This window comes from Mycobacterium sp. PO1 (assembly GCF_017312405.1).
Lineage (GTDB): Bacteria > Actinomycetota > Actinomycetes > Mycobacteriales > Mycobacteriaceae > Mycobacterium.
The window spans coordinates 1-55,469 of record NZ_BLTG01000111.1 but is presented as its reverse complement, the minus strand read 5'-3'; the positions used below and the strand labels follow the sequence as shown (position 1 = coordinate 55,469).

Annotated in this window: 52 protein-coding genes; 23 read left to right on the top strand and 29 right to left on the bottom strand. The window is 68.6% G+C overall.

All coding sequences use genetic code 11. From position 1 onward, the window contains the following. Positions 1-57: 57 nt before the first annotated feature. Together J3476_RS28115 and J3476_RS26195 are read right to left on the bottom strand one after the other, a co-directional pair. Entirely contained in the window at positions 58-5,388 is a 5,331-nt protein-coding gene (locus tag J3476_RS28115; RefSeq protein WP_286183804.1) for a type I polyketide synthase, read from the bottom strand. Positions 5,389-5,543: 155 nt separating this feature from the next. Continuing rightward, the gene (locus J3476_RS26195; RefSeq protein ID WP_207069200.1) at positions 5,544-5,921 is read right to left on the bottom strand and encodes a nuclear transport factor 2 family protein; all 378 of its coding nucleotides are present in this window, start codon (positions 5,919-5,921) and stop codon (positions 5,544-5,546) included. A gap of 48 nt (positions 5,922-5,969) precedes the next feature. On the opposite strand from J3476_RS26195, the gene J3476_RS26190 reads away from it, so the two are divergent. Then, a complete protein-coding gene (locus J3476_RS26190; protein ID WP_207069210.1) occupies positions 5,970-6,830 on the top strand; it encodes an LLM class F420-dependent oxidoreductase in 861 nt (286 codons plus the stop codon). A 33-nt stretch (positions 6,831-6,863) separates the two neighbouring features. On the opposite strand, the gene hemW is transcribed toward J3476_RS26190, so the two are convergent. Beyond that, positions 6,864-8,045 carry a radical SAM family heme chaperone HemW gene (gene hemW, locus J3476_RS26185; RefSeq protein WP_207069199.1) on the bottom strand — a complete coding sequence of 394 codons (1,182 nt, stop codon included), beginning with the start codon at positions 8,043-8,045 and terminating at the stop codon, positions 6,864-6,866. Positions 8,046-8,106: 61 nt separating this feature from the next. Between hemW and J3476_RS28230 the strand changes: the two genes are divergently transcribed. The 9 genes from J3476_RS28230 to J3476_RS26145 all read left to right on the top strand — a co-directional run bounded on the left by J3476_RS28230 (position 8,107) and on the right by J3476_RS26145 (position 17,063). Then, positions 8,107-8,202, top strand: coding sequence for an Ms4527A family Cys-rich leader peptide (locus tag J3476_RS28230; protein WP_373889124.1), 96 nt, complete (start codon positions 8,107-8,109; stop codon positions 8,200-8,202). Positions 8,203-8,326: 124 nt separating this feature from the next. Further along, complete coding sequence (locus J3476_RS26180; protein ID WP_152517784.1) at positions 8,327-10,018, top strand: nitrite/sulfite reductase; 1,692 nt, start codon at positions 8,327-8,329, stop codon at positions 10,016-10,018. Between the two features lie 71 nt (positions 10,019-10,089). Then, positions 10,090-10,815 carry a phosphoadenylyl-sulfate reductase gene (locus J3476_RS26175; protein ID WP_207069198.1) on the top strand — a complete coding sequence of 242 codons (726 nt, stop codon included), beginning with the start codon at positions 10,090-10,092 and terminating at the stop codon, positions 10,813-10,815. Next, positions 10,794-11,525, top strand: coding sequence for a sirohydrochlorin chelatase (locus J3476_RS26170; RefSeq protein WP_207069197.1), 732 nt, complete (start codon positions 10,794-10,796; stop codon positions 11,523-11,525). Before J3476_RS26175 ends, J3476_RS26170 begins: the two co-directional genes overlap by 22 nt. A 97-nt stretch (positions 11,526-11,622) precedes the next feature. Then, the gene (locus tag J3476_RS26165) at positions 11,623-12,984 is read left to right on the top strand and encodes a hemolysin family protein (RefSeq protein ID WP_207069196.1); all 1,362 of its coding nucleotides are present in this window, start codon (positions 11,623-11,625) and stop codon (positions 12,982-12,984) included. Next, complete coding sequence (locus J3476_RS26160; RefSeq protein WP_207069195.1) at positions 12,977-13,978, top strand: hemolysin family protein; 1,002 nt, start codon at positions 12,977-12,979, stop codon at positions 13,976-13,978. Before J3476_RS26165 ends, J3476_RS26160 begins: the two co-directional genes overlap by 8 nt. A 105-nt stretch (positions 13,979-14,083) precedes the next feature. Continuing rightward, the gene (locus J3476_RS26155) at positions 14,084-15,472 is read left to right on the top strand and encodes a rhodanese-like domain-containing protein (RefSeq protein ID WP_207069194.1); all 1,389 of its coding nucleotides are present in this window, start codon (positions 14,084-14,086) and stop codon (positions 15,470-15,472) included. A 28-nt stretch (positions 15,473-15,500) separates the two neighbouring features. After that, positions 15,501-16,700, top strand: a complete 1,200-nt coding sequence (locus J3476_RS26150; RefSeq protein WP_207069193.1) for an FAD/NAD(P)-binding oxidoreductase — start codon at positions 15,501-15,503, stop codon at positions 16,698-16,700. Positions 16,701-16,790: 90 nt separating this feature from the next. Next, a complete protein-coding gene (locus J3476_RS26145) occupies positions 16,791-17,063 on the top strand; it encodes a metal-sensitive transcriptional regulator (protein WP_152517791.1) in 273 nt (90 codons plus the stop codon). Between the two features lie 53 nt (positions 17,064-17,116). Here the strand turns inward: J3476_RS26145 and J3476_RS26140 are convergent, their stop codons facing one another. Both J3476_RS26140 and J3476_RS26135 read right to left on the bottom strand, forming a co-directional pair. Further along, positions 17,117-18,115, bottom strand: coding sequence for an extracellular solute-binding protein (locus J3476_RS26140; RefSeq protein ID WP_207069209.1), 999 nt, complete (start codon positions 18,113-18,115; stop codon positions 17,117-17,119). A gap of 85 nt (positions 18,116-18,200) precedes the next feature. Further along, entirely contained in the window at positions 18,201-18,416 is a 216-nt protein-coding gene (locus J3476_RS26135; protein WP_207069192.1) for a hypothetical protein, read from the bottom strand. Positions 18,417-18,514: 98 nt separating this feature from the next. On the opposite strand from J3476_RS26135, the gene J3476_RS26130 reads away from it, so the two are divergent. Then, a complete protein-coding gene (locus J3476_RS26130; protein WP_207069191.1) occupies positions 18,515-20,518 on the top strand; it encodes a glycoside hydrolase family 15 protein in 2,004 nt (667 codons plus the stop codon). A gap of 102 nt (positions 20,519-20,620) precedes the next feature. Here the strand turns inward: J3476_RS26130 and J3476_RS26125 are convergent, their stop codons facing one another. Further along, positions 20,621-21,799, bottom strand: coding sequence for an amidohydrolase (locus J3476_RS26125; RefSeq protein WP_207069190.1), 1,179 nt, complete (start codon positions 21,797-21,799; stop codon positions 20,621-20,623). 99 nt (positions 21,800-21,898) lie between these two features. On the opposite strand from J3476_RS26125, the gene J3476_RS26120 reads away from it, so the two are divergent. The 5 genes from J3476_RS26120 to J3476_RS26100 are packed head-to-tail and all read left to right on the top strand — an operon-like array spanning position 21,899 to position 29,003. Further along, complete coding sequence (locus J3476_RS26120; protein WP_207069189.1) at positions 21,899-24,562, top strand: ABC transporter substrate-binding protein; 2,664 nt, start codon at positions 21,899-21,901, stop codon at positions 24,560-24,562. Further along, on the top strand, positions 24,559-25,521 hold the full coding sequence (locus tag J3476_RS26115) for an ABC transporter permease (RefSeq protein WP_207069188.1): 963 nt from the start codon (positions 24,559-24,561) through the stop codon (positions 25,519-25,521). The genes J3476_RS26120 and J3476_RS26115 overlap by 4 nt, the downstream gene beginning before the upstream one ends. Then, on the top strand, positions 25,518-26,366 hold the full coding sequence (locus J3476_RS26110) for an ABC transporter permease (RefSeq protein ID WP_207069187.1): 849 nt from the start codon (positions 25,518-25,520) through the stop codon (positions 26,364-26,366). Before J3476_RS26115 ends, J3476_RS26110 begins: the two co-directional genes overlap by 4 nt. After that, entirely contained in the window at positions 26,363-27,928 is a 1,566-nt protein-coding gene (locus tag J3476_RS26105) for an ABC transporter ATP-binding protein (protein ID WP_207069186.1), read from the top strand. The genes J3476_RS26110 and J3476_RS26105 overlap by 4 nt, the downstream gene beginning before the upstream one ends. A gap of 1 nt (position 27,929) precedes the next feature. Beyond that, positions 27,930-29,003 carry a peptidase C39 family protein gene (locus J3476_RS26100; protein ID WP_207069185.1) on the top strand — a complete coding sequence of 358 codons (1,074 nt, stop codon included), beginning with the start codon at positions 27,930-27,932 and terminating at the stop codon, positions 29,001-29,003. Positions 29,004-29,015: 12 nt separating this feature from the next. Here J3476_RS26100 and J3476_RS26095 read toward each other — a convergent pair whose 3' ends face one another. The 4 genes from J3476_RS26095 to lepA all read right to left on the bottom strand — a co-directional run bounded on the left by J3476_RS26095 (position 29,016) and on the right by lepA (position 34,207). After that, entirely contained in the window at positions 29,016-30,632 is a 1,617-nt protein-coding gene (locus J3476_RS26095) for an inorganic phosphate transporter (protein ID WP_286183801.1), read from the bottom strand. 67 nt (positions 30,633-30,699) lie between these two features. After that, positions 30,700-31,395 carry a sensor domain-containing protein gene (locus tag J3476_RS26090; RefSeq protein WP_286183799.1) on the bottom strand — a complete coding sequence of 232 codons (696 nt, stop codon included), beginning with the start codon at positions 31,393-31,395 and terminating at the stop codon, positions 30,700-30,702. Positions 31,396-31,426: 31 nt separating this feature from the next. Beyond that, positions 31,427-32,161, bottom strand: coding sequence for a sensor domain-containing protein (locus J3476_RS26085; RefSeq protein WP_207069184.1), 735 nt, complete (start codon positions 32,159-32,161; stop codon positions 31,427-31,429). Between the two features lie 126 nt (positions 32,162-32,287). Next, complete coding sequence (gene lepA / locus J3476_RS26080) at positions 32,288-34,207, bottom strand: translation elongation factor 4 (protein ID WP_373889123.1); 1,920 nt, start codon at positions 34,205-34,207, stop codon at positions 32,288-32,290. Positions 34,208-34,297: 90 nt separating this feature from the next. Here lepA and J3476_RS26075 point away from each other — a divergent pair, with 90 nt between their 5' ends. Continuing rightward, positions 34,298-34,870 carry a type II toxin-antitoxin system PemK/MazF family toxin gene (locus tag J3476_RS26075; RefSeq protein WP_207069183.1) on the top strand — a complete coding sequence of 191 codons (573 nt, stop codon included), beginning with the start codon at positions 34,298-34,300 and terminating at the stop codon, positions 34,868-34,870. A gap of 9 nt (positions 34,871-34,879) precedes the next feature. Here J3476_RS26075 and J3476_RS26070 read toward each other — a convergent pair whose 3' ends face one another. Beyond that, complete coding sequence (locus J3476_RS26070) at positions 34,880-35,494, bottom strand: GNAT family N-acetyltransferase (protein ID WP_286183798.1); 615 nt, start codon at positions 35,492-35,494, stop codon at positions 34,880-34,882. 4 nt (positions 35,495-35,498) lie between these two features. Continuing rightward, positions 35,499-35,927, bottom strand: a complete 429-nt coding sequence (locus J3476_RS26065; protein WP_207069182.1) for a CBS domain-containing protein — start codon at positions 35,925-35,927, stop codon at positions 35,499-35,501. Positions 35,928-36,036: 109 nt separating this feature from the next. On the opposite strand from J3476_RS26065, the gene J3476_RS26060 reads away from it, so the two are divergent. Further along, entirely contained in the window at positions 36,037-36,894 is an 858-nt protein-coding gene (locus J3476_RS26060) for a ribonuclease Z (RefSeq protein ID WP_207069181.1), read from the top strand. Positions 36,895-36,927: 33 nt separating this feature from the next. On the opposite strand, the gene J3476_RS26055 is transcribed toward J3476_RS26060, so the two are convergent. The 3 genes from J3476_RS26055 to J3476_RS26045 are packed head-to-tail and all read right to left on the bottom strand — an operon-like array spanning position 36,928 to position 40,499. Continuing rightward, a complete protein-coding gene (locus J3476_RS26055; protein WP_207069180.1) occupies positions 36,928-37,767 on the bottom strand; it encodes a transglutaminase family protein in 840 nt (279 codons plus the stop codon). 2 nt (positions 37,768-37,769) lie between these two features. Beyond that, positions 37,770-38,744 (bottom strand): alpha-E domain-containing protein, encoded by a 975-nt coding sequence (locus J3476_RS26050; RefSeq protein ID WP_207069204.1) that lies wholly within the window; start codon positions 38,742-38,744, stop codon positions 37,770-37,772. A gap of 15 nt (positions 38,745-38,759) precedes the next feature. Beyond that, the gene (locus J3476_RS26045; protein ID WP_286183797.1) at positions 38,760-40,499 is read right to left on the bottom strand and encodes a circularly permuted type 2 ATP-grasp protein; all 1,740 of its coding nucleotides are present in this window, start codon (positions 40,497-40,499) and stop codon (positions 38,760-38,762) included. A 146-nt stretch (positions 40,500-40,645) separates the two neighbouring features. Between J3476_RS26045 and rpsT the strand changes: the two genes are divergently transcribed. Next, complete coding sequence (gene rpsT / locus J3476_RS26040; RefSeq protein ID WP_207069178.1) at positions 40,646-40,906, top strand: 30S ribosomal protein S20; 261 nt, start codon at positions 40,646-40,648, stop codon at positions 40,904-40,906. 23 nt (positions 40,907-40,929) lie between these two features. Here rpsT and J3476_RS26035 read toward each other — a convergent pair whose 3' ends face one another. The 5 genes from J3476_RS26035 to J3476_RS26015 all read right to left on the bottom strand — a co-directional run bounded on the left by J3476_RS26035 (position 40,930) and on the right by J3476_RS26015 (position 45,238). Next, on the bottom strand, positions 40,930-41,265 hold the full coding sequence (locus tag J3476_RS26035; RefSeq protein ID WP_207069203.1) for a metalloregulator ArsR/SmtB family transcription factor: 336 nt from the start codon (positions 41,263-41,265) through the stop codon (positions 40,930-40,932). Positions 41,266-41,267: 2 nt separating this feature from the next. Further along, positions 41,268-41,750 (bottom strand): SRPBCC family protein, encoded by a 483-nt coding sequence (locus J3476_RS26030; RefSeq protein ID WP_207069177.1) that lies wholly within the window; start codon positions 41,748-41,750, stop codon positions 41,268-41,270. A 217-nt stretch (positions 41,751-41,967) separates the two neighbouring features. Continuing rightward, positions 41,968-42,909 (bottom strand): DNA polymerase III subunit delta, encoded by a 942-nt coding sequence (gene holA, locus J3476_RS26025; RefSeq protein WP_207069202.1) that lies wholly within the window; start codon positions 42,907-42,909, stop codon positions 41,968-41,970. Positions 42,910-42,935: 26 nt separating this feature from the next. Then, positions 42,936-44,411, bottom strand: a complete 1,476-nt coding sequence (locus tag J3476_RS26020) for a ComEC/Rec2 family competence protein (RefSeq protein ID WP_207069176.1) — start codon at positions 44,409-44,411, stop codon at positions 42,936-42,938. Beyond that, positions 44,408-45,238, bottom strand: coding sequence for a helix-hairpin-helix domain-containing protein (locus J3476_RS26015; protein WP_207069175.1), 831 nt, complete (start codon positions 45,236-45,238; stop codon positions 44,408-44,410). The genes J3476_RS26020 and J3476_RS26015 overlap by 4 nt, the downstream gene beginning before the upstream one ends. Before the next feature lie 111 nt (positions 45,239-45,349). On the opposite strand from J3476_RS26015, the gene J3476_RS26010 reads away from it, so the two are divergent. From J3476_RS26010 to J3476_RS26000, 3 genes are read left to right on the top strand one after another with little or no spacing between them, the layout of a single operon-like run. After that, a complete protein-coding gene (locus J3476_RS26010; protein WP_286183796.1) occupies positions 45,350-46,057 on the top strand; it encodes a hypothetical protein in 708 nt (235 codons plus the stop codon). Further along, positions 46,054-47,199, top strand: a complete 1,146-nt coding sequence (locus J3476_RS26005) for an acyl-CoA dehydrogenase family protein (protein ID WP_207069174.1) — start codon at positions 46,054-46,056, stop codon at positions 47,197-47,199. Before J3476_RS26010 ends, J3476_RS26005 begins: the two co-directional genes overlap by 4 nt. After that, positions 47,196-48,215 carry an acyl-CoA dehydrogenase family protein gene (locus J3476_RS26000; protein ID WP_207069173.1) on the top strand — a complete coding sequence of 340 codons (1,020 nt, stop codon included), beginning with the start codon at positions 47,196-47,198 and terminating at the stop codon, positions 48,213-48,215. The genes J3476_RS26005 and J3476_RS26000 overlap by 4 nt, the downstream gene beginning before the upstream one ends. Before the next feature lie 66 nt (positions 48,216-48,281). On the opposite strand, the gene J3476_RS25995 is transcribed toward J3476_RS26000, so the two are convergent. After that, the gene (locus J3476_RS25995) at positions 48,282-49,088 is read right to left on the bottom strand and encodes an SDR family NAD(P)-dependent oxidoreductase (RefSeq protein WP_207069172.1); all 807 of its coding nucleotides are present in this window, start codon (positions 49,086-49,088) and stop codon (positions 48,282-48,284) included. Between the two features lie 31 nt (positions 49,089-49,119). Here J3476_RS25995 and J3476_RS25990 point away from each other — a divergent pair, with 31 nt between their 5' ends. Then, positions 49,120-50,169 (top strand): dihydrodipicolinate reductase, encoded by a 1,050-nt coding sequence (locus J3476_RS25990; RefSeq protein ID WP_207069171.1) that lies wholly within the window; start codon positions 49,120-49,122, stop codon positions 50,167-50,169. A 9-nt stretch (positions 50,170-50,178) separates the two neighbouring features. On the opposite strand, the gene J3476_RS25985 is transcribed toward J3476_RS25990, so the two are convergent. From J3476_RS25985 to J3476_RS25950, 8 genes are all read right to left on the bottom strand, one after another. Next, positions 50,179-50,478: a hypothetical protein gene (locus tag J3476_RS25985; protein ID WP_207069170.1), complete on the bottom strand. Its 300-nt coding sequence runs from the start codon at positions 50,476-50,478 to the stop codon at positions 50,179-50,181. A gap of 100 nt (positions 50,479-50,578) precedes the next feature. Continuing rightward, positions 50,579-51,421, bottom strand: coding sequence for a DegV family protein (locus J3476_RS25980; RefSeq protein WP_207069169.1), 843 nt, complete (start codon positions 51,419-51,421; stop codon positions 50,579-50,581). Positions 51,422-51,423: 2 nt separating this feature from the next. Beyond that, positions 51,424-52,161 (bottom strand): diglucosylglycerate octanoyltransferase, encoded by a 738-nt coding sequence (gene octT, locus J3476_RS25975; RefSeq protein ID WP_207069168.1) that lies wholly within the window; start codon positions 52,159-52,161, stop codon positions 51,424-51,426. Continuing rightward, entirely contained in the window at positions 52,151-52,828 is a 678-nt protein-coding gene (gene gpgP / locus J3476_RS25970) for a glucosyl-3-phosphoglycerate phosphatase (RefSeq protein ID WP_207069167.1), read from the bottom strand. The genes octT and gpgP overlap by 11 nt, the downstream gene beginning before the upstream one ends. Then, a complete protein-coding gene (gene rsfS, locus J3476_RS25965; protein WP_207069201.1) occupies positions 52,825-53,223 on the bottom strand; it encodes a ribosome silencing factor in 399 nt (132 codons plus the stop codon). The genes gpgP and rsfS overlap by 4 nt, the downstream gene beginning before the upstream one ends. Further along, positions 53,220-53,831: a nicotinate-nucleotide adenylyltransferase gene (nadD, locus tag J3476_RS25960; protein ID WP_255728387.1), complete on the bottom strand. Its 612-nt coding sequence runs from the start codon at positions 53,829-53,831 to the stop codon at positions 53,220-53,222. The genes rsfS and nadD overlap by 4 nt, the downstream gene beginning before the upstream one ends. 73 nt (positions 53,832-53,904) lie before the next feature. Next, positions 53,905-54,627: a GntR family transcriptional regulator gene (locus tag J3476_RS25955; RefSeq protein WP_207069165.1), complete on the bottom strand. Its 723-nt coding sequence runs from the start codon at positions 54,625-54,627 to the stop codon at positions 53,905-53,907. Between the two features lie 64 nt (positions 54,628-54,691). Beyond that, positions 54,692-55,469: VWA domain-containing protein (locus tag J3476_RS25950; protein WP_207069164.1), on the bottom strand; the 778-nt coding region annotated here is incomplete at its 5' end.

Genomic DNA, 55,469 nt, shown 5'->3' with positions numbered 1-55,469 from the left:
AAGGCGCGGGAAACGACGACGGGCGAGCAGACAGCGAAGACGAGGAAGTTCCCTAGCTCAGGAGACCTCTACCTCTCGCCGATCGGCCGGCGAGTCATCCTGCGGCGCAAGCAGCTCGACGATCCGAGCCGTCACCGCCGCAGCGGTCGGGTGCTCCCACAGCAGGGTCGGTGGAAGCGCGAGCCCGGTGCGCTTTTCCAGCGCACGGCGCAGCGAGACGGTCATGATCGAGTCGACGCCGGTCTCGACCAGAGGAACGCGGGGGTCGACGTCATCCTCGGGCAGACCCAGCTCGGTGGCGACCGCCTCGACAACCTGCTGAGCCACCCACTCATCCACGTCCGTGTCGCCGCGATCGATCGGGCCTGCCGGCGTGTCATCACGCCGCCCAACCGGTGCGACGCCGGCCAATATCGGCACCGAGGCCGCCCCCGGGAGTACCGGCAGGACAACGACGTTGGGTTCGTCGCCGCGCATCGCCGTGTCGAGCGCCCGGAACGCGTCGTCGGATCCGATCGTGCCCATGCCCAGACCTTCGAGCTGCGCGGCGACATACTCCGAGGTCGACCCCATCCCCCGACCACGCCACGCGGTCCACGCGACGCTGACGGTGCGATCACCGAGGCCGTGCCGGTGGCGCGCCAGCGCATCGAGAAACGCGTTGGCGCACGCGTACGCACCCTGACCCGGAAAGCCCGCCAAATAGCCGCACGACGAATACAGCACCATCCAGTCCAGCTGCCCCGGTGGGAACAACTCGTGCAGCACCAGTGACCCGTCCACCTTGGGGCGCATCGCCGTCCGGAGCTGCTGGTCAGTGGTATCGGCCAGCAGGACACCGGCTTCCACGCCGGCCGCATGGACCACGCCGCGCACTGCCGGCAACCCCGCGAGCATCTCCCGTAATTCGCCGGCCGCATCGGCGTCCCCGATGTCGATCGCGGCGACGTGCACCGAGACTCCCCGCTCTTCGAGTGCCGTCACCGTGTCGACCACGTCCGAGCCTGCGTGCGCGGCCCATGAAGCGCGTGGCGGCATGCCCGAGCGGGACAGCAACACCAGCCGGCGGGCACCGAGGTCGGCCAGTCGCTGGGCCATCAACAGGCCGAGCGCACCGGTACCTCCGGTGATCAGGTAGGTGCCGCCTGCGGTGCACGTCATGGGAGCGCGTGACCCAGTGCGGGCATGGCGCAGTCGGGCGATCGACGCTATGCCGTCCCGCACGGCGACCACGCCGTGCCCGGGCAGCGCTGCCATCACACTCAGCGGTAGCGGGTCGCGCCCGCAGTCAGCCGCGACGTCGAGCACCCCACCCCACAGCTGTGGATGTTCGGCCGCGGCCACCCGGGCCAGTCCCCACAGTGACGCGTGCGCAAGAGAGCGTCCCTCCAGCACGCCCTTGGTCAGCACCCACAGTCGAGCCGCAGAGCCGTTGGCGTGCAGACCCTTCAGTGTCGCGAGCACCAACTCGGCGGCGGCTTGCGCGGTGCCCTCGGCATCGGGCACCGCCAGCACCGCCGACCCCTCGGTGAGCTCACCGTCGATCTCCCCAGGCTCGGCGCAGACGCGGTGCCGGACCCCGGCCGCGGCGAGATCGCTCCGTATCGCGGCGACGTCGTTCGCCCGACCGCCGACCAGGACCACCTCGGCAGGCCGGTCCTCTCCGCTGAGTTCAACTGTTTCCCAGGTTATTTCATGCAGCACCGGACCCAGGCTGCCGCTGGCGGAGTTCTCGAGTTCCTCGAACGTCATCCCGGTGAGGACGGCATGTACAGCCCCCGCCTCGTCGGCGATCGCGACATCGACCGTCGTGCCGCCGAGGTGCTGCACATGCAGCAGCGCCACTGCGGGCGGAGTGCCCGCGACATGGACCCGCTCGATTCGCGCCGGCATCCGCAAGCGCGCCGGACCGTCGAACACGGTGCACGCCGTCGAGGTGGCCGCATCCACCAGCCCGGCCCAGGTGGCCGGTGCAGAGCCGTCGGGCTCGGCGGTCACTCGTGCCAAGAGCTGCCCGCCACGGCGGTACAGCTCGAGGATCTCCCAGCCGAACCCCATCGCCGCGACACCGACTGAGGCCAGCGTCTCGACCACATGGGCACTCGGAAGTCGTTCTGCATCAACAACAAACGTCTCGATATCGACCACGCTTACCGGCATCCAGGCTGATTCTGCGTCGGCGGGGGCGACGACGGCGCTGCTGTGGGTCAGCCATCCGTCGGCTGAGTCCTCCACCGACTCCCCGACGAGTCGCGAGGACAGACGCAGCGTGCCGTCCTGCAGAACCACCTGGACGTCGCGCGTACGTCCGGGAGGAACGGGTGTACGCAGCTGCACGTCGGTCAGCCCGCAACCTTCACCGGCGCCGCCTCCGGCAGCGGTGCCAGTCTCGCCGCCTCCGGCAGCGGTGCCCATCTCGCCGCCTCCGGCGGCGGTGCCAGTCTCGCCGCCTCCGGCAGCGGTGCCCATCTCGCCGCCTCCGGCAGCGGTGCCCATCTCGCCGCCTCCGGCAGCGGTGAGAAACGTGTTGAGCAGCACCGCAGCAGGCACGATCTCGGTGCCCTGCACAGGGTGATCACCGGGGTAGGGCCGGTTCCCCATGTCCAGCCGCGTCTGCCATACCCGGGTCGGGACCGCGCCCGACACCTCGATGCATCCCCCGAGCAGCGTGTGGGCGGCGACATCGTGCAGTGCGGTGGTGCCCGGCGGCGCCGTCGGGGTACGCCAGTAACGGCGGTGCTGCCACTGCGTCACAGGTAGATCGGCAGCCCACGCCGCCGTCTTGGTGAAGCCGTGCTCGACCGGTGCGCCGTGACAGTACAGCGCGGCGACGGCGGCACCGATCGCTCGACGCTCGGGCTGATCCCGGCGCAGCACCGGTACCACCGCGTGCTCCTGGTAGCCGTGGTGCACCAGCGTCTCGGCGATCGAATGCGACACCACCGGATGCGCGGACACCTCCAGGAACAGCCGGTGGCCGTCCTCTGCCGCGGCCTGTACCGCCTCGGCGAACCGAACCCGGCCCTGCAGATTGGTCGCCCAGTAGTCGGCGCCGCGCGGTGCACTCGACCGGCTATCGGCCAGGGCTGTCGTGTACAGCGGAACCTTCGCGGGACCCGGCGCCGGCAGGTGACCGACCCGCCGCGCCAGCTCGCCGGTCAGCGCGTCCATCGCCGGGCTGTGGAAGGCCACGTCGGTGTTGACGCGGCGCACCATGACGCCAGCGGCCGACCACGCTGCCACCACCTCGTCGACAGCGTGGACGGCGCCCGACACAACCGTGGACTCGGGAGACGCGCTGATGGCCGCAACCACGTCCGACCGTCCTGCCAGCCGGCGCTGAACCTCGTCGAACGACAGCCGCACCAGCGCCATCGCGCCGTTGCCTGCCACCGACCGAAACCCGCGCGCACGGAAGCACGCGACCGCGGCACCGTGGGACAGATCGAACACGCCCGCCTCCACGCAAGCGGCTACCTCGCCGACCGAGTGCCCGATGACCGCCGCCGGTGTCACGCCCCGCTCCCGCAGCACGGCGGCAAGACCCACCTGGACGGCGAAGGTCAGGGCCTGGACCTGGTCGGTGCCACCAAGCCGCTCTCCGGTCAGCTCCTCACGGGCAGAGAAGCCGAGCTCGGCGCGGAAGACGACGTCGACCTCGTCGATCACGGCGGCGAAAGCCGGCTCGGTGGCGAGTAGTTCACGGCCCATGCCGGCCCAGTGCGAACCGTGACCGCTGAACACCCACACCGCACCGTCCTGCGCGCCCTCGACCACCGAGCCGGTCACCACGCGCGGATCCCGCACCTGAGCGGCCAGCGCGTTCAGTGCGGCCACGACGGCGCCTTCCCGTCGGGTTGCGGGAAGCCCGTCGGTGACCACCGCGCCGCGCACCGGCTCGGGTGAACGACGGGTCCACATCGTGGCCGCCACCCGGTCCACGGAGAACGGCGAGGCGCGCAGATGCTCGCCCAACCGAGCTGCCTGGACGGTGAGCCGCGACTCCGAACGCGCCGACAGCGGGATGAATGCCGCTGCGGGGGAAGCTTTCTCGCCGGCGGATGCGGTATCGAACCCGGGCGCCTCCTCGAGCAGAACGTGTGCGATCGTGCCGCCGTAGCCGTAGCTGCACACCGCCGCACGCCGCGGCCCGTCCCCCGGCAGCCACCCTTCGGGCTCGGTGGGCACCCGCAGACCACTGGCTTCCCAATCGACTTTCGGGGTCAGCGTGCCTACCCCGGCGGTGGGCGGGAGCACCCGGTGGTGCAACGCGAGGGCGGCCTTGATCAGCCCCACGACTCCCGCGCCGCCCTCGAGGTGCCCGGTGTTGGGTTTCACCGATCCAACGGGGCAGCGCTCGCCGCCACGGCCGGCGCCGTACACGGAGGCCAGCGCCGCGACCTCGACCGGATCGCCGGTCGGAGTTCCGGTGCCGTGCGCTTCGACGTAGCCGACGCTGCGCGGGGCCACCCCCGAAACCCGGCAGGCCAGCCGGAACAGGTCCGCCTGCGCCTCTCCGTTGGGCGACATGATGCCGACGGTGCGGCCGTCCTGCGCGACTGCGCCGCCGCGAATCACCGCCAGCACGCGGTCACCGTCTCGCCGCGCCTCGGCGAGACGCTTGAGCACCACCACGCCCGCACCCTCGCCGCGCCCGTATCCGTCGGCGGAAGCGTCGAAGGTCTTGCAGCGCCCGTCCGGCGCAGTCGCTCCCGCGACATCGAGGACGCGGGTCAACCCCGGTCCGATCAACGCGCTGACGCCACCGGCCAGCGCGAGCGACGTCTCTCCGTCGCGCAGCAGTTGACACCCCTGGTGCACGGCGACCAGGGACGCTGCACACGCGGCGTCCAGGGCCACACTCGGCCCGCGGAGGTCGAGCAGGTGGGAGACCCGATTGGCCACCCCGCACAGTGATGTGCCGATACCCGTCCACGCCTCGATCCCGGCGAGATCCTCCATCAGCAACTTGCCGTAGTCGTCGGAGTTCACGCCCATCAGCACCGCGGTGTCGCTGCCGGCCAGCGACCGCGGGCCGATGCCGGCGTGCTCCAGCGCCTCCCACGAGACTTCCAACGCAAGGCGCTGCTGCGGATCCATCAGCTCCGCTTCGCGGGGGGACACCCCGAAGAACTCGGCGTCGAAGCAGTCGAGGTCCTCGAGGAAGGTGCCCCAGCGGGTGGTCTCGGCCAGCACCGCGGCGTTGCGCGGATCGCGCCCCACGTAGGGCGCCCACCGCTGCGCCGGGACCTGCCGGACCGCACTGCCACCGGCCAACAGGAACGACCAGAACTCCGCCGGGGTGCGGACCTCGCCGCCCAGGCGGCATCCGATACCGATGATCGCGATGGGCTCGGGCGTCGGTTCCGTGGCGCCGGTCAGCTCCACGATGCCCCAGTTATATGGCTAGCCTTCCCTAACTCACGCATCGACATGCCGGACATCCTGGCACAACCACGGGCGACATGGCGCGCTACCTGCGCGGCCGCACCCCGGCGCCACCCGGGCTGCGCCCGGCCCTATCCGGGGGGCTGCGCCCGGCCCTATCTGGGGGGCTGCGCCCCCGCGTCCTCGGGGTCGATCTCCACGGCGTACGACGTGATCGCCGTGATCTGCTCGCCCGTGAACTCGTAGATGGCGCAGCTCGCCACCGCGGTCATCCCGTCCGGGCGCACATACCGCACCACGGTGTCGACGGCCACCGCGTCGGATCCGACGGCGGTCACGCACCGATCGAACTCACGGCGGATGCCGTCGAGCCCTTCGGCCGTGTCCCGACACGTGCGCGCCACCGCGTCAGCGCCCTCGAGCACCATGTAGCCGACGATCGTCCACTTCACGTCCTTGGCGAGATGCGGCAGCGCCTCGTCGAAGCGGTGCTCGGAGAACGCGCGGGCGACAGTGCCGCGATCGAAACCCATGACCACGACCGTAGCGCCCCAGGGTGCCCGCACGGTATGAGTGGACACATGGAATTGACGGGTGTGGGTGTGTGGAGTTCGCAGTTGCGGTACGGCAATTCGAGCGAGGCGGCCGAAGCGGCAGCCGAACTCGACGAACTGGGCTACGCGGCGCTGTGGATTCCCGACGTGGGCGGGCCGGTGCTCGACTCGGTGGACAACCTGCTGTCGGCAACGCGCAACACGGTGATCGCGACCGGCATCCTCAACCTCTGGATGCATGAGCCCGCCGACGTCGCGGCACGCTACGCGACCCTGACCGACACGCATGGCGAACGCTTCCTGCTCGGCATCGGCGTCAGCCACGCACCGCTGATCGACTCGAAGGAGCCCGGCCGTTACCGCAAGCCGCTGGCCGCCACCGAAGCGTTCCTCGACGGCATCGACGCCTCCGCGCAGCCGGTCCCGGTCGCCAATCGCGTGCTGGCCGCACTCGGCCCCAAGATGCTCGAACTGTCCAAGACGAAGGCGCGCGGCGCGCACCCGTACCTGACCACCCCGGAGCACACCCGCATCGCCCGCGAGGTCCTCGGCAGCGGACCGCTGTTGCTGCCCGAGCAGACGGTGCTGCTCACCGACGATCGCGACCATGCGCGCGAGGTCGGCGGGCAGTGGGTGCGCTCGTACCTGAAGATGCCCAACTACGCCAACAACCTGCGCCGGCTGGGGTTCAGCGACGAGGAGATCGACACGGTCAGCGACCGACTCCTCGACGCGGTCATCGCGTGGGGCGACGAGGACGCCGTCAAGCGGCGCGTCACCGAGCACCTCGATGCCGGTGCCGACCACGTCTGCGTGCAGGTGCTGACCGCTGACCCCACCGAATTCCCCCGCGAACAGTGGCGCCGGCTGGCTGCGGCACTGCTGTAGCGCAACCCGTGCGACAGCGAAGCCGTACGGGCCTCAGCCCAGTAGGTCGCGCACCACGGCATCGGCGAGCAGCCTGCCGCGGTCGGTGAGCACCAGCCGCTCACCGTCTCGGCGCAGCAGACCGTCGGAGATCGCGATCTCGGCGCGCGTCTGCTCGTCGGCCGACAGTGCTGCGGTCGGCAGACCCGAGCGCAGGCGGATCCGCAGCAGCACCTCCTCGACATGCGCGGTCGCGTCATCCAGCGTCTCGAAATCGGCGACCGGAAGTGCTCCGGCGGCCAATTGGGTGGCATAAGCGTTGGGGTGCTTGACATTCCACCAGCGGGTGGCATCGGCGTAACTGTGCGCGCCCGGCCCGGCGCCCCACCATTCCCCGCCGTCCCAGTAGCCGATGTTGTGGCGGCACTCGCCGCCCGGGCGGGCCCAGTTGGACACCTCGTACCAGTGGAAGCCCGCTTCGCGCAGCCGGTCGTCGAGCAGTTCGTAACGACGCGCGAGCACGTCGTCGTCCGGCGCAGGGATCTCACCGCGCCGGACCCGGCGGGCCAGCGCGGTGCCGTCCTCGACCACCAGCGCGTACGCCGACAGATGGTCGATTCCGGCCCCGATCGCGGCCTCCACGGAGCGCGCCAGGTCGTCGTCGCTCTCCCCCGGTGTGCCGTAGATGAGATCGAGGCTGACGTGATCGAACCCTGCCGCCGCGGCTTCGCGGGCCGCATCGAGCGCCCGCCCCGGCGAATGCACACGATCCAGTGCCGCCAGCACGTGCACGGCAGTGGACTGCATCCCCAGCGACACCCGGGTGTAGCCGGCCGCGCGCAACCCGGCGAAGAACTCCGGCGACGTCGACTCGGGGTTGGCTTCTGTGGTGACCTCCGCATCCGGGGCGAGCCCGAAACTCTCCCGCACCGCGTCGAGGACGGCACCCAGCCCGGCAGCCCCGAGCAGCGACGGCGTGCCGCCCCCCACGAATACGGTGTCGGCCGCCGGGGCGGCGCGCAGACGGGCAGCTCCGAGCCGCAGTTCTGTACGCAGGGCGGCCAGCCAACCGTCCGGGTTCGCGCCACCCAGTTCGCCGGGGGTGTAGGTGTTGAAGTCGCAGTAACCGCACCGGGTCGCGCAGAACGGCACGTGGATGTACACGCCGAAGGGCCGGCCCGCCCGCGCCGACAGATCCGGCAACACACCGTCTGGCACCTGCGACTGCACACTCACGTGTCCAGTCTGGCAGCCGCCCCATTAGGGCAGGTGGCGCATTCGTGGCACAATCGGGTACGTGACTGCAAACCACAGCTTCGCCCGCAGGGTCGCGCTCGTGGCACGCCGCCATGTCGACTTCAAGCGCGTTTGCAGCTGTAGCTGTCTGTCTTGATCGCCGGATCACGGACCAACCAGCCACTTTTCTGACCTTTCAGCTGGCCGCCGGATCTGCGCCGCCGGACAGCCCCCGGTGACCACGCGCGATCTGAACGCCGGCTCCGACCAGGAGCCCACCGATGACGACAACCAATCCGGCTGACGCCCCAGCCAAGAAGCCCGCCAAGCGTCCCCGCGGTGAGGGTCAGTGGGCGCTCGGCTACCGCGAGCCGCTCAACGCCAACGAGCAGTCCAAGAAGGACGACAATCCGCTCAACGTGCGCGACCGCATCGAGAACATCTACGCCAAGAACGGCTTCGAGTCCATCGACAAGGGCGACCTGCGAGGACGTTTTCGCTGGTGGGGGCTCTACACCCAACGCAAACAGGGCTACGACGGCACCTGGACCGGCGACGAGAACACCGACATGCTCGAGGACTCGTACTTCATGCTGCGGGTTCGCAGTGACGGCGGTGCGCTGACCGCCGCCTCGCTGCGCACGCTGGGTGAGATCTCGACCGAGTTCGCCCGCGACACCGCCGACATCTCCGACCGCCAGAACATCCAGTACCACTGGATCCGCGTCGAGGACATGCCCGAGATCTGGCGGCGTCTGGACGCGGTAGGCCTGCAGACCACCGAGGCGTGCGGCGACTGCCCCCGTGTCGTGCTGGGCTCGCCGCTGGCCGGTGAGTCGCTCGACGAGGTCATCGACGGCACCCCCGCGGTCGACGAGATCGTCCGGCGCTACATCGGCAAGAAGGAGCTGTCCAACCTCCCGCGCAAGTTCAAGACCGCGATCTCCGGTCTGCAGGACGTCGTGCACGAGGTCAACGACGTGGCGTTCATCGGCGTCAACCACCCCGAGCACGGTCCCGGGTTCGACCTCTGGGTCGGCGGCGGGCTGTCGACGAACCCGATGCTCGGCCAGCGGGTCGGGGCGTGGGTGCCACTCGACGAGGTGCCGGACGTGTGGGAAGCCGTGGTCAGCGCGTTCCGCGACTACGGGTACCGCCGGTTGCGCTCCAAGGCGCGGTTGAAGTTCCTGATCAAGGACTGGGGCGTCGAAAAGTTCCGGAAAGTGCTCGAAGAGGAGTACCTGAAGCGCCCGCTGATCGACGGCCCCGCTCCCGACCCGGTGGCCCGCCCTATCGACCACGTCGGTGTGCAGAAGCTGCGTAACGGCCTCAACGCCGTCGGGGTCGCGCCCATCGCCGGACGCGTCTCGGGCACCATCCTGAGCAAGGTCGCCGACCTGGCCGAGGCGGCGGGGTCCGACCGCATCCGCTTCACCCCCTACCAGAAGTTGATCGTCCTCGACGTGCCCGACGACAAGCTCGACGAGTTGCGCGCCGGGCTGGACGCGTTGGGTCTTCCGTCGACGCCGTCGCACTGGCGGCGCAACCTGATGGCCTGCACCGGCATCGAGTTCTGCAAGTTGTCGTTCGCCGAGACCCGCAAGCGGGCACAGACGCTGGTGCCAGAACTCGAGCAGCGGCTCGAGGACATCAACGCTGAACTCGACGTGCCGGTCACCGTCAACATCAACGGCTGCCCGAACTCGTGCGCCCGCATTCAGGTCGCCGACATCGGGTTCAAGGGCCAGATGGTCGACGACGGCGACGGCCCGATCGAGGGTTTCCAGGTCCATCTGGGCGGCAGCCTGGGCCTGGACAGCGGTTTCGGTCGCAAGCTGCGCCAGCACAAGGTGCTCTCCAGTGAACTCGGTGACTACGTCGAGCGTGTCGTGCGCAACTTCGTGAAACAAAGGGAGCAGGGCGAGCGTTTTGCCACCTGGGCCCTGAGGGCCGACGACGCGGATCTTCGATGAGCGCTTGCGCGAAGAGCAGAGAACCTGGGATGAGCGCTTGCGCGAAGAGCAGACGGTGAGGTGACGGTGACATGACTGTGGTGACACGAGACGACGCAGACCTGCAGGAGCTGGCCGAGCGCGGGGCTGCCGAACTCGGCCCCGACGCGACCGCTGAGGAACTGCTGCGCTGGACCGACGAGAACTTCGGCGGACTCGGCCAGGGATCCGGGTACATCGTCGCGTCGAACATGCAGGACGCGGTGCTGGTCGACCTCGCCGCCAAGGTGCGCCCGGGCGTCGACATCCTGTTCCTCGACACCGGCTATCACTTCGTCGAGACGATCGGCACCCGCGACGCCGTGGAGGCCGTCTACGACGTCAACGTGGTCAACGTCCGCCCCGAGCGGACGGTCGCCGAGCAGGACGCCGAGTTCGGCAAGAACCTGTTCGAGCGCGACGCCAACGCCTGCTGCGGTATGCGCAAGGTGGAGCCGCTGTCCAAGGCGTTGAGCGGCTACTCCGCGTGGGTCACCGGCATCCGCCGGGTGGAGTCCCCGACGCGGGCCAATGCCCCGCTGATCAGCTGGGACAAGGCTTTCGGTTTGGTGAAGATCAACCCGCTGGCGGCGTGGACGGACGAGCAGATGCAGGATTACATCGACGCTTACGGCATTCTGGTGAATCCCCTCGTCGACGAGGGCTACCCCTCCATCGGGTGCGCACCGTGCACGAACAAGCCGGCGCTGGGCGCCGATCCGCGCAGCGGTCGCTGGGCGGGCCAGACCAAGACCGAATGCGGACTGCACGCCTCTTGAGTTCACCGACGCTGATCCTCACCGCGCACGGCAGTGCCGACCCCAGGTCGGCGGCCAACGCGCGGGAAGTCGCCGCGACGATCCGTCGATTGCGCCCAGGCTTGGACGCGCGGGTGGCGTTCTGCGAACAGAACGCGCCGAACCTGCGCGACGTGCTGGCCACGGTCGTCCCCGGTGCGGCGGTGGTGGTGCCGTTGCTGCTCGCCGACGCTTACCACGCCCGGGTCGACATTCCCGAGATGATCGCGGAGTCGGGCACCGACGCCCGCCAGGCCGAGGTTCTCGGTGAGGACGAGCGGTTGATCCACGTGCTGCGGCAGCGCCTGGAGCACGCGGGCGTGTCCCGGTTGGATCCGCGGGTCGGGGTGCTGGTGACTGCGGTGGGCTCCTCGCACGCGCAGGCGAACGCGCGCACTGCCGGCGTGGCCCGCGAACTGACGATGACGACCCGGTGGACGGCGACGACGGCGTTCGCCACAGGTCCACATCCCACGCCCGCCGAGGCCGCCGAGGTCCTGCGTTCCCGCGGGGCGTCGCGGCTCGTGATCGCGCCGTGGTTCCTCGCGCACGGCCGGATCACCGACCGGGTGGCGGAGTTCGCGCGGTCGGAGCGGATTCCGATGTCGTCGCCGCTGGGTGCGCATCGGCAGGTGGCCGAGACGGTGCTCGACCGTTTCGACAGCGTGGCGCCCGCCCGCGCCGCCGCCTGACGAGAACAGGGGCACTCGCAGGGCCCGGTACAGTTGAGGCACAACGTCCCTCGGCGAGCTAGGACTCGATGCCCCCACACTTACCGTCGGCGGTCAGATGCTGACCGCCGTGTTGTCGATTCTGTTGGGACTGTTGGTGGTGTCCGCCATCACCGCGTTGACGGGGTATTTCGTCGCGCAGGAGTTCGCCTACATGGCGGTCGACCGGTCGCGGCTGAAGGCGCGCGCCGAGTCCGGTGATGCCGCGGCCGAGCGGGCGCTCGGCGTCACCCGGCGTACCTCGTTCATGCTGTCCGGCGCACAGCTGGGCATCACCGTCACCGGTCTGCTGGTCGGCTACGCCGCCGAGCCGCTGATCGGGCGCGGCGCCGAGACGTTGATGAGCGGCGCGAGTATTCCGACCGCACTCGCGGTCGCGATCGGCGGTGTCGTCGCCATCGCGGTCTCGACCGTGATCCAGATGCTGTTCGGTGAACTGTTTCCCAAGAATCTCGCCATCGCCCGCCCCGAGCCGCTGGCCCGCTGGCTGGCGTGGTCGACCACGCTGTACCTGAAGCTGTTCGGCTGGTTGATCTGGTTGTTCGACCAGTCCTCGAATGTGCTGCTGCGGCTGCTGCGCATCGAGCCGGTGCACGATGTGGAACATTCGGCGACTCCGCGCGATCTCGAACACATCGTGGCGGTGTCGCGGGACGCTGGGGAGATCCCGCCGGATCTGTCGGCGCTGCTGGACCGGATCCTCGACTTCCCCACCAGCACCGCCGAGCACGCGATGATCCCGCGCTCGCGCGTCGACGCCATCGCCGGGGACACACCGGCCGCGGTGGTCCTCAGCCGCATGGCGACCGGGCACACGCGCTACCCGGTGTCGGGCGCGGACGCCGACGACATCGTGGGCGTCATCCATCTGTACGACCTGCTCGGCACGAGTCTCGGCGCCGACACCGCCGCGCAGCGTTGCCGGCCGGCCGTGGTGGTGCCGGAGACCATGCCGCTGCCGAGCGTGGTGCAGGCGCTGACCGGTGCGGGTGACGAGATGGCTGTCGTCATCGACGAGTACGGCGGGTTCGCCGGCGTCCTGACGATCGAGGACCTGGCCGAGGAACTGGTGGGCGAGATCGACGACGAACACGATTCGCCGATGCAGGTGCAGGTCACCGCCGCCGGGGACGGTTGGCTGGTCCCCGGCGACCTTCCGCTCGACGAGGCCGAACGCGCCCTCGGTCTGGCTCTGCCGCCAGGTGACTACGAAACCATGGCCGGCATGGTGATCGCCCACGCGGCCGCGCTGCCCGAGGTCGGAGACACCGTCGAGATCGAGTTGCCGAGCGACCCAGCGGATCTGGTGATCGATGACGCACCCGCGCACCGGATGCTGATCACGCAGATCCGCTCGCTCGAGCGTCGTGTGCCGGCGTCGATGTTCGTCACCGTCGAGGAGCAGAGTGGCGATGAGTAACGGTCCGTGGCTGACGGTTGCGGTCACCGCCCTCCTGATCACCCTCAGCGCGTTCTTCGTCGCCGTCGAGTTCGCGCTCATCGCCGCACGGCGCAGTCGTCTGGAGGACGCGGCGGCGACCAAGGCGTCCGCGCGGGCGGCACTGCGCAGTGCCAGTGAGCTGTCACTGCTGCTGGCCGGTGCGCAGCTGGGCATCACCGTATGCACCCTGCTGCTGGGCGCGATCACCAAACCGGCCGTGCACTACGCGATCACGCCCTGGCTCGGAGGATTCGGCGCACCGTCGTGGTTGGCCGACGTGGGTGGTTTCGTTCTGGCGTTGCTCATCGTCACGTTCCTGCACCTCGTGGTCGGCGAGATGGCGCCCAAGTCCTGGGCGATCGCGCATCCGGAGCGCTCGGCCATGCTGCTGGCGATTCCGATGCGCGCCTTCATGTTCCTGACCCGCCCGCTGTTGAAGGCCCTCAACCATGCCGCCAACTGGTGCCTGCGCAGGGTCGGGGTCGATCCGGTCGACGAGTTGGCCGACACCCAGGATCCCGACACGTTGCGGCAGCTCGTCGAACATTCGGCGACCGTCGGCACGCTCGACGAGCGCTACCACGCCAACCTGACCAGCGCGTTGCAGTTGCAGGCGCTGACCATCGGCGAGCTGGCACCGGAACACCCGGGTTACAGCGCCGTCGACGTCACGGCGAGTCCGGCACAGATCCAGGAGGCCTCGAAATCGACGGGCCACCGAAGGCTGGTCGTGCACGAGGGTGACGAGCCCGTCGGGGTCGTCCACGTCCGGGACAGCCTGACCGGTCGGGGCGCCGCGGGCGAGCTGATGCGCCCGGTGCTGACCGTCGCCGCCACCGCGCCGGTCTACGAGGTTCTGCAGGTGATGCGCGAATCCCGCAATCATCTGGTCGTGGTCGATACGGCAGCGGGTCGCACGGTGGTCACCCTGACCGACGTGCTGCACCGCCTGCTGCCGGCCCAACCGGTGTGACGCTGAACCCAGCCCCTTGACCGTATACCTCTAGGGGTATATCTTCATCCGTATCGGTTTGATACCCCCCTGGGTATATCGGTCACATTGGAAAGGGCTCGGATCATGAAGTTCATCCAGTACTACCTGGACTGCCTGTCGCACGCGTCGTACCTGATCGCCGACGAGGACTCCAAGCGCGCGGTCGTCGTCGACCCGCAGCGCGACGTCGCCGAATACGTGGCCGACGCCGAGAAGTTCGGCCTGACGATCGAGCTCGTCATCGAGACCCACTTCCACGCCGACTTCCTCTCCGGCCACCTGGAGCTCGCCGACGCCACCGGCGCCACGATCGTCTACTCCTCCGTGGCCAAGCCCGAGTTCGACTTCATGGCTGTCGAAGACGGGCAGCGCTACGCACTGGGCGAACCCGACGGCGTGACCCTGGAGTTCCGCCACACCCCCGGCCACACGCCCGAGTCGATGAGCATCGTCGTGTACGAACACGGCGGCGACCCCGTGCCCTACGGCGTGCTGACCGGCGACACGCTGTTCATCGGTGACGTCGGCCGTCCCGATCTGCTGGCCTCCATCGGCTTCAGCCGCGACGAGCTGGCCGACATGCTCTACGACTCGCTGCACGACAAGCTGATGCCGCTGCCCGACGCCACGCGCGTCTACCCCGCCCACGGCGCGGGCTCGGCCTGCGGGAAGAACCTGTCCACCGAACTGTGGTCCACCATGGGCGATCAGAAGCAGTGGAACTACGCGCTGCGCGCCGCCGACAAGGCCTCGTTCATGGCGATGGTCACCGAGGGCCAGCCGCCGGCGCCGAGCTACTTCGTCTACGACGCGATCCTCAACCGCAAGGACCGTGCCCTGCTCGACGAGACCGCGATGCCGCCCGCTATGACCTACCAGCAGGCGCTCGACGCCGTGGCCGGCGGTGCGATCCTCGTCGACGGGCGCACACCCGAGGAGTTCGCCCAGGGCCACCTGCGCGGCGCGGTCAACATCGGGCTGGAAGGCCGCTATGCCGAATTCGCCGGCTCCGTGGTCAAACCCGACGTCGACATCGTCTTGATGACCGACGCCGGCCAGGAACTCGAAGGCAAGAACCGGTTGGCGCGGATCGGATTCGACCGCGTGGTCGGATATCTGGCCGAGCCGGAGAAGGTGATGCTGACCCATCCCGATCAGGTGCAGGCCGCCTCCCGGTTGACCGCCAAGGCATTCGGTGAGCGGGCGCAGCAGGTCAACGGACTGCAGATCGTCGACGTCCGCAACCCGGGCGAGGCCGCAGCGGGCATGATCCCGGGCGCGGTCAACATCCCGGTCGGCCAACTCCCCGACCGGGTGGACGAACTCGACGCCGACGCACCGACGGTCGTCTACTGCGCGGGCGGATACCGCTCCTCGGTCGCGGCCAGCGTGCTGCGGCAGCGCGGCTTCGCCGACGTCAGCGACATCCTGGGCGGCTACAACGCCTGGGAAGAAGTCACCCAGAGCGCCTGAACGACAACGAAACAGGGAGAGCGAGACAATGAAGTCCCATCACCACCGCGTCCTCGTCATCGGTGGGGGCACCGCGGGCATCACCGTCGCGGCGCGCCTGCTGCGCAAGGGCCACGCCGACGTCGCCGTCATCGAACCGTCCAGCGTGCACTACTACCAACCGCTGTGGACGCTCGTCGGGGCCGGGCAGGCAGAGGCCGCCGACACCGAACGCGCGGAGGCCAGCGTGATGCCCCACGACGCCACGTGGATCCGCAATGCCGCGGCGGCCGTCGACCCGGACACCAACACCGTGACATGTGAGGACGGCGCGACCTACACCTACGACGCGCTCGTGGTGTGTCCGGGCATCCAGCTCGACTGGGACCGCATCGACGGGGCGGCCGATGCGCTGGGCCGAGACGGGGTGTCGTCGAACTACCAGTTCGATCTGGCGCCGCGCACCTGGGAGTTCATCAAGAACCTTCGATCGGGCACCGCGGTCTTCACGATGCCCTCCGGCCCCATCAAATGCGCAGGGGCCCCGCAGAAGATCGCCTACCTGGCGTGTGACCACTGGCGGCGCGCGGGTGTGCTCGACGACATCGACGTGCACCTGGTGGTACCCACACCGAGGATCTTCGGCATCCCCGCCATCGCCGACAACCTCGACAAGGTCATCGCCGATTACGGCATCACGTTGCACACCCTCACCGAGGTGACGTCGGTGGACGCAGCCAGCCGCAAGGTGACCCTGCAGGCGGTCGCCGAGGGCGGCGAGGACGGCACCCTGGGTTACGACATGCTCCACGTCGTGCCGCACCAGTCGGCGCCCGACTGGATCAAGAACAGCCCGCTGTCCACCGGACAGGCCGGCGGCTACGTCGACATCGACAAGCACACGATGCAGCACGTGCACTACCCCAACGTGTTCGCACTCGGTGACGCCGGGTCGTCGCCGAACTCCAAGACCGGCGCCGCGATCCGCAAACAGGCGCCGGTGGTGGTCGACAATGTCGATGCCTATCTGGCCGGACGAACCCTGTGCGCGCGTTACGACGGGTATGCATCGTGCCCGATCGTCACGTCCTCGCACGAGATGTTGCTGGCCGAGTTCGACTACGAGTTCAACCTGAAACCCTCGGTGCCCCTGCTGGACCCGACCAAGCCGCACCGGGCCTTCTGGTACCTCAAGAAGTACGGCCTGCCGGCGATGTACTGGAACCTGATGCTCAAAGGTCTGGCCTGACGTGGCGCACGCCCACCGGCCATACCCCGGTGGGTAGCGTAAACTCCTAGCTGTTCAAAGTTCTTGAACACCGGATCGAAGGAGCCCATCATGGTCGGTGACCAGGAGGCCATCAACGCCGTGCTCAACCGCCTGCGTCGGGCCCAGGGCCAGCTCGCAGGCGTCATCTCGATGATCGAGCAGGGCCGTGACTGCAAAGACGTCGTCACGCAGCTGGCGGCGGTGTCGCGGGCGCTGGACCGAGCCGGTTTCAAGATCGTCGCAACCGGGCTGCGGGAGTGCATCGTCACCGACGAGAACGACGGGCGCCAGCGCGAGATGAGCGTCGACGAACTCGAGAAACTCTTCCTCGCCCTGGCCTGACCGGCGTAACGGTCGACGTCACCGCGACGACGTGGACGTCGGCGCGGGAGTCCTCACCGAGTGGCCTGGCGGTAGATCTTGGTGATCGCGCCGGTGTCCTCGTCGAACAGCTGCGGCTCGACCACCTCCCAGCCGCCGAGCTCGTCGACCGTCCACAGCGTCTGCGGCGCAGGGAACTCGTCGGTGTAGTCGGCAAGGACACCGGGATCGACAGGTCGGAAACCGGCCTCGGCCCACAGCTTCTGCGCCTCGGCAGTGAACAGGAAGTTGACGAGGTCGACCGCCTGCTCGAGGTGCCGGCCGGTACCGACCACCGCCACCGGACTCTCGATCTTCATCGTCTGCGGCGGATGAATCTGCTCGAAGCCCACGCTCAGCGCCTCGACCTCCGAGGTCAGCAGCACGTCGCCGTTGCCCTGTCGAAACGCGTCACTCGCCTCACGGTCCGAGGCGGGATGCAGCCGCACATGGTCGGTGACCAATTCACGGACGTAATCGAGCCCCGCCTGCGGGTCCTGGCCGCCGCCACTCGCCCACGCATACGGCGCCAACAGGTTCCACCAGGCCGAGCCGGAACTCAGCGGGCTCGCCGTGATCACCTCGACATCCGGACGCAGCAGATCGCCCCAGTCATCGATGTTCTCGGGGTTACCCGGACGCACCACCAGGCTCACCACCGACCCGAACGGAATGCCCTCGGTGACGCCCGCGTCCCAGTTCTCGTCCACCTTGCCCGTCTCCACCAGGCGGGCGATGTCCGGTTCGACGGAGACGTTCACCACATCGGCGGTCGTGCCCGACTCCACCGCGCGGGACTGCTCGGCCGAGGAACCATACGAGGCATCGACCGCGACCTCTGCACCTTCCGGCGTCGCGGCGAACGCCGACGCCATCATTGTCCACGCAAGTTCTGTCTCGGCAAAGGCGAGCACCTTCAGGGTGACCTCGGCGTCGGCGCCGTTGGCCTGGCTGGACCCGTCGCTGCAGGACATCACCACCATCGCCGAAAGCAGAAGTGCCGCGGGGGTGTTCCACGTCGCCGAGAACCGCATCCTCAGCGGGTGACCAGCCACATGACGATCACCAGAACGATCAAGGCGACCAGCGCCAGTGTCACCCGCGAGCGCGGCATGCCCCTCATCTGTCTCCTCCGTCGTCGGCTCCTGCGTCACCACCCGGGCGTCGCAACCGGTCCCTCAGCCGTATCCCGTTACCGAGCGCGCCGTCGAGCAACACCGCGATGCCGTAGGCCAAGGCGAGCACCACAGGCATCACCACAGCCGTCTGCGCCACGAACGGCAGCCCGGACAGCCACAGCTCCACTCCGTCCCACCAGCTGAGGAACCCGTCCATCCAGCCAGACTATGCCCAGCGCCGGCACCGGCGAACAGCGCACAACACACCGTGGCCCCGAGTAGACGCAAGGGTGCCCGGCAGTCGATGATGGCCAGATGGTCGTGCACCAGAGCGAGGCGTCCGGCGAAGTGGTGTCCAGCGGCGAGGGCACGTTCGCCCTTCCCTCACCGGAGCCCTACTACGCCGGCACGACGCTGCGTAACCCGTTTCCCCCGATCGCGGACTACGCATTCCTGTCCGACTGCGAGACCACGTGCCTGATCTCGTCGGCGGGCTCGGTGGAGTGGCTGTGTGTGCCCAGGCCGGACTCACCGAGCGTGTTCGGCGCGATCCTGGACCGGGGCGCCGGGCATTTCCGACTGGGCCCCTACGGGGTGTCGGTTCCCGCCGCACGGCGCTACCTTCCGGGCAGCCTGATCCTGGAAACCACGTGGCAGACCCACACCGGCTGGTTGATCGTGCGTGACGCGCTGGTCATGGGTCCATGGCACGACCTGGAGACGCGCTCGCGAACCCACCGGCGCACCCCGATGGACTGGGACGCCGAGCACATCCTGCTGCGCACGGTTCGCTGCGTGAGCGGCACGGTCGAGCTGGTGATGAACTGCGAGCCGTCGTTCGACTACCACCGCACCAGCGCGACGTGGGAGTACTCGGCACAGGCCTACGGCGAAGCCATCGCGCGGGCGACGAAGAACCCCGACTCCCACCCCACCCTGCGGCTGACCACCAACCTGCGGATCGGCCTCGAGGGTCGCGAAGCCCGGGCCCGCACCCGCCTGACCGAGGGCGACAACGTGTTCGTGGCGCTGAGCTGGTCCAAGCATCCCGCGCCGCAGACCTACGACGAAGCCGCCGACAAGATGTGGAAGACCAGCGAATGCTGGCGCCAGTGGATCAACGTCGGCGACTTCCCCGACCATCCGTGGCGCTCGTACCTGCAGCGCAGCGCGTTGACCCTGAAGGGGTTGACCTACTCCCCGACCGGCGCTCTGCTGGCGGCCCCGACGACGTCGCTGCCCGAAACGCCGCGCGGCGAACGCAACTGGGATTACCGCTATGCCTGGGTCCGCGACTCCACCTTCGCGTTGTGGGGGCTCTACACCCTGGGCCTGGACCGCGAAGCCGACGACTTCTTCGCGTTCATCGCCGACGTGTCCGGCGCCAACAACGGTGAACGGCATCCACTGCAGGTGATGTACGGGGTGGGCGGCGAACGCAGCCTGGTCGAAGAAGAGCTCAACCACCTGTCCGGCTACGACTACGCCCGGCCGGTGCGGATCGGAAACGGCGCCTACAACCAGATGCAGCACGACATCTGGGGCACCATGCTCGACTCGGTCTACCTGCACACCAAGTCGCGTGAGCAGATCCCCGAGACGTTGTGGCCGGTACTCAAGGAGCAGGTCGAGGAAGCGATCAAGCACTGGCGCGAGCCCGACCGCGGTATCTGGGAGGTGCGCGGCGAGCCGCAGCACTTCACCTCCAGCAAGATCATGTGCTGGGTGGCGCTCGACCGCGGCGCCAAGCTCGCCGAGTTGGAGGGCGAGAAGTCCTACGCCCAGCAGTGGCGGGCGATCGCCGAGGAGATCAAAGCCGACATCCTCGAGCGCGGCGTGGATGCCCGCGGCGTGCTCACCCAACGCTACGGAAGCGACGCGCTCGACGCCTCGCTGCTGTTGGCGGTGTTGACCCGGTTCCTGCCGCCCGACGACCCGCGCATCCGTGCGACGGTGATGGCCATCGCCGAGGAGCTCACCGAGGACGGCCTGGTGCTGCGCTACCGCGTGGAGGAGACCGACGACGGCCTCGCGGGCGAAGAGGGCACCTTCACGATCTGCTCGTTCTGGCTGGTGTCGGCGCTGGTCGAGATCGGTGAGATCAGTCGGGCCCGGCACCTGTGCGAGAGGTTGCTGTCCTTCGCCAGCCCGCTGCACCTCTACGCCGAGGAGATCGAGCCGCGCACCGGCCGACACCTGGGCAACTTCCCGCAGGCGTTCACCCACCTAGCACTGATCAACGCCGTGGTGCACGTGATCCGCGCCGAGGAGGAAGCCGACAGCTCCGGCATCTTCCAGCCCGCCAACGCCCCGATGTGAGCGGGCCGGGCTGGCGCCGCCTCAGCGGGCCGTGCTGGTCTTGGCCGCTCAGCGGGCCGTGCTGGTCTTGGCCGCTCAGCGGGCCGTGCTGGTCTTGGCCGCTCAGCGGGCCGTGTGCAGGGCGCTGACGCGGTCCCGCTGGGCCGATGACCGGGCGAGCCGCACGACGGTGCGTGCAAGTGTCACCGCCCCGTCGATGACAGCTGCATCACCACTGGGACTGGCCGCTGCTGCAGCGAATGCGGCCTGATGGATCGACGCGCCCTGCGCGTCGATGCCGATGGTCGGATGGATCGCCGGCATCGCGTGGGACACATTGCCCATGTCGGTGGACCCGAACGGTGCGATCGCGGCCGGCTCGCCAGGCCCGACGGGCTGACGTCCCAGCCGAAGCAGCTCTTCGCCGAAGACCGCCGACAACCACTGGTCCGGCGCCAACTCGAGATACCGCGGCTCGGTGTCGACGACGTCGAACTGACACCCGGCGGCGATCGCGCCCGCACGGAAGCAGTCCGTGACCCGCCGGCGCAGTTGCTCCAGCGCCGAGCTGTCTGCCGCGCGCATGATGTAGCGCATCGCCGCCTCTGCGGGAATCACGTTGGCCGCCTGACCTCCGTCGGTGACGATGCCGTGCACCATCTGGCCCGGCTCCAGCTGTTGCCGCAGCAGGCCCACGGCCACCTGCGCCACGGTGACGGCGTCGGCGGCGTTGAGTCCGGCGAACGGGGCGACGGCCGCGTGGGCTTCCCGGCCGGTGAAGGTGACGGCGACGTCCGACAGCGCCAGCGAGCGGGGGCGCTCGATGTCCAGCGGACCCGGATGGACCATCACACAAGCGGCGATGTCGTTGAACACCCCCGCCTCGAGCAGCAACGCCTTGCCGCCGCCGGCCTCCTCGGCAGGTGTGCCGAGCAGAACAACTGTCAGGTCGAGCAGGTCGGCGACCTCGGCCAGTGCCAGCGCGGCGCCGACCCCGGCCGCGGCGATGATGTTGTGCCCGCACGCGTGCCCGAGGCCCGGCAATGCGTCGTATTCCGCGCAGATCCCCACCACCAGCTCACCGTCGCCGTAGACGGCCCGGAATGCCGTGGGAAGCCCGCCCGTGCCGGATTCGACCTCGAAACCCCGTTCGGCGGCCAGGGCCTGAGTTTTCGCGGCGCTTCGGTGCTCCTCGAACGCGAGTTCCGGCTCGGCGTGCAGTGAGCGGGAGAGCGCGATCAGATCGGTTCGGTGACTCCGGACCTGCTCGGCGACGGCAGCCAACGGATCACGCTCGGTCATGACCGTCAGTATGGCAGCGTCGCCGCCAAATCATCACTGTTAACAATGGCTTAACGATTAACCATTGCAAGTGGCTATCTATGTGTCAGACTTCGCCTCATGGACGACGTGCAGGCCGAGATCGAGGCGCTCACCCGCGCCCTCGATGTGCACTCGTTGCGGATTCTGGTGGCGATCGACCAGACCGGTTCGATCAGCGGCGCCGCGCGCACCCTCGGTTACACGCAACCCACCATCACCCAGCACGTGCAGCGGCTGGAGTCCAGGCTCGGCACCACGTTGGTGACCCGGGCGGCGCGCTCGGCGCGCCTGACGCCGGCCGGGGCGTTGCTGGCCGAGCACGCTCCCCGCATCGACGCAAGCCTGACCGCGGCCGCGACCGAGCTGTCCCGGCTGCTGGGACGACGCGCCGGCGCCGTCCGGTTGGTGGGCCCTCCCGAAGCGATCACCGTGATCCTGGCCCCGGTGACCTCCTGGCTTGCCACCCATTTCCCCGGCCTCGAGGTCGGCGTCACCGAATCCACCGATTCCGAGCACGCAGTGTCGTCGGTGCAGGGCGGCCGGGCGGATCTCGCCATCGTCTTCGACATCATCGGTCCCGGCCGGCACCGCGGCAGCCACCGAGCCGCGAGCACCAGGTCGACGTTCCTGTTCGCTGAGGAGATCGTCGCCGTCACCACTGCTGCGGTGAACACCGACGGCGACCGAGTCACCCCGCAGCGGCTGTCAGCACAACCGTGGATCACCGGCTCGGGAACATGCAGTGATGCCGTCGCCGCTGCGATCGCACGACCGGCAGACGCTCGCGACGCCGCGGTGAGCCGCACCGACGCTGCGTTGTCACTCGCGAGCTGCGATCGCGGCACCGTTTTCGTCGCCGAGAGCTCACTACAGGGCATCGAGTTGCCTACCGGCGTGCGCGCCTTCGCGCTCGAACCACCGATGACCCGGCGCGCGAGCGCCGTCACCCTGGCCGACGCGGCCGCCAGCCCCACCATCGGCATCGCCCTGCGCGGTCTGGTGTCCCATCGGCCGGCACCGGCCGACATCGACGAAGTCCTCACTGCCCGTCGCCGCAGCGACAGTCACCGCGCCCGCTTCCCCAGTTCGTCACCCCGATTTCTGAATCCGACCGAAGAGAGTGCCCCCATGCCGTTACTGACCTCCGGGCGCGCCGGTCGCGCCACCACCGCCGCCGTCGTGGGAGCCCTGGCGCTCTCGGCGTGCGGCGGCACCGCCACCGATGCCCCGAAATCGGTCGGCGCCGACACCGGTGAACAGATCGCCGAGATCACCGTGGCCCTGCCAGGGTCGCTGTCGAATCTGTACGTCGGGCAGGAATCCGGAATCCTGAATTACTACGTCGCCTCCATCACCCAGGAGGGACTCGTCTCCATCGACGACAGCGGCCGGGTGCAGCCGGCATTGGCCGAATCGTGGGAGCAACCCGACGACACCACCTATGTGTTCGATCTGCGCGACGACGTGCAGTTCCAGGACGGCACACCGATGACCGCCGAGGACGTCGTGTTCAGCCTCGAACAGGCCCGCAACGAGACGGCTTCGCCCGGCTTCTCGGGTCTGCTGGCCAGCGTCGACACCATCGAACAGAGCGGCGACGGGAAGGTCACCATCCGGCTGAGCAAGCCGGACGCCGCGTTCACCAAGAACATGAGCACCGCGGGAACCGCCTTCATCACCTCGAAGGCATTCTGGGAGCGCCACAACGGCGCCGTCGGCACCCCGGGTGCGCTGCTGCTGGGCACCGGGCCCTACCAGGTCACCGAGTTCGTCCCCGATTCGCACGTCAGCTTCAGGCGCGCCGACACCTGGCGGGGCGAGGCGCCGGCAGTGCAGAACATCCGGGTCAACTTCGTCCCCGACGAGTCGACGCGTCTGGTGGCCGCCCAGTCCGGTGATCTCGACATGGCCTTCAACGTGCCACTGGCGCAGACCTCACAGTGGGAGAAGCTCCAAACCATGCGGGTGGACTACGTCAACGACCTGTCCTATGTGGGTCTGTACTTCAACCCCAACATCGCACCCTTCGATGACCCGAAGGTGCGCGAGACGTTCGCCCACCTCGTCGACCGTTCCGCCTACGTCGACAAGCTGCTGCGCGGGCACGGCGAGCCCGCCACCGCGATCATGACGCCGGAGTCACTGGTCAGCACGGTGTCTGCGGATCAGGCACGGTCCGAGCTGGCCACGGTTCCGCAGTGGGACTACAACCTCGACGCTGCGAGAGCGGCGCTGGCAGCGTCGAACCATGCGAATGGTTTCACCACCGAGATCCTCACGCCCAACACCGGCCCACAACTCGGCAAGGCCGCGCAAGCGCTCGCCCAGCAACTCGGTGACCTCGGCATCGTCCTCACCGTCCGCGAGGTGCCCATCGAGGAGTGGCTCGCCAGCCTCGACGCCAGCTCCGATCACGGGGTGGGCTTGATGTGGTACTTCTCCACCTCCGGAGACCCCGCGGAACTGCCGAATTATCTTCTCGGAGCGGGAAACCCGTCGGGCTACAGCAATCCTGCGATCACCGATCTGCTCGACCGCGCCAACGCCGAAGCCGACCCCGACGCGCGTATCGACCTGCTGCTGCAGGCAGAGACCCTCCAGGCCCGCGACGCCATCAACGTACCGCTGTGGTGGGGCCAGTCGGCCACCGCGTTCGCCGACGACCTCGGCATCCGCACCAACAGCCCGTACACCTTCGTCTCGTCGTGGCCAACTCAGCTCTACCGGGCTGCTCCCAAGTGACCTGGCCCGCGGTCCGGCTGCTGAGCATCCGCGTTCTCGGCGCGGTCGCCGTACTCCTGGCGTTGTCGGTGCTGATCTTCGCGCTGCTGTACCTGGCCCCCGGCGACGTTGTGAAGAACCTTCTCGGCAACCGGCCCTCGTCACCCGAAGCGGTGAACGCGATCCGCGCGCAGTACCACCTCGACGAGTCTGCGGTCCAGCAGTACCTACGCTGGCTGGGCGGCTTTCTCCACGGCGACCTCGGCGAATCGGTGCGGCTGCAGGTTCCGGTGAGCGAGGCGATCTCGCAACGGCTCGGCCTGACCGCGTTGTTGTGCGCGATGGCGTTTGTGCTGTCGGTGCTCGTCGCAGTGCCTCTCGGCGTAATCAGCGCGGTGCGTGCCGGAGGCTGGATCGACCGCAGCGCAAGCGGACTCGCCGTCATCGGACTCAGTGCGCCGACGTTCGCGATCGGACTTCTGCTGCTGCTCGTCTTCGCCTATGTCATCCCTGTGTTGCCGGTCTACGGCGTCGGCGACGGCGGGCTCGACACCATCCGGCACCTGACCCTGCCGGCGATCTCACTGGCGCTGGGGCTCGGCGCGATCGTGGTGAAGCTGACCCGGGCAGCCATGCTGCGCGAACTCGACACCGACTACGTGACGGCTGCACGTGCCCGGGGGCTTTCCGAAGCAACCGTGCTCCGCATCGCCCTGCGCAACGCGGCCATCCCGATCACCACCGGCGCCGGGCTGCTGCTGACCTTTCTGGTCGGCGGCACCGTGCTCGCCGAAGCCACCTTCGCACTACCCGGACTGGGTACGCTGTTGCGAGATTCGGTGCTGTTCAAAGACATCGCCGTCGTTCAATCGCTGACACTGCTGGTGGCCTGCGTGATCATGGCGATATCGCTGCTGGCCGACTCGGCGTATCTGTTGCTCGATCCGCGGGTGCGTGAGCACGGCAGGCGGGACTCATGACCGCCCTGGACCGGCCCTTCATCTCGTGGCGCCGGCGACTGCCCTGGTCGGTGACGGCATCAGCCGTCCTGCTCGGCGTGGTCCTGCTCGCCGCGCTCTTCGGCAGGCTGGTCTATCCCGACCCGATGCGGCAGGACATCCTGACCGGGCTGGTCGCGCCGGGCGCACCGGGGCACCTGCTGGGAACCGACGAACTGGGCCGCGACGTGCTGGCGATGACGGTTGCGGGCACGGGGTCGGCCCTGCTGGGACCGGTGTGTGTCGCGGTCGGATCGATGCTCATCGGGATCCTGCTGGGCACGCTGGCCGGCTACGAGCGTGGGCCAGTCGATTTCGTGATCAGCCGATGGGCGGATCTGTTGTTGGCTCTCCCGCTGTTACTCGCCGCTATCGTCGTCGGCGGCGTCCTGGGTGGCGGATACTGGGTCACCGTCATCCTGCTGGTGGTCTTGTTCTCACCGTCCGACATCCGCATCGTGCGCGCGGGGGTATTGGAGCAGTCCGCCCGGCCCTATATCGAGGCCGCCCAGATGCTGTCGATGCCGCGGTGGCGCGTGATGTTCGTCCACATCCTGCCCAACGTCTCGACTCTGGTGGTGACCAACGTGATGCTCAATGTCGCCTTCGCGTTGGTGGCGTTCTCGTCGCTGTCGTTCCTCGGGGTCGGGGTCTCGACCGACACCGCGGACTGGGGCGCCCAGTTGGCTGCCAACCGGCAGATAGTGTTCGACAACCCCGCCGCGGTGGTGGTGCCCGCGATACTGATCATTCTCGTGGCCTGCGCGGTCAATCTGGTGGGCGACTGGCTCGGACAACGTCTGGCGCAGAACGGAACAACGGCGTGAGCGACGTCCACATCGAGGAGCTGACGGTGCTGGGGCAGCGCGGCACGATGGTCGCGCCGCTGGACGCCCACATCCCGGCGGGCAGCACGCTGGCCATCATCGGAGAATCCGGCTCCGGAAAGACGCTGACCGCAAAGAGTCTCGTCGGCCTTCTGCCCCGCGGATTCCATGCGCGGGGATCCATGCGCATCGGCGAGACCCGAGTCGACCTGAGCAGTACGGCCCGCGCCTGGCGGTCGGTGCGTGGAGCGACTGCTTCCCTGCTGTTGCAGGACCCGTTCACCAGCCTGTCCCCGGTCCACCGCTGCGGCGATCAGATTGCCTGGACTCTGCGGGAAACCCCTGGCCGACGCAGACGAGCTGCGGTGGCCGATCTCCTCGGCGAGGTCAAACTCGGCCCTCACGTCGCCGCGGCATACCCGCACCAGCTCTCCGGCGGCATGCGGCAGCGGGTGGCCATTGCCGCCGCCTTGGCGGCGAACCCCCGCTTCCTGATCGCCGACGAACCGACGACGGCCCTGGACGCCAGTAACCAGGCCGACATCCTCGATCTCATCCGCTCCATTCAGATGTCGCGGCGGTTGTCAGTGCTTCTGATCTCCCACGATCTCGGTCTCATTCGGGGACGCACCGACGAAGTCCTGGTCATGCGCGACGGCGACGTCGTCGAACGGGGCCGCACCCGAACGATTCTGGGCGCGCCACAGCATCCCTACACGCAGGCCCTCATCGACGCCGACCCCAACTCCGGCATACCGACGCAGCGTCCCCAGGACGGTCGATCCGTCGAGCCGTTGGTCCGGGTCACCGGACTGGGTAAAGCGTTCGGTGAACGCGCTGTGCTCGACGGCGTGACGATCAGCATCCCCGCGGGCGGCGTCGTCGGGGTGGTCGGGGAATCAGGCTCGGGCAAGTCGACACTGGCACGCTGCATCGCGGGACTGGAACGACACGACACCGGCACGGTGGAGTTCGACGGCGAAGCCCTCGCGCCGGGACGTCGTTCCCGGGTGCCCCGTCAGATGCAGATCGTGTTCCAGGATCCGTACTCGTCGCTGAATCCGATGATGTCGGTGGGCGCGATTCTGCGGGAAGCGCTGCGGGTTGCCGGCCGCTCCCCCACCGAGGTGCCGCAACTGCTCAGCACCGTCGGACTCGGGCCGGACTACGCGCGCCGGCGCCCGGCAGAACTGTCCGGCGGCCAACGGCAGCGCATCGCGATCGCGCGCGCCCTGGCTCCCCGACCGCAGCTCCTGATCTGCGACGAGTCGGTGTCCGCGCTCGACGTTTCGGTCCAGTCCCAGATCCTCGACCTGCTCGGGCGACTGCGCGACGATCTGGGACTGACGTTGTTGTTCATCTCCCACGACCTCGCGGTGGTGCGGATGATCGCCGACGAGGTCGTGGTTCTGCGCGGCGGCCGTGTGGTGGAACAGGGGCGCTGCGCCGAAGTCCTCACGCACCCGAAAGAGGATTACACCAGGCTGCTGGTGGCAGCGTCATCACGGGAGAACACCCGGCCGGCCGTCGTCGCCGACGCCGGTCACGAAGGAGGACACTGACATGGCGGTGCTGGAGCAGTCGGTCACCGAAGGTGCCGATGCCATCGCCGAACTGCTCACCGCGGAGCTGGCCGAGCTTCTCGATGCAGACATGACTGCGCGCTGGCGGATCCGGCGCGAACAGTACCTCCCCCGGGTGCTGCTTCTCAGACACGACAACCGCATCGTCGCTGCCGCATTGGTGAGCAGTCGCCCCGCGACCGCGGCACTGAAGATTGTCGATCTGTGGTGCTGCGAGGCACCCGCGCTCACACCCATGCTCGATGCGGTGGTCGCGATGGCACGACAGGCGCGCGCGGCCGTGGTCAAGTGGGAGATCCGTGACGATGCAGGGCTGCCCGAGGCCGCCCGGTCCCGGGGATTCGTGGAAACGCAGCCGAGAGCCCACCCCGATCCAGGCGTCGGCGGCTATGCCCTGTGGTTGACACCGCTGCCACACACCGAACCCAGGTACTACGCCCAGAGCACCGAGTTCACCTGCGGAGCGGTTGCTGGATTGCTGGCAGCCGAACTCGTCGGCCGGCCCGGATTCTCCGGCGACCTCCGTGACCGCCGACTCGAGCTCGACTTCTGGCGTACCGCAAGCAATTTCCCGGCCTGCGAACCGGTCGGGCTGGCGGTCGCAGTGCAGCGCCATCTCGGCGCTGACCGGCGTGTCGAGGTGGCGCTGGATACCGAGGATCCGCTGCTGATCGATGAATTCAGCGGCTTCGATCGCGAATTCAGGATCGAGCTGCAGAGCGACTCACGGCAGCACGCTGCCGACCTCGGGGTCACGGTACGCGGCGACCGGGTCGAGATCGCCGAGGTCGCCGAACGGATCTCCGTCGGCGAGATCGCACTGCTGCTCATCACCCAGACCCCGATGCACGGCCAGAATGAGCCGCACTGGATCACCGCCCATGCTTCCGACGGGCAGACACTCGTCGTCGTGCAGGACCCGTGGCTGGACAGGCCGGGAGGAGAAACCTGGGTCGACGCGCACGACCTACCCATCCGCCTCGCCGACCTGGACCGGATGTGCCGGTGGGGCCGCGACGAGCACCGCGGAGTGGTTTTCGTCGCCCCCGAATGATGGTGCGCCGCCTCAGAAAATCCCGCGCAACGCCACCACTCCCACGGCGCCGAGTGCGGCCGCCGCGGGCAGCGTGATCACCCAGGCCAGCGCGATCGGCTTCATCAGGTTCCAGTTCGTGGCCCGGTTGACCATGCCCACGCCGAGCACCGCGCCGATCAGGATGTGCGTGCTCGACACCGGCAGACCCATGACGCTGGCACCCATCACCACGGCGGCTGCCGACAGCTCGGCGGAGAAACCGGACGCCGGATGCATCTTCGTCAGGTTGGTCCCGACGGTGGCGATGACCTTGCGCCCGATGAACCACAGCCCGGCGACCAGCGCGACGCCGAAGGCCAGCATCGCCGCCGGCGGAACGGCGGCCTCGCTTTCGATGTCGCCATTTCGGAACACGTCGAGGATCGCGGCGAAGGGCCCGATGGCGTTGGCGATGTCGTTGCTGCCGTGGCTGAACGCGAAGCCCGACGCGGTGAACACCTGCATCCAGCTGAACATCAGGAACGTCGAGCGCGGCAGCGATTCACCCTTGAGGGTCTTGGCGAAGATGAAGGTCGCCATCCACACCGCGGCACCGACCATGCCCATGATGAAGTAGTTGTTCATCGTGGTCAGGCCCAGATGCATGTTCTTGAGACCCTTGAACAGCAGCATCGCGGCGATGATCATCGCGCCGAACGCCGCCAGCAACGGCACCCAGGTCTGCAGCGCCTTGTAGGCGTCGATCGAACGGGCCTTGTCGTCGATGTCGTGCAGTTCCCGGTAGTAGTCGCTCTCCAGCTCGTCGGGGTCGTAGTCGCCGCGGTTGGCCGCGACCGCGTCGCGGGCCATCGCGCCGGTGTAGGCGATCTGCTGGATCTCCGAGAGCCGCTCGAACGCCTGCTTGTGCCGGGTGCGCAGTTCGATGCGCTCTTTGCGGATCTCCACCAGCTTGGCGTCGGCCTCTTCGTTGTAGGTCAGGATGCGCCGCTTGATCGTGCCGTAGAGCAGGTAGGCCACCACCCCGCCCAGCACCGGCGAGAGCACCCAGGAGATCGCGATCTGGCCGATCTGGTCCCACTGCACCATGTCCAGCGCGGAGTTGCCCTGACCGGTGACGAACCCCAGCATCAGAGCGGCACCGACGATGCCGCCGATGATCGAGTGGGTGGTGGACACCGGATAGCCCATCCGGGTGGCGAACAGCAGCCAGAAGGCCGCGGCGAACAGCGCGGCCATCATGATGAACACGAAATCCATCGGGGAGATCTGCACGATCGACAGATCGACGATCCCGCTGCGGATCGTGTCGGTGACCTCACCACCGGCGATGACAGCACCGCTGACCTCGAAGATCGCCGCGACCAGCAGCGCCTGCTTCATCGTCAGGGTGCCGGCGCCCACGCTGGTGCCGAACGAGTTGGCCACGTCGTTGCCGCCGATGTTGAAGGCCATGAACATGCCCAGCACGGTGGCGGTGATCAGGATGACCTTGCTGGCGGAGCTGTCCACGTAGCCGAAGGACCACCACGTGAACGCGCCGAACGCGACGGCGAGCATCAGCCCGAACGTCAGATGCCAGTTGCGGTCGTCGCCCAGGAACACGGCTTCTGCTGGGGTCGGGGGTGAAGAGGTCGTCTGTGCAGCCACGCGGGAAAGTTATGCCCGCTAACTGAGCAAACAGAACCCGGACAGTGAACGATCACTGAACGAGTCGTTACTTCGCCGCGTTGTCCACCATGGCCGTGACGATCTCGGCGGCCTCGTCGCTGACCGCGTAGCCGCACGCCCACGCTTCCACCGTCACGTTGGACACCAGCGACAGCGCGTGTTGGCAAGCCCAGCCGTCGGCGCCCTCCTGCGTGGTCAGCTGGGTGATCAGATTGTCGTCGTTCTCGACCTCACCGAGCTGCCACATGTATTCGCCGTCCCCGACGCCGATCGCGGAGTTCGCGCAGTCCCGCCAGGTGGCGGTGGCATCGTCGAAGAACCCTTGCGCGTTCTCCGCAGCCGGGTAGAGCACCGCGGTCTGCTCGACCCAATGCTCGTTGTCGTCGTTCGGTTCGCGTGCCACCTGATCACGCACGGCGGTCCAGCCGCTGCCGGCGTAGACGGGCTCCTCGGCCCCGTACACCGCACCCAGGCAGTCCGGATCCGACACCTCGTCCGCGTGGTCGGTCATCTCGTCGAGCTCGCTGGTCACCTTCATCTGGGTGGAACCCATGATGCCGTTGAGCTCACCGATGCTCAGCAGCAAACCGTCCAGCTCGGACTCCGTCAACAACGGGACGTCGAGCGGACCGGCGGGGCGGCCGCGGACCGCGGTGCCGTCCACCGTGGACACACATCCTGCGAGCAGGGCTGACGTCGTCAGGACCGCACAGATTCGACCGAGTCCGATGCTGTGAGCCACCTTGTGATTGTCCCGTACGACGCTGGCAACGTCACCGCTGTGCCGCGATGCGGTCCAACACCAACTCCGTCACCGTGGCGGCCGCGTCTGCGCGCGCCGGTGCGCGCGGATCGACCACCTCCACGTCGACGACGCAGTCGCCGGTGACACCGACGGCTCGCAACCCGGTGGGCGCTTGGGCACCGGCCGAGACATGCAGCACCGACGCCGCGACCACGCTGTCGTCGAACACGACATCGGTGACGCGGCTCAACTCGCCGCTGCCCGCCCCCGGCTGCTGGAACGCCACCGTCTGACCGGCGCAGCGCCGCCACCGCTCGGTGGTGGTGGCGAAGAAGTCCTGGGCCGCGGCCGCGCTGCCCATCTGCACGACACCGACATAGGCCGAGACCGGGGCGGCGTCGAACCCGCCGCCTGCCCAGGAGGCGCTGGCCACCGACAGCACCGGGCTGTCCCGATAGACAACCTGCTGAAGCCGGTACGGGGCGCCGGCGCAGTCCGCGGGCGTCACCTGCGCCTCGCCGACGCTGCGCAGCAGCGTGTCCTCACCACCTTCGACGGTCGGACCCATGAAGCCGTTCGGGCCGGTGCCCAGTGCGGCCGAGAGGTCGTCGGTGGTGGGAAGGAAACCGCCGAGCGGAATCGCCTGCGCCGGTTGTACGGCCGGCGCGATACGCACGGTCGGACGGTCGTCGACCGGCTGGGCCCCGCACCCTGCCAGCGCGAGACAGGCCGCGGCGGCCACCGCCACCCGACGTATCGGCATCCGGTCCTCCTGCCCGCTACCGCTGGCCGGCGTTGGCGACCATCGTGGGGATCATCCTGGCGGCATCGCCGCGGGCCCGCACGCCAGTTTCGAAAACTCTTACGACGGGGTTACCACGGGGACCCGCTACTTCTTCGGCTTGTCGGCCGTCGAATCCGTCGACAGCGCCGCGACGAAGGCCTCCTGCGGAACCTCCACCCGGCCGATGGTCTTCATCCGCTTCTTGCCTTCCTTCTGCTTCTCGAGCAGCTTGCGCTTGCGCGTGATGTCACCGCCGTAACACTTGGACAGCACGTCCTTGCGGATGGCGCGGATGTTCTCGCGGGCGATGATCTTCGAGCCGATCGCAGCCTGCACCGGCACCTCGTACTGCTGGCGCGGGATGAGCTCCTTGAGCTTGGTGGTCATCTTGTTTCCATACGCGAACGCCCCGTCCTTGTGGACGATCGCGCTGAACGCGTCCACCGGCTCGCCCTGCAACAAGATGTCGACCTTGACCAGCTGCGATTCCTGCTCACCGGCCTCCTCGTAGTCCAGGCTGGCGTAGCCGCGGGTGCGCGACTTCAACGAGTCGAAGAAGTCGAAGATGATCTCACCGAGCGGCAGCGTGTAGCGCAGTTCGACACGCTCCGTCGACAGGTAGTCCATGCCGCCCAACTCGCCGCGGCGCGACTGGCACAGCTCCATGATGGTGCCGATGAACTCGCTGGGAGCAATGATCGTGGTCTTGACCACCGGTTCGAACACGGTGCGGACCTTGCCCTCGGGCCAGTCCGACGGGTTGGTCACCGTCAGCTCGGTCTCGTCGTCCTTGATGACCCGATACACGACGTTGGGCGACGTCGAGATCAGGTCCAGGTCGAACTCGCGTTCCAGGCGCTCACGGGTGATCTCCATGTGCAACAGGCCCAGGAATCCGCAGCGGAATCCGAACCCCAACGCCACCGACGTCTCCGGCTCGTAGGTCAGCGCGGCATCGTTGAGCTGCAGCTTGTCCAGGGCCTCCCGCAGGTCGGGATAGTCCGAGCCGTCCACCGGATACAGACCCGAATACACCATCGGTTTGGGCTCGCGGTAGCCGGTCAGCGGCTGCGTGGCACCACCGCGGGCGGTGGTGACCGTGTCGCCGACCTTCGACTGCCGCACGTCTTTGACGCCGGTGATCAGATAGCCGACCTCGCCGACGCCGAGACCGTCGGACGCCTTGGGCTCCGGCGAGACGATTCCGACCTCGAGCAGTTCGTGGGTGGCGCCGGTCGACATCATCTTGATCCGCTCGCGCGGCACGATCTTGCCGTCGACGACGCGGATGTAGGTCACCACGCCGCGGTAGGTGTCGTAGACCGAATCGAAGATCATCGCCCGCGCCGGGGCGTCGGCGTCGCCGGTGGGCGCCGGGACCTGACGCACCACCTCGTCGAGCAACTCGGCGACCCCTTCGCCGGTCTTGCCGGACACCCGCAGCACATCCGTGGGCTCGCAGCCGATGATGTGGGCCAACTCGGCGGCGTACCGGTCCGGGTCGGCGGCGGGCAGGTCGATCTTGTTGAGCACCGGGATGATGGCCAGATCGCGATCCAGAGCGAGGTACAGGTTGGCCAGCGTCTGAGCCTCGATGCCCTGGGCTGCGTCGACCAGCAGCACCGCTCCTTCGCAGGCCTCCAGGGCGCGCGAGACCTCGTAGGTGAAGTCGACGTGTCCAGGCGTGTCGATGAGGTGCAGCACGTGCTGCTGCCCGTTGGCCTCCCACGGCAGGCGCACGTTCTGCGCCTTGATCGTGATGCCCCGCTCGCGTTCGATGTCCATGCGGTCGAGGTACTGCGCGCGCATCGACCGTTCGTCGACGACCCCGGTGAGCTGCAGCATCCGGTCGGCAAGTGTGGACTTGCCGTGGTCGATGTGAGCGATGATGCAGAAGTTCCGAATCTGCGCCGGCGCGGTGAAGGTCTTGTCGGCGAAACTGCTGATGGGAATCTCCTGGTGAGCGGGCGTCGGGACAGCCTGGGACGGCTCTACCAGAGTATCGAGCGCAGCCCCCGGCGACACAATCGAGCGTCCGCCGGGCGGCGGGGGAACCGCCCGGCGGCGGCCGCCGCCGCCGTCGTGTCACAGCGGCGCCCCTTATGCTTGGCCGGTATGGCGTCCTCGTCGTCGTATTTGAAGACGTTCCAGCGGTTCTTGATCAAGAGCACCGAGAACCTCGTGTTCAACGAAGCCCCGAAGCTCCTCCAGCAGGGACTGCGGATCGGCCTGGATGCCCTGGCCAACCAGCAGCCCGGGCCGGCCGCCGCCCTACCTGCCGGCCGGCCGGTGTCGAGCAACTTCGTTCCGACCGCGCACCGGGCCCGCCGCGTCGCCTACTCCCCCGACCTGGACGGCCGCGCCGATCCGGGCGAGATCGTGTGGACCTGGGTGGTCTACGAAGACGATCCCAGCCGCGGCAAGGACCGTCCGGTGCTGGTGGTGGGCCGCGACCGCAGCGTGTTGCTCGGGTTGATGCTGTCGAGCCAGGACCATCACCGCAACGACCCGAACTGGATCAGCATCGGCAGCGGAACCTGGGACTACGACGGCCGAGTCAGTTGGGTGCGGCTGGACCGGGTCCTCGACGTTCCCGAGGAAGGAATCCGGCGCGAGGGCGCCATTCTGGAGCGTGAGATCTTCGATCTGGTCGCAGCGCGGTTGCGCGCCGACTACTCGTGGAGCTGAACCGACCGTTCATCCGGCCGGCGGACGCCACATCTGCCACATGGTCGGGCCGCCGCCCGGAATCGTCAGCTCCCCGGTGACGTCGAAACCGAAGCGCATGTAATACGGCACGTTGGACTCCTTGGTGGACTCCAGGTAGCAGGGCGCGCCCTCGGCGTCACAGCGTCTCAACCGCGACTCCATCAATGCCTTTCCGAACCCCGCGCCGCGCACGAACGGGTCACTGCCGAGCACGGCCAGGTACCAGTGTGGCTCCTCCGGGTGATGCCGCTTCATCAGCTCGGAGATCGCCATCCCCCGCCCGGACCGGCGGCCCAGCGCCACCAACAGCCGCGGCATCATGCGCAACTCTTCGGCCTGGGTCTGCTTCCAGCGCCCGGGCGGATCCCACAGCGCCGCCCCGCCCATCTCGCCGACGCGCCGCGCCACCTGCACACCCCCGCCGGCCAGGAAATGATGCCGCGCCATGGCGGAGAACACCCGCGGCAATGCCCGAGCGCGGCGCTTGTCGTGAGGCTGCATCCACTCCATCACCGGATCGTCGAAGAACGCCCGGCCGAGTACCCGGGCCAGCGCCGGCACGTCCTGTTTACGCGCGAAGTGGACATCGATGCCGGCCGTCACCTCGTCAGCCCTGGGTGATGTAGGCCTGGAGTTGCTGCTGCTCGCGCTCCAGCTCCTCCATGCGGGTCTTCACCACGTCGCCGATGCTCACGATGCCGGTCAACCGGCCGTCCACGACGACCGGGACGTGGCGCACCCGATTGCGGGTCATCAGCGCGCTGAGACTGTCCACCGTGTCGTCCGGGCCGCACGTGGCCACCAGCGTGGTCATGATCTCCGAAACGGGACAGCGCAGCAGATCACCACCCACCTCATGGAGCTTGCGAACGATGTCGCGTTCGGAGACGATGCCGAGCACGCCGTCCGGCGACACCACCACCATCGCACCGATGTTGTGCACCGAAAGCTCGGTCAGCAGCCCCGCCACCGACGTCTCCGGGGTGATCGTGGCCACCGTCGCACCCTTGTTGCGCAACACGTCGGATATCCGCATGGCTCTCTCCGCCCGTCAGACTTCGCACCGTCAACTGTAGGCAATTCGCGCCCGCGAAATCGGCGTTTCCGGCACCCACACCGCGCGGAAACAGGGTTAGGTGAAAGCCATGATCGAAGTGACCCTGCTCGGCACCGGCAGCCCGATCCCCGACGCTCGGCGCGCGGGCCCGTCGACGCTCGTGCGCGCCGGCGACCAGACCTTCCTGGTGGACTGCGGGCGTGGAGTGTTGATGCGCACCGCGGCGTTGGGCATCGGCGCCAACGCCATCAGCGCGCTGCTGCTGACCCATCTGCACAGTGACCACATCGCCGACCTCGGTGACGTGCTGATCAGCCGATGGGTGTCCAACTTCGCCCCCAACCAGCCGCCGCTGCCGATCATCGGCCCGCCGGGCACCGCCGAGGTCGTCGAGAACACGCTCAAGGCGTTCGGCCCCGACATCGGGTACCGCATCGCCCACCACGCTGATCTGACGGCGCCTCCGCCTGTCGAAGTCGAGGAGGTCACCGACGGTGTGGTGTGGGGACGCGACGGCGTCGCGATCACCGTCGCTCCCACCGACCACCGGCCGGTCGCCCCCACCATCGGCTTCCGTGTCGAGCACAACGGCGCATCGGTGGTCCTCGCCGGTGACACGGTGCCATGCCCCACCCTCGACGCGCTGGCCGCCGGCGCGGGCGCTCTGGTTCACACCGTGATTCGCAAAGATCTCGTCGAAGCGATGCCGATGCAGCGCATCCGCGACATCTGCGACTACCACTCCACCGTCGAGCAGGCTGCCGACACCGCAGCCCGCGCCGGGGTGGGCATCCTGATCCTGACCCACTACGTCCCGCCGATCGCGCCGGGACAGGAAGACCAGTGGCGGGCGTTGGCGGCCACCGTGTTCGACCGCCAGATCGAGATCGGCGAGGACCTGCACCGGGTGGAGGTCCACCCCGGCGTGTGCGCCCGCCAGGGCTGACCCCCGGGTCCTACACCCGGGGTTCCCCGACGATCAGGCCAGCCTGGTGATCTCCACGACGACGTCCAGATCGGTGGACCCCTCACCGGAGTAGATACCTTTCAGCGGGGTCACGTCGGCGTAGTCGCGGCCGACCCCGACGCTGATGTACTGCTCGTTGATGTCGGTGTTGTTGGTCGGGTCGTAATGCCACCACTCGCCCGTCCAGGCCTGGATCCAGGCGTGGCTCTGCCCGTCGACGGTGTCGCCGACCTTGGCGTTGCGCTTGGGGTGCAGATACCCCGAGACGTACCTCGAGGGGATTCCCATGCCGCGCAACAGCATCAACGTCAAATGGGCGAAGTCCTGGCAGACTCCCTTGCCTTCACGCAGCGCGTCCACACCCGAGGTGTGCACGCCGGTGGTGCCCGGCACGTACTTGAGTTCGTCGCGCACCCAGCTCACCGCCTCGATGACGGCCTGCGCCGGTTCGTGATACTTCGCGATCCGGCGACCCACCCGCTCGATTCGCTTGCTCGCCGGCACGTAGTGGGTGGGAGCGAGCACCTCGTCGTACTTGTCGACGACCGCTTCGGTGTCGAGATCCTCCCAGCTGATGTCGATCTCGGAGTATTCCGGCTTCTCGGTTTCCACCACCGACGAGGCGATGACCTCGAGTTCGGTGTGCGGGGCGTGCAGATCGAACGACGTCACCGCCGTGCCCCAGTAGTCCACGTACCGGTACGACCTCGTTGCCGGCGCGGTTTCGACCCGGTTGAGGATGACGTTCTGGCGGTTGTCCGACCGCGGCGTCAGCCGCGCCTCGTTGAACGAGGCGGTGACGGGCGACTTGTAGGCATAACCCGTCGCGTGCACCACACGCATCCGCCACATCTCTAGATCTCCCCTTCTTCGATCACCAACGCGTTGCGACCGGCGTCGGTCCACGCCACCCACGGCGCGGAATGGAAGTACTGCAGCGCCAACGCCTCTCCGACGTCGAAACAGGTCTGCTGCAACCCGGCCAGGCGGGTCTCCAGCGAATCGAGGATCACGCCCGGCTGCAGGAACTCCAGCTCGCTGCGCGCGCGTCCGAGGAGTCGCTGAGCCTCGTCGGTCGCCCCCAGTCGACCGTGCGGACGGTTGAGCAGTTCGTCGAGGCTGTGCTCGGCCAACTTCAGGGAGTGGAAGATCGAGCGCGGGAAGAGCCGGTCGAGCAGCATGAATTCGACCACCCTGGCGGCGTCCAACGCTCCCCGGTACGTCCGCAGATACGTGTCGTGCGCACCGGCACAACGCAGTAGCGTCACCCACGCCGGGGACGACGCCGTGTCACCGACCCGCGACAACAGCAGACGCACCGTCATGTCCACCCGCTCGATGGCTCGACCCAGAACCATGAAGCGGTAGCCGTCGTCACGGCTGAGCGTCGAGTCCGCCAGCCCGGCGAACATCGCCGCGCGTCCTTCGACGAAGGACAAGAACTCGTGCGGGCCCAGTCGCTTGGCGGCGCGTTCGCGTTCAGGCAGCGCGTTGTACGTGGTGTTCAGACACTCCCAGATCTCACCGGACGTGACTTCCCTTGCCCCCCGGGCATTCTCACGAGCAGCGGAGATTGCCTCGACGATCGAGCAGCCGCCGTAGGTGTCCCGGCTGAACGCCACGATGTCGGTCAGTGACCACACGTCGAGTTCATCGTCGGGTGATTCGATGCCCAGCACCCGCAACAGCGTGCGGGAGGCCTGATCGGGATCGACGCTGGAATCCTCGAGCAGCTGATGCACCGTCACATCCAGAATGCGGGCGGTGTCATCGGCGCGTTCGACATAACGACCGATCCAGTAGAGCGACTCTGCGTTGCGTGCCAACATGGTCATCCACCCCCTCTACTGCTGTTGCTGCTGCCGCAGCTGGTTCTGCTGCTGCTGTTGCTGATTCGAGCTGCCCGAGCTCTCCGTCTTGCCGTTCTTGTTCGCCGCCTTCGGCGCCGTCTTGGCGGTTTTCGCCCCGCCCGACCTACCCGACGTCGGCAGTGCTCGCACCACCTCATCACCAGCCAGTTCCCGATCGGCGCCCGACGTGCGCGAGGCCAGCACCCAGGTGTCCTTCGATCCGCCGCCCTGGCTGGAGTTCACCACCAGCGAGCCCTCGGGCAACGCGACGCGGGTCAGCCCGCCCGGCAGCACCCACACGTCGTCGCCATCGTTGACGGCGAACGGGCGCAGGTCGACGTGGCGGGGGGCCAGGTGGTTGTCGACCTGGGTGGGGACCGTGGACAGCTGCATCACGGGCTGGGCGATCCAGCCGCGCGGATCGTTGATGATCTTCTTGGTGATCGTGGCCAGTTCCTTCTCCGACGCGTCGGGGCCGAAAACGATGCCGTAGCCACCGGAGCCCTCCACCGGCTTGATGACCAGTTCGTTGATGCGGTCGAGCACTTCCTCGCGTTCCTCGTCGAGCCAGCACCGGAACGTGTCGACGTTGGCCAGCAGCGGCTTCTCGCCCAGGTAGTACTCGATGATCGTCGGGACATAGGTGTAGACCAGCTTGTCGTCACCGACACCGTTGCCGACGGCGCTGGAGATCACCACATTGCCCGCGCGCGCGGCGTTGAGAATGCCGGCCACCCCGAGCACCGAATCGGGCTTGAACTGCATCGGGTCGAGGAAGTCGTCGTCGATGCGGCGATAGATCACGTCGACCTGACGCTCACCCTCGGTGGTGCGCATGTACACCGTGTTGTCACGGCAGAACAGGTCGCGGCCCTCGACCAGTTCGACGCCCATCTGGCGCGCCAGCAGCGAATGCTCGAAGTACGCCGAGTTGTACACGCCCGGGGTCAGCACGACGACCGTGGGATCGGCGACATTGTTGGCCGCGGCATTGCGCAGCGCCCGCAGCAGGTGCGACGAGTAGTCCCCGACCGCGCGCACCCGGTGGGTGGCGAACAGGTTGGGGAACACCCGCGCCATCGTGCGGCGGTTCTCCATGACGTAGGAGACTCCCGACGGGGAGCGCAGGTTGTCCTCGAGCACCCGGAAATTGCCCTGGTCGTCACGGATCAGGTCGATGCCCGCCACGTGGATGCGCACCCCGTTGGGCGGGGCGATTCCGACTGCTTCGCGATGGAAATGCTCACAGGAGGTGATCAGCCGACGCGGGATGACACCGTCACGCAGGATTTCCTGCTCGCCGTAGATGTCGTCGAGGTACATCTCCAGCGCTTGCACCCGCTGGCGGATCCCGCGCTCCAACCGGGTCCACTCCGCGGCCGAGATCACCCGCGGCACGAGGTCCAGCGGGAACGGGCGTTCCTGGCCGGACAGCGAGAACGTGATGCCCTGGTCGATGAAGGCGCGCCCCAGCGCCTCGGCCCGAGCCTCGAGTTCGGAGGCGTCCGACGGCGCCAGTTCGGAGTGAATGCCCTTGTAGGGGGCGCGGACGCTGCCCTGACCGTCGAACATCTCGTCGAAGGCCTGGTCGTACGAGCCGAGTTTGTTGTATCCACCGAAGACGCCATCGTGCCGCTTCACCGGTTTGGAGTTACTGCGTGCGATTCGTGCCGTCTCCGTCGCCAAGTGTCCTCTGCTCCTCCCTCGCGCTGCCCTGAACGCACAGACTGCCATGCTGCAACATTTCCGCCGTTTCGGCAGGCCACTAGGTCTCGCTTTGGGAGATTTCTGGCTCGCTGGTAACCTGAACAGTCGCTGCCCGCACCGGGCGCCCCCTGACTCAAGTAAACCCAGTCGAGATTTATGTAAGGAATACACGCGTGGCCAACATCAAGTCGCAGGAGAAGCGGATCCGCACCAACGAGCGCCGCCGTCTGCGCAACAAGTCGGTGAAGTCCTCACTTCACACGGCCGTGCGTGGGTTCCGTCAGGCCGTCGAGTCCGGCGACAAGGACAAGGCCGGCGAGCTGCTGGCCTCGACCAACCGCAAGCTCGACAAGGCCGCCAGCAAGGGTGTCATCCACCGCAACCAGGCGGCCAACCGCAAGTCGGCGCTGGCCCAGGCCTACAACAAGATCTAGGTCGTCGAGATCGTCGTCAAGGTCTAGGTCGTTTCGTCGGTCTCGACGAGCTTGCGGAGTCTGTCGATTCTGCGGTCCCACTGCCGCGACAGCTGGTCCAGATAGTCCACCACGTCGGAGAGCGTCGTGGTACGCACATTCCAGATCCGTTCCCGTCCGCGCTTGGAGCTGTCGACCACCCCTGTCGACTCGAGAAGTCGCAGATGTTTGGCGGCGGCCTGCCGAGTGGCTGGAATCGCCGCGGCGAGTGTCGACGTCGAGGACGGTCCGCCGGCACAGAGCCGGGCGACGATCCGTAGCCGGTTGGGATCTCCGAGCGCGTCGAAGATCCTGGCCGCGAGTGCCGGATCCGATTGGATGGTCACGCCCACCGGGCCTCCGTGACGTAGCGGGCCACCATCGTCAATTGCGCCGACCAGCCTTCGCTGTTGTCGTCGAACGCCGAGCTGCGTCTGTCGGGCGGCAGAGCGTCGAAACCCGACTCGACGATCCGTAGCAGAACACCGTCGTCGGTGTCGTCGAGCGTGAACTCGACCAGTGTGGTCAGGTCAGCGAACTCCGGGTCGGGTATCGGGTTCCACCGGAACGCGAACCGGCGAGGCGGTTCCATCGCGACGATGTGCAAGACACAGGGCACTCCCGCATACGGACGCTGTTGCTCCGCGATCTCGGGGTCGACCTCGGTAGGCGCCATCACGGCGTGCACCGTCTGACCGGCGACGAACGGGCCGTCCACCGACATTCCGAACCACCTGCCGAACTCGGCGGAATCGCTGATCGCCCGCCACACCCTCGGTAATGCGGCCCTCAGTGTGGCGCTCTTCTCGATGCGATCCGACGACATACGCAACCTCCTGGTTGCCAATCACGCTAAAGTCACGCGGAGCTAAGTGCAACCATTCGGTTGCACGTTTAGTTGCGGACGGAGACGCGCGACAGCCAACGAGCCGGGGCCGATCAGTCGCTCACAAGCTCGGTGCCGATCAGTCGCTCACAAGCTCGGTGCCGATCAGTCGCTCACAAGCTCCGTGCCGATCAGTCGCTCACAAGCTCCGTGCCGATCAGTCGCTCACGAGCTCCGCGACCCTCCGGACCGCGCTCTCCAGCGCATAGTCGGCATCAGCGGCCGCACCCTTGACGTCAGCGTTCAGCTGTGCCACCAGGCGGACCGCCTCGGCGACCGAATCCCGCGACCATCGGCGCGCCTGCTTCTGCGCTTTCTGCACCCGCCACGGTGGCATACCCAGTTCACCGGCCAACCGGTAGGCGTCACCGGACAGCGGGCCCACCCGGGCAATGGTGTGCACGGCCTCGGCGAGTGCGTCGGCGAGCACCACGTGCGGTTCGCCGCCGATCATCGCCCAGCGCAGCGCCTCGGCCGCTCCCGCCACGTCGCCGACCACGGCACGGTCAGCGATCTCGAAACCTTTCACCTCGGCGCGGCCCGAGTGATACCGGCGTACGGCTGCAGCGTCGACCTGGCCATCGGTGTCGGCGACCAGCTGCGAGCAGGCCGATGCCAACTCGCGGATGTCGGAGCCGATCGCTTCGATCACGGCGGCGACGGTGTCATCGCCGACCTTGACGCGCAGCGCACGAAACTCGTTGCGCACGAAGTCAGCTCGTTCTGTCGCCTTGGTGAGCCGAGCGCACGGGTGCACCTCGGCCCCCAGCTTCGTGAGCTTGTCGGCCAGCGCCTTGGCCCGCCCGCCCCCGGAGTGGACCACGACCAGCAGCGTGCCCGGCGGCAGATCCGCGGCGGCGGATTCGATGACCCCGACCGCCTCCTTACCGGCTTCGGCGGCTGATTCCAGCACGACCACGCGCTCATCGGCGAACAACGACGGGCTCAACAGCTCGGCGAGCTCACTGACGCTCACCTCCCCGGCCCGCAGGCGATCGACGGGGACGTCGGCCGTGCCCGCAGCTTCGCGCGCCTGCCGCAGCACCGCACCGACAGCACGCTCCACCAGCAGTTCCTCGTCGCCGAGGATCAGGTGCAGTCCGGTTACAGTGTCCGTCGCTGGGCTCACCGCACGATGGTGTCACGCCGCGGTGACACCGCCCAATGCCACGTCGCGGCAACCGCGGCTACCGCGATCGCAACGGTCACCACCCCGGGCACGCCCGACGGAACCGGCACCGCTGCAGCGGGCATCTCGGCGGCGTAGCGCGCCACGGTGAGCAGCCACCACACCGGCGGCTCGGTGCACCGGATCAGTAGCTGCGCCCCCGCCGGCCACAGCGGACACAAGGCCGCCGCCGCGGTACCGAGCACAGTGATGGGCGGTATGACCGGTGCCACGAGCAAGTTCGCCGCCACCCCCACCAGGCTCACCGATCCGGACAATCCCGCCACCAGCGGCGCGGTGACCAGCTGCGCCGACAGCGCCACACTGACCGCGTCGGCCAGTGGTCGTGGCCAGCCCCGCCCGCTCAACCGGCGCGACCACACCGGCGCCAACACCACCAGCGCGGCGGTCGCCGACACCGACAGCGCAAAACCGGCGTCGACGGCCAGTTCCGGCGCGGCGACCATGAGCCCCACGACGGTGGCCGCCAACGCGGGCAACACCTGACGCCGGCGTCGCGTCACGACCGCCAGCAGGGTGATTGCCGCCATCACCGCGGCCCGCAGCACGCTGGCCGACGGCTGGACCACGACCACGAAGCCGAGCAGCGCCACGGCGGCCAGCAGCACCGCGATCCGCGGACCCACCAGCGCCGCCGACAACAGCACCGCGCCGCACACGATCGTGACGTTGGCGCCCGACACGGCGGTCAGATGTGTCAGACCCGCGACCCGGAACTGGGCCGTGACCGAGGCGGGCACGGCCGACGTGTCTCCGAGCACCAACGCCGGCAGCACCGCGGCCTGGTCGGTGTCCAGCACCAGCCGCGCCGCCTGCGCGAACACGGCACGGATCCGGTGTGCGACCTGGTGCACCGGCGCCGGTTGGCCCCGCGTCGGGGGGCCTCGGGCGGCCAGCACCGCGACCGTCAGGTCACGTCTCGTCGGGGGACTGACACCGGTGCGGAACGCAGCGGGTTGACCGACCACCAGGTCCGCGTACCCCGATCCCGACGCGAACACCACGACCCGGCCACCAGATCGAGCGCCGTCCAGCTGCAGCAGCGTCGCGCGGAACATCGTCCGGCCACCGGTGAGGATTCGCGGGGTCTCCGTCGGGGCGACGATGACAGTGGTGGATCTGCCGAAGTACTGGGTCACCGGATGGGCTCGTACATGATCGGCCCGCAGACCCACTGCGACGGCGAAACCGAACCCCACCATCGTCACGGCTGCAGCGCCGGCGGCGACTGAGCGCAGGTCCGGATTCCTGCGGCGGTCCCGGCGCGCCGCCCACCACCCTGTTGTGGCGGTGATTCCCACCGCGGCAGCGGCCGCGAGAAGCGCACCGCGCCAGGACCAGCAGATACCCGAAGCAGTCACCGCCCAGCTCGTCAGCGCCGCCGGGACCAGCCGCAGATCGACGAGAGTCATCCCACGAGCACGAGGTCGCGCAGTTTGGCCAACCGGACCGGGCCGATGCCGTCGACCTCGCCGAGTTGATCGACGCTGGTGAAGCGGCCGTTGCTGTCGCGCCATGACACGATGGCCGCCGCGGTGACCGGACCGATGCCCGGCAGCGTGTCGAGCTGCTCCACCGTGGCCGTGTTCAGATCGACCGGCGCCGTCGGACCACCCGGCGCTGCCGATGCCGGCGGGCCCGCGGCGGCGGCGCCGGCAGCGCTGTCTGCGCCGGCGACGACCGAGCTGCCCATCTCGGTCGGCTGGCCCGGGAGCGCACCGATTCCGACCACGATCTGTTCACCGTCGGCGACCCTCCTGGCCATGTTCAGGCCGAGCATGTCGGCGCCGTCGAGAGCGCCGCCGGCTGCATCGAGCGCATCAGCGATGCGTGCGCCCGGCTCGAGGGTGACCAGACCCGGGGTGTGCACCAACCCGACGACACTGACCACGACGGGCTCGGCGGCTTCGGGCGCCGGCATCGCGGCCGCCGACGACGCCGGCTCCACGGGCGGCAGCTTGGCCGACACGACCGCCGGCGAACGGTCCCCCACCAGCGTCAGCACCGTCACCAGGACGGCGACCGCGCCGACCGCGCCGAGCGCCACGATGCCGGCGCGGCCCGGATCCGCCCGGATACGGGCCAGCCATGCCGCGGAACCCGCGGCGGGCGGCGAGTCCGGCAGCCACCGCGTCAGGGACGCATCGGGGTCGTCCTCGCCGTCGTCACCCACGGTGGCGTCGGAATCGTCGGCGCCCAAGCGCCGGCGCAAGCGATCGGCGGGCAGTTCGGTCGGCATGCCGCTGACGCTAGGTCCGGCGTGCGACCCCTACGCCGCGATACCTCGTCGCACTGCTCAACCTGGGGATGAACTCGGCTTTGGGGACGGCGGTGGCTAGCATTGCCGCATATGAACCGTCGAGCCCCGATGATCGCCGGTATCGCGTTCGCGGTGCTCTACGCGGCGGCGGTGGTGGTGCTGCATGCGCTGCCCGGATCCGACCCCGGTGTGCTGCGCGTGCAGGCGCTGCTGCTGATCTTCGCCGCCCTGGCGCTGGCAGTTCTGCTCGCCTTCGCCCGCGACCAGCTCGGCGGCCCGCCCGCGCACCTGTTCACGATCGGGTCGACGCTGCTGGTGGCACAGATGTGCGTGGCGATCTGGTTCACCGGCGGGGCGTCGCTCCGCCCGAACCAGGTGCCCGCCGAGACCGCCCTGGCCATCGAGGACGTCAGGTTCTTCTGGCTCCCGACCGCCACCATCGCCGCCATCTGCGTCGCAGTCCCGATCCTGTTGTGGGCCAACGAAGACCGCCTCCCGCGCTGGCTCGGCACCGGCGCCGCGATATTCACGGTCGAGCAGCTCATCGAAACCATCACGATCATCGGACCGCCCGGCAGCTTCATCTCCCCCGGCGGCCCGATGAACCACTATCTGGGCGGCACATTGACGGCCGCGTTCTTCCTGGGGCTCGGGATCGCCCTGTCCCAACAGGGCGACCGGTCCATCGAGCCCGCCACGTCGGCAGAACCCGGCACCGCCGACGGGCGTGCTGAACCCGAACCCGCCGACGCCGCCGCCGAACCGGAAGCCGCCACCGAACCCGTAGGAGAGCGATGACCCTGCCTCGATTGGTACCCCGCTCGACAACCGACCCGACAGCCGGGACCGACCTGCGGCACGAGGTACGTCGGTTCGTCGCCGACCAGCTGGCCGCCGGCGCGTTCACCCCGTCGATCGACGGGTGGTTGTGCGGATGGGACGAGAAGTTCACCGCGGCGCTGGCCGCACAGGGCTGGCTCGGCATGACGGTGCCGGTCGAATACGGCGGGCACGGCCGGTCGTTTCTGGACCGATTCGTCGTCACCGAGGAGCTGCTGGCCGCCGGCGCCCCGATGGCCGCGCACTGGTTCGCCGACCGCCAGGTGGTCCCGTCACTGCTGAAGTACGGCACCGAGAACCAGCGCAGGGAGTTCCTGCCCAAGATCGTCGCCGGCGAGTGTTTCTTCGCGATCGGGATGAGCGAACCCGATTCGGGCTCGGACCTGGCCAGCGTGCGCACCCGCGCCGAGCGTGTCGACGGTGGCTGGTCGCTGACCGGGACCAAGGTGTGGACCTCAGGGGCCCATCATGCGCACGCGTTCATCGCGCTGGCCCGCACCGCCGCGGTCGACCCGGCACACCGTCACGCCGGGCTGAGCCAGTTCATCGTCGATCTGCGCGGAGCGGGCGTCGAGATCCGGCCGATCATCTCGATGACCGGTGCCCACCACTTCAACGAGGTGATCCTCGACGGTGCGTTCGTCCCCGACGAGATGGTGTTCGGGGAGATCGGCGCAGGCTGGCAGCAGGTCACGTCGGAGCTGGCCTACGAACGCAGCGGCCCCGAGCGGGTGCTGTCGACGTTCGCCGTGCTCGACGCCTGCGCCGCACACGTAGCGGCTGGGCAGATTCCGCGCGATCCCGACCTCGGCCGGTTGGTGGCCCGGGTCGCGGGCCTGCACCAGATGTCTTCCGCGGTCGCCGGCGCCCTCGAACGACACGAACCCGCCGATGTCCCCGCCGCGGTCGTCAAGGTGCTCGGCACCACCACCGAAGGCGACATCGCCGAGTTCGCCCACCTCAACGACGACGGCACCGCCGGCGCGTCCTTCTCCGAGCTCGCCGCCGCGGCGGTCGATCAACGCCCCGGCTTCACGTTGCGCGGGGGCACGAACGAAGTGCTGCACGGTGTGATCGCACGGGGATTGGGACTGCGATGACGATGACCGACGTCGATCCGGCCCTGACGGACATGATGGATGCGGTGTTCGCCGAGTACGCCGCGTCGGAACGGCCGGCCGAGGTGGCGCTCGACGCCGACCTGTGGCGCCGGCTCGACGACCTCGGCCTGGTCCGGCTCACCGGTTCCGAGGAGTCCGGTGGGAGCGGGGCCGGTTGGCACGAGGCCGCCGAGCTGCTGTCCGCCGCCGTACGCCACGGGGTCCGAATCCCGTTGGCAGAGCATGACCTTCTGGCCTGTTGGCTGTTGCAGGCGGCGGGGTTGCCCACCGACGCCGCAGTGCGCACCGTGGCGGTGGTCGACGAGCGGGGCACGGCGACGGGTGTGCCGTGGGCGTCGCAGGCCCAGCGGATGGTCGTGGTGCACCCCACCGGCGACGGGCACGCTGTCTGCGATGTCAGTGCCGACCAGATGACGCTCACCGCCGGCGCCAACATGATCGGCGAACCGCGCGACACCGTCGCCGTCGACGTCGCCGCACTCGAGGGTGCGCCGATCTCCGAGGATCTGGTGTCGCACATGCGACTGAAGTCCGCGATGGTCCGCTCCATCCAGGTCTGCGCGGCCCTGGACCAGGCGTTGGCCTTGTGCATCGAGCATGCGACATCCCGCGAGCAGTTCGGCCGCCCGCTGGCGAAATTCCAAGCGGTGCAACACCTCATCTCCGACGTCGCCGGGGAGGCGGCACTGGCGCGTTCGGCGACCGAGGCGGCGCTGGCGGCCGCTGTCGGTGCGGACTGGGCCGGCGGGCACGTCGAATTCCTGGTGGCGTCCGCGCGCTCGTGCACCGGCCATGCCGCGTCGGTGGTGGTGCGCAACGCCCATCAGGTCCTCGGCGCGATCGGCACCACCCGCGAGCATCGGCTGCACGAGTACACCCGCGCCGCGCTGTCCTGGCGCGCAGAGTTCGGATCGGTGCGGTACTGGGACGACCAGGTCACCGACATGGCGGTACGCGCCGGCGCCGGCGGACTCTGGAGCCTGATCTGCCCCTGAGCTCGGCGCGCCACCACCTCAACGCACGACCACGTCAACGCGGGACCCCCTCAACGCAGGGCTGCCTCAACGCACGACGACGGTGCTCGGCACCCGTGGCGCGCCGAGCATCTGCCGGTGCGACGGCGGCGTGCGTCCACCGCTGTCGGTGATTCCGTAGCGGTCGGCCAGTTCGGCGCCGATCAGCGTCTGCCCGCTCAGCTCGACCAATGCCGGATCGCTGAACAGCGCGTCGATGACCCGGCCGGTGAACTCCGGCGTCTCGGCCTGCTCGGCGAAGCGTTCGAGCGCGTCGGGGTTGCCGTCGAACGCCGACCGGAGCTTGTCGGTCAACAGGATGCCCATCCAGATCGACACCGTCGCCACCGTGGTGTCACGGAAGTCCACTGCCATGTCGGCAGCCATCTTGTCGGCGCCTGCTTTCTGCGCGCCGTAGGCGGGGCCGTGCATGTAGCACACCGAGCCCGGCGACGAGGTGAACACGATCAGGCCGCGGGGCCGCTCGAGCAGCAGCGGTGCGGCGTGCCAGGCCGCGACGTAGGACGACCGCAAACCCACATCGAGAACGTCGGCCAGCTCGCGCGGTTTCTGCCAGAACGGCTTGGCCGACACCAGGTCGTCAGAGATGGCGGCGGCGTTGTTCACCAGTAGATCCAGCCGTCCGCGCTCGGCGGCGACGCGGTCGAACAGCCTGCCGACGGCGTCGTCGTCCCGGTGGTCGAGCTGAACTCCGGTCCCCCAGCCCTGGTCGTCGACGACGGTTCGACCCGTGCCGTACACCTGCCACCCGCGGTCGGCGAGTGCGGTCGCGATGCCCCGTCCGGCGCCGCGGCTGGCTCCGGTCACGACGGCAACCGGTGCGGTGTCACCCATCAGGCCACCATAGAGGCGGTAGCTTGATTCCATGCCGACAGACCGACAGTTACGCGTGATCCAGTGGACGACAGGCAACATCGGGCGACGCTCGCTGCACGCGATCATCGGACGCGACGACATGGAGCTCGTCGGCGTCTATGCCCACGGCGCGGACAAGGTGGGCGTGGACGCCGCCGAGCTGGCGGGGTGGCCGGAGCCGACCGGGATCACGGCGACCGACGACATCGACGCACTGATCTCGTTGCGTCCCGACGCGTGCTGTTACAACCCGTTGTGGCCCAGCATCGACGAACTGGTCGCGCTGCTGGAGTCCGGTGTCAACGTGTGTTCCTCGGCGGCCTGGATCACCGGCGGCAAGCAGTCACCCGAAGACCTCGGGCGGATCCGGAAAGCGTGTGAGAAGGGTGGTTCGACGATCTTCGGCAGCGGCGCGCACCCCGGCATGAGCAACCTGGTCGGCATGGTGGTCTCCGGTGCGTGCGAGCGGGTCGACGAGATCCGGATCACCGAATCGGTGGACTGCTCCACCTACGAGTCGGCGGGAACCCAGACCGCGATGGGGTTCTCCCAGGACCCCGGCACCCCCGGGCTGGCCGAGAGCGTGCGCCGCGAAAGCGAGGTGTTCGCCGAGTCGGCGGCGATGATGGCCGATGCCATCGGCGCAACCCTGGACCGGATCACCTTCGACGTCACCTTCACCGAGGCCACCGACGACAGCGATCTGGGGTTCATGCAGATCCCGAAGGGCACGGTCGCCGGAGTGCACGGCTACCACCGCGGCTGGGTGGGCGACCACAACATCGTCAGTGTCGGGTTCAACTGGATCATGGGCTACCACGTGACCCCGCCCAAGCCGCTCGAGCACGGACACGTCATCCAGGTGTTCGGGCTGCCCAACATGCGCACGGTGCTGCACTGCCTACCACCCAAGGACTGGACCGAGCCCGGCTTCATGGGGTTGGGCATGATCTACACGGCCATGCCGGTGACCAATGCGGTGCCCGCTGTGGTCGCCGCCCTGCCGGGGATCGTCACGCTGGCCGACCTGCCGCCCATCACCGGACGCTCGGCGGTGTGACCGGCCCGCTCAGCCGGGGATGTGCGTGGGCGGGTTGGCGAATTCTGGGTTGGGGTGGAGGCGCCCGGCGCTCATCACATCGCAGTGCCGCTCCGGCACCAGGTAGGAGCTGAACCCCCGCGGCACGTATTTGGCCACTGCGACGCAGCGCTGCCACGTCCCGTCCGCCTGCACCGGCCCGTCGCACTTGTTGATGACCCCGGGTGCGCCTCCGGGGAAGCAGCCCGCCCGAGCGTGTGGTGCTGCGGTGAACAGACCCGCGACGGCCATCAGCATCACGCTCAGTGCTGCGACGATGCAGTGCCTCATGGTCGTCTCCTGTCACCCGGGGTGGCGCTGACGCTACCGTCCGGGTAACCGGAAATTCGGCGTCTTGAACGTTCGACACCGTGACAATCGCGGCGAGTGCTCAGTGCTGGGCCGCCACGTGCACCGCGACGCCCACCGCCCCGGCTCCCACATGCACCGACAGCAGCGGACCCATGTCGGCGACCGTGAGCGAGGACAGCTGCGGCAGTCGGCGGGTCAGCGCCGCACCGAGTTCGTCGGCGGCGTCGTGGTTGTCGACGTGGTGGACGACGACGTCGGCGCCGTGGTCCCCCACCACCTCGGCGACCCGCTCGACCATCGCGGCATGGGCCTTGGTGACGGTACGGATGCGCTGGTCCAGCACCAGCCGCCCGTCGACGTCCAGACGCAACAGCGGTTTGAGCGACAATGCGGTGCCGAGCCAGGAGGCCGCGGTCTTGATCCGCCCGCTGCGGCGCAGGTTGTCCAGCCGGTGCACGACCAGGAAGACATGGGTGCGGGTCAACGCCGCCCGCGCGGCATCCTCGACGGTATCCAAGTCCGCACCGGCGGCAGCGCTGCGGGCGGCCGCCTTCGCGACGAACCCCACCCCCATCGCCGCCGACCGGGAGTTGACGACCCGCACCGCGGCACCGAATTCCCGCGACGCGCTGACCGCGGCGCTGTAGGTGCTCGACAGTGCCGACGACAGATGCACGGCGACCACCCCGTCGCCGCCGCTGTCGGCCAGCGCCTGACGGTAGGTCTCGGTCAGCTCGGCCGGAGTCGCCCCTGCGGTGGTGACCTTGGCCCGGTCGTGGATGTCGTAGGGAATCTCGTCGACACCGTCGCGCAGGTCCTGGTCCTCGACCAGCACGTGCAATGGGACTTCGCGGATGTTCCACTGTTTGCGTTCGTCGGCCCCCAACCGCGAGGACGAGTCGCTGACCACCACTACCGACATGGTCAGCCGCGCGAATCCGCCACGTGGACACCGGCTTCGGCGAGTCCTTTGACCATCAGCTCGGCCACTGCCTGATGCGCTTCGAAGTTCCAATGGATGCCGTCGGGGTTGCCGCGGCCGCCGAGCACGTGCTCGGCAACGGCGGCCTTGAGATCGACCAGCGGCACTCGGCGCTCGGCGGCCCACCGGGTGAGGGCCGCGACGGTGCCGGGGCGGCCGTGGTGGGCCCGGCCGTAGGTGTCGGCGATGTGCACCGACGGCAACGAGGCGACCATCGGTATTCCGGGTCGGTTGAAGTCGATTGCCGCCCTCGTCATTTCGAGGTACTCGACGGTCAGGTGCGGCGGCAGGGCGGCCCGGGCGACCGGAGACAGCCGGGGCTGTGCCCAGCCGTAGCCGTCGCGCACCCAGCGGCGCAGCCGCGGCGGCCGTACATAGCGGATCATCTCACGCAGTGCGGTCGGCAGGGGCGACGGCAGCGAATCCATTCCCGAGGTCGCGAAGACCACCGCGCCGGCGCTGGGCAGCGCCGCCCACGAGCGCGGGTCCTGGGTGGCGGCCCACCAGACGTCACGGCTGGTCCAGCCGATCCGGCCGATGAGCTCCAGCCGCCAACCCAGCTGGTCGGCCACGATGTTGGGCCAGATGCGCGGGTCGTCGGAGGGCAGCCCACCGGTGGGGCCGTAGTACGACAGCGAGTCACAGAAGACCAGCAGCGTCCTGGCGCGCTCAGAGCACATCGCTGGCGACCTGCGCCGAGGCGTTCCACACGTCCAGACGCCATCGGATGTCGTCGTAGGACGCCGGGTCCCCGTCGGCGCGGGTGTGCCCGGCCAGCTGTACCCAGCTCGCATTCCCCATGCCGCCGAGCACCGGCCAGTTGTCCACCGGCAGGCCCAGCAGCGCACCGGTCAGCGCGGCGATCAGCCCGCCGTGCGCCACCAGTACCACCGGCCGGTCGGGGTCCTCGACCCCCCAGCCCACTTGCTGCGCGACCAGCTCACGCACCAGCGGCACGCTGCGGTCGGCCACGTCGACGCGGCTCTCGCCGCCGTGCGGGGCCCATCGCGCATCGTCACGCCAGGCCAGCCTCGCCCCGGGCGAGACGTCGTCGACCTCCACGTGGGTCATGCCCTGCCAGTCGCCCAGATGGGTTTCCCGCAGCCGGGTGTCGATGCTGACGGGCTGGCCGCTGCGGTCGCCGAGGGCGACGGCGGTGTCGAGTGCGCGGCGCAGATCCGAGGAGACGATCAGCAACGGTTGTCGCTTGGCGAGCAGTTCGGCGGCCGCGTCGGCCTGCTGGCGACCGAGGTCGGTCAGGTCGGTGTCGATCTGGCCCTGCATGCGGCTGCCGGCGTTCCACTCGGTCTGCCCGTGGCGGAGCATGACGAGTCGACGGACCCTCATCCCCGGTCCTCCGTGGTGTCCGCAGCGCCGGCGGCCTCGTCGAGGTCCACCGGCACCGTCGGGCAGTCCCGCCACAGCCGGTCGAGCGCATAGAAGTTGCGCTCGTCCTGGTGCTGGATGTGGACGACGATGTCGACGTAGTCGAGCAGGGTCCAGCGTCCTTCCCGGGTGCCTTCGCGGCGCGCGGGTTTGTGCCCGGCCAGGCGCATCTTCTCTTCGACCTCGTCGACGATGGCGTTGACCTGGCGTTCGTTGGACGCCGAGGCGATGACGAAACAGTCGGTGATGACGAGCTCGTCGGAGACGTCGATGACGACGACGTCGTCGGCGAGCTTGGCGGCGGCCGCGCGGGCGGCGACGGTGGCCATGTCGAGGGCTTCAGCTGAGGCGGTCAGGGGCGATCTCCTTCGGTTTTGACGTAGAGGTTGCGTTTGGCGACGTACTGCACCACCCCGTCGGGGACGAGATACCAGATGGGCCTGGCCCGCTCGGCGCGGACCCGGCAGTCCGTCGACGAGATGGCCAGCGCGGGGACCTCGACGAGGTGCAGGGCGTCGTCCGGCAGTTCGGCCATCGCGGCCGAGATGTGCTTGCCGTCCAGTTCATAGCCGGGCCGGCTGACACCGATGAAACTGGCCAGGGCGAACAGCTCCTCCCAGTTCTGCCAGGACAGGATCGAGGCGAGCGCGTCGGCGCCGGTGATGAAGTACAGGTCGGCGTCGGGGTTGGCCCGGCGCAGGTCACGCAGCGTGTCCTTGGTGTAGGTCGGTCCGCCGCGGTCGATGTCGACCCGGCTGACGGAGAACCGGGGGTTGGACGCGGTGGCGATGACGGTCATCAGATAGCGGTCCTCGGCGGCGGTGACCGGTCGGCTGCGCTTCTGCCACGGTTGCCCGGTCGGTACGAACAGCACCTCGTCGAGGTCGAACAGGTCAGCGACCTCACTGGCCGCGACGAGGTGGCCGTTGTGGATGGGATCGAACGTCCCACCCATCACGCCCAGCCTTCTCTGCCGTCGGCCACCTGCCTGCACGACTAGCGAGCTTACGGGACCGAAAAGGGCGGAGCCGGACAGCTCAGACCGAGAACAGCGAGCCGATCGACTCGCAGACCTCGAATGCGACCCGGTCGGCGCGGTAGATGTCGCGGCCGTACTCCACGCACCGGCCGGTGACGTCCTCGGTGCGCCGGATCAGCAGAGTCCCGGCCGCCCCGGCGCGCACACCGAGCCGCATGCTGGTGGCGTCGTCCAGCACGATCGACTCGAGCACCGCTGTCGAGCGGGCGAGTTGCACGCCGTACCGCGACCGCAGCGCCTCCCACAGCGATCCCTGTTCGGACTCGTCGAGGATGCCCGGAGTCAGCTCGGCGGGCAGATAGGTGGTCTCCAGCGCGAACGGGACGTCGTCGACGGTTCTCAGTCGGTGGAACACGTGCACCCACGCGTCGTCGGTCAGTCCCATTGCGTGGCCGACCGCGGGAGTGACCTGCTGAAGGTCGGCACCCAGCTGTTGGGCGGCAGGTCGCCGCCCCATCCGGGCGACCTCTTCGGAGAAGCTGCCGATGTGGAACCGGACGCGGGGTTCGGCGACGAACGTGCCGCGCGGCGGATTGCGGTACACCAGCCCTTCGCTCTCCAGCAGGGCGAGGGCTTGTCGTGCGGTCATCCGGCTGACGCCGTGCAGTTCGGCGAGTTCACGTTCGGACGGCACCGCGGTGTGCGGAGCGAGCTGCTCGGTCGCGATCCGGTCCCGCACCTCGGCTGCGAGCAGCAGATACAACGGTGTGCCTGCGGGCATCTCTGCAGCGTAGCCGCGTGACCGACGAATAAACGGCAGCGTCAGCTGAAAAACAGCTGTGGGTTCAGACGGGCAGCAGAGCGTCGATGACCGATGCCAGCTGTTTGGCCGACCGGCATTCGTGCATCGTGATGACGTCTTCGTAGCGCGGGACCGCCGAGTCGCCGCTGCCCCACAGGTGGCGCGGTTCGGGATTGAGCCAATGCGCATGCCTGCTGGCGTTGACCATGTGTGAAAGCAACTCTGTTTCGGGGTTGCGGTAGTTGTTGCGGCCGTCCCCGAGTACCAGCAGCGAGCTGCGCGGCGAGAGCACGTTCGGGAAGTCGTTGAGAAACGACACGAACGCGTGCCCGTAGTCGGAGTGGCCGTCGCGGGTGTAGACCCCTGCCTCCCGAGTGATGCGCTGCACCGCGACCGCGAGGTCGGCGTCGGGGCCGAACAGCTCGGTGACCTCGTCGGTGGTGTCGATGAAGGCGAAGATCCGCACCCGGGAGAACTGCTGGCGCAGCGCATGCACCAGCAACAGGGTGAAATGGCTGAACCCGGCGACCGAGCCGGACACGTCGCACAGCACGACCAGTTCCGGGCGGGCCGGGTGGGGTTTCTTCAGCACGACGTCGATCGGCACCCCGCCGGTGGACATCGACTTGCGCAGCGTCTTGCGCAGATCGATCTCCCCGGCCCGGGAGCGGCGCCGCCGGGCGGCCAGCCGGGTGGCCAAGGTGCGGGCCAGCGGTGCCACCACGCGGCGCATCTGGCGGAGTTGTTCGCCGGAGGCACGCAGGAACTCGACGTTCTCGGCCAGTTGAGGGACACCGTAGGTCTGGACGGGTTCGCGGCCC

What these genes read in the sequence shown, in the direction of transcription:
- J3476_RS26195 (WP_207069200.1), bottom strand. Translation starts at nt 5,921, where the DNA reads ATGGGTTTCGATCGCGGCACTGTCGCCCGCGCGTTCTCCGAGCACCGC.
- J3476_RS26190 (WP_207069210.1), top strand. Translation starts at nt 5,970, where the DNA reads ATGGAATTGACGGGTGTGGGTGTGTGGAGTTCGCAGTTGCGGTACGGC.
- J3476_RS26180 (WP_152517784.1), top strand. Translation starts at nt 8,327, where the DNA reads ATGACGACAACCAATCCGGCTGACGCCCCAGCCAAGAAGCCCGCCAAG.
- J3476_RS26175 (WP_207069198.1), top strand. Translation starts at nt 10,090, where the DNA reads ATGACTGTGGTGACACGAGACGACGCAGACCTGCAGGAGCTGGCCGAG.
- J3476_RS26170 (WP_207069197.1), top strand. Translation starts at nt 10,794, where the DNA reads ATGCGGACTGCACGCCTCTTGAGTTCACCGACGCTGATCCTCACCGCG.
- J3476_RS26165 (WP_207069196.1), top strand. Translation starts at nt 11,623, where the DNA reads ATGCTGACCGCCGTGTTGTCGATTCTGTTGGGACTGTTGGTGGTGTCC.
- J3476_RS26160 (WP_207069195.1), top strand. Translation starts at nt 12,977, where the DNA reads ATGAGTAACGGTCCGTGGCTGACGGTTGCGGTCACCGCCCTCCTGATC.
- J3476_RS26155 (WP_207069194.1), top strand. Translation starts at nt 14,084, where the DNA reads ATGAAGTTCATCCAGTACTACCTGGACTGCCTGTCGCACGCGTCGTAC.
- J3476_RS26150 (WP_207069193.1), top strand. Translation starts at nt 15,501, where the DNA reads ATGAAGTCCCATCACCACCGCGTCCTCGTCATCGGTGGGGGCACCGCG.
- J3476_RS26145 (WP_152517791.1), top strand. Translation starts at nt 16,791, where the DNA reads ATGGTCGGTGACCAGGAGGCCATCAACGCCGTGCTCAACCGCCTGCGT.
- J3476_RS26140 (WP_207069209.1), bottom strand. Translation starts at nt 18,115, where the DNA reads ATGCGGTTCTCGGCGACGTGGAACACCCCCGCGGCACTTCTGCTTTCG.
- J3476_RS26135 (WP_207069192.1), bottom strand. Translation starts at nt 18,416, where the DNA reads ATGGACGGGTTCCTCAGCTGGTGGGACGGAGTGGAGCTGTGGCTGTCC.
- J3476_RS26130 (WP_207069191.1), top strand. Translation starts at nt 18,515, where the DNA reads ATGGTCGTGCACCAGAGCGAGGCGTCCGGCGAAGTGGTGTCCAGCGGC.
- J3476_RS26125 (WP_207069190.1), bottom strand. Translation starts at nt 21,799, where the DNA reads ATGACCGAGCGTGATCCGTTGGCTGCCGTCGCCGAGCAGGTCCGGAGT.
- J3476_RS26120 (WP_207069189.1), top strand. Translation starts at nt 21,899, where the DNA reads ATGGACGACGTGCAGGCCGAGATCGAGGCGCTCACCCGCGCCCTCGAT.
- J3476_RS26110 (WP_207069187.1), top strand. Translation starts at nt 25,518, where the DNA reads ATGACCGCCCTGGACCGGCCCTTCATCTCGTGGCGCCGGCGACTGCCC.
- J3476_RS26100 (WP_207069185.1), top strand. Translation starts at nt 27,930, where the DNA reads ATGGCGGTGCTGGAGCAGTCGGTCACCGAAGGTGCCGATGCCATCGCC.
- J3476_RS26085 (WP_207069184.1), bottom strand. Translation starts at nt 32,161, where the DNA reads ATGCCGATACGTCGGGTGGCGGTGGCCGCCGCGGCCTGTCTCGCGCTG.
- J3476_RS26075 (WP_207069183.1), top strand. Translation starts at nt 34,298, where the DNA reads ATGGCGTCCTCGTCGTCGTATTTGAAGACGTTCCAGCGGTTCTTGATC.
- J3476_RS26065 (WP_207069182.1), bottom strand. Translation starts at nt 35,927, where the DNA reads ATGCGGATATCCGACGTGTTGCGCAACAAGGGTGCGACGGTGGCCACG.
- J3476_RS26060 (WP_207069181.1), top strand. Translation starts at nt 36,037, where the DNA reads ATGATCGAAGTGACCCTGCTCGGCACCGGCAGCCCGATCCCCGACGCT.
- J3476_RS26055 (WP_207069180.1), bottom strand. Translation starts at nt 37,767, where the DNA reads ATGTGGCGGATGCGTGTGGTGCACGCGACGGGTTATGCCTACAAGTCG.
- J3476_RS26050 (WP_207069204.1), bottom strand. Translation starts at nt 38,744, where the DNA reads ATGTTGGCACGCAACGCAGAGTCGCTCTACTGGATCGGTCGTTATGTC.
- J3476_RS26045 (WP_286183797.1), bottom strand. Translation starts at nt 40,499, where the DNA reads ATGGCAGTCTGTGCGTTCAGGGCAGCGCGAGGGAGGAGCAGAGGACAC.
- J3476_RS26030 (WP_207069177.1), bottom strand. Translation starts at nt 41,750, where the DNA reads ATGTCGTCGGATCGCATCGAGAAGAGCGCCACACTGAGGGCCGCATTA.
- J3476_RS26020 (WP_207069176.1), bottom strand. Translation starts at nt 44,411, where the DNA reads ATGACTCTCGTCGATCTGCGGCTGGTCCCGGCGGCGCTGACGAGCTGG.
- J3476_RS26015 (WP_207069175.1), bottom strand. Translation starts at nt 45,238, where the DNA reads ATGCCGACCGAACTGCCCGCCGATCGCTTGCGCCGGCGCTTGGGCGCC.
- J3476_RS26010 (WP_286183796.1), top strand. Translation starts at nt 45,350, where the DNA reads ATGAACCGTCGAGCCCCGATGATCGCCGGTATCGCGTTCGCGGTGCTC.
- J3476_RS26005 (WP_207069174.1), top strand. Translation starts at nt 46,054, where the DNA reads ATGACCCTGCCTCGATTGGTACCCCGCTCGACAACCGACCCGACAGCC.
- J3476_RS26000 (WP_207069173.1), top strand. Translation starts at nt 47,196, where the DNA reads ATGACGATGACCGACGTCGATCCGGCCCTGACGGACATGATGGATGCG.
- J3476_RS25995 (WP_207069172.1), bottom strand. Translation starts at nt 49,088, where the DNA reads ATGGGTGACACCGCACCGGTTGCCGTCGTGACCGGAGCCAGCCGCGGC.
- J3476_RS25990 (WP_207069171.1), top strand. Translation starts at nt 49,120, where the DNA reads ATGCCGACAGACCGACAGTTACGCGTGATCCAGTGGACGACAGGCAAC.
- J3476_RS25985 (WP_207069170.1), bottom strand. Translation starts at nt 50,478, where the DNA reads ATGAGGCACTGCATCGTCGCAGCACTGAGCGTGATGCTGATGGCCGTC.
- J3476_RS25980 (WP_207069169.1), bottom strand. Translation starts at nt 51,421, where the DNA reads ATGTCGGTAGTGGTGGTCAGCGACTCGTCCTCGCGGTTGGGGGCCGAC.
- octT (WP_207069168.1), bottom strand. Translation starts at nt 52,161, where the DNA reads ATGTGCTCTGAGCGCGCCAGGACGCTGCTGGTCTTCTGTGACTCGCTG.
- gpgP (WP_207069167.1), bottom strand. Translation starts at nt 52,828, where the DNA reads ATGAGGGTCCGTCGACTCGTCATGCTCCGCCACGGGCAGACCGAGTGG.
- J3476_RS25955 (WP_207069165.1), bottom strand. Translation starts at nt 54,627, where the DNA reads ATGCCCGCAGGCACACCGTTGTATCTGCTGCTCGCAGCCGAGGTGCGG.